Annotated in this window: 44 protein-coding genes, 2 pseudogenes and 1 other annotated feature (1 of these 47 cut by a window edge); of the genes and pseudogenes, 30 read left to right on the top strand and 16 right to left on the bottom strand. The window is 50.6% G+C overall.

The window, feature by feature from the left end:
- The 14 genes from AC0YOA_RS27165 to AC0YOA_RS27100 form a co-directional block, all read left to right on the top strand.
- A protein-coding gene (locus AC0YOA_RS27165; protein WP_475789303.1) for an AAA family ATPase crosses the window boundary here: on the top strand, nucleotides 1-122 show its end. 640 nt of this gene lie to the left of the window's left edge; the window shows 122 of its 762 coding nt (coding positions 641-762); the start codon falls outside the window, past its left edge; the stop codon is at nucleotides 120-122.
- Between the two features lie 404 nt (nucleotides 123-526).
- A complete protein-coding gene (locus AC0YOA_RS27160; RefSeq protein ID WP_475789302.1) occupies nucleotides 527-2,155 on the top strand; it encodes a response regulator in 1,629 nt (542 codons plus the stop codon).
- A gap of 37 nt (nucleotides 2,156-2,192) precedes the next feature.
- On the top strand, nucleotides 2,193-3,920 hold the full coding sequence (locus AC0YOA_RS27155) for a cache domain-containing sensor histidine kinase (RefSeq protein ID WP_475789301.1): 1,728 nt from the start codon (nucleotides 2,193-2,195) through the stop codon (nucleotides 3,918-3,920).
- Nucleotides 3,921-4,116: 196 nt separating this feature from the next.
- Nucleotides 4,117-5,037, top strand: coding sequence for an ABC transporter permease (locus AC0YOA_RS27150; RefSeq protein ID WP_475789300.1), 921 nt, complete (start codon nucleotides 4,117-4,119; stop codon nucleotides 5,035-5,037).
- Between the two features lie 74 nt (nucleotides 5,038-5,111).
- Complete coding sequence (locus tag AC0YOA_RS27145; RefSeq protein ID WP_475789299.1) at nucleotides 5,112-6,005, top strand: carbohydrate ABC transporter permease; 894 nt, start codon at nucleotides 5,112-5,114, stop codon at nucleotides 6,003-6,005.
- A gap of 99 nt (nucleotides 6,006-6,104) precedes the next feature.
- Complete coding sequence (locus AC0YOA_RS27140) at nucleotides 6,105-7,838, top strand: type 2 periplasmic-binding domain-containing protein (protein WP_475789298.1); 1,734 nt, start codon at nucleotides 6,105-6,107, stop codon at nucleotides 7,836-7,838.
- Nucleotides 7,839-7,923: 85 nt separating this feature from the next.
- The gene (locus AC0YOA_RS27135) at nucleotides 7,924-8,580 is read left to right on the top strand and encodes a histidine phosphatase family protein (RefSeq protein ID WP_475789297.1); all 657 of its coding nucleotides are present in this window, start codon (nucleotides 7,924-7,926) and stop codon (nucleotides 8,578-8,580) included.
- A 39-nt stretch (nucleotides 8,581-8,619) separates the two neighbouring features.
- Nucleotides 8,620-10,320, top strand: coding sequence for a CehA/McbA family metallohydrolase (locus AC0YOA_RS27130; protein ID WP_475789296.1), 1,701 nt, complete (start codon nucleotides 8,620-8,622; stop codon nucleotides 10,318-10,320).
- 171 nt (nucleotides 10,321-10,491) lie between these two features.
- A complete protein-coding gene (locus AC0YOA_RS27125; protein ID WP_210046530.1) occupies nucleotides 10,492-10,914 on the top strand; it encodes a VOC family protein in 423 nt (140 codons plus the stop codon).
- A 273-nt stretch (nucleotides 10,915-11,187) separates the two neighbouring features.
- Nucleotides 11,188-12,723, top strand: coding sequence for an extracellular solute-binding protein (locus tag AC0YOA_RS27120; RefSeq protein WP_475789295.1), 1,536 nt, complete (start codon nucleotides 11,188-11,190; stop codon nucleotides 12,721-12,723).
- Nucleotides 12,724-12,818: 95 nt separating this feature from the next.
- A complete protein-coding gene (locus AC0YOA_RS27115; RefSeq protein WP_475789294.1) occupies nucleotides 12,819-15,137 on the top strand; it encodes a helix-turn-helix domain-containing protein in 2,319 nt (772 codons plus the stop codon).
- A gap of 97 nt (nucleotides 15,138-15,234) precedes the next feature.
- Nucleotides 15,235-16,332 carry a mandelate racemase/muconate lactonizing enzyme family protein gene (locus tag AC0YOA_RS27110; RefSeq protein WP_475789293.1) on the top strand — a complete coding sequence of 366 codons (1,098 nt, stop codon included), beginning with the start codon at nucleotides 15,235-15,237 and terminating at the stop codon, nucleotides 16,330-16,332.
- Complete coding sequence (locus tag AC0YOA_RS27105) at nucleotides 16,332-17,276, top strand: ABC transporter permease (RefSeq protein WP_475789292.1); 945 nt, start codon at nucleotides 16,332-16,334, stop codon at nucleotides 17,274-17,276. The genes AC0YOA_RS27110 and AC0YOA_RS27105 overlap by 1 nt, the downstream gene beginning before the upstream one ends.
- A 13-nt stretch (nucleotides 17,277-17,289) precedes the next feature.
- On the top strand, nucleotides 17,290-18,168 hold the full coding sequence (locus AC0YOA_RS27100) for a carbohydrate ABC transporter permease (protein ID WP_475789291.1): 879 nt from the start codon (nucleotides 17,290-17,292) through the stop codon (nucleotides 18,166-18,168).
- Between the two features lie 107 nt (nucleotides 18,169-18,275).
- Here the strand turns inward: AC0YOA_RS27100 and AC0YOA_RS27095 are convergent, their stop codons facing one another.
- Nucleotides 18,276-19,304, bottom strand: a complete 1,029-nt coding sequence (locus AC0YOA_RS27095; RefSeq protein ID WP_475789290.1) for a peptidoglycan-binding domain-containing protein — start codon at nucleotides 19,302-19,304, stop codon at nucleotides 18,276-18,278.
- Between the two features lie 326 nt (nucleotides 19,305-19,630).
- Between AC0YOA_RS27095 and AC0YOA_RS27090 the strand changes: the two genes are divergently transcribed.
- Nucleotides 19,631-20,419, top strand: a complete 789-nt coding sequence (locus AC0YOA_RS27090) for a class I SAM-dependent methyltransferase (protein WP_475789289.1) — start codon at nucleotides 19,631-19,633, stop codon at nucleotides 20,417-20,419.
- Between the two features lie 129 nt (nucleotides 20,420-20,548).
- Here the strand turns inward: AC0YOA_RS27090 and AC0YOA_RS27085 are convergent, their stop codons facing one another.
- Both AC0YOA_RS27085 and AC0YOA_RS27080 read right to left on the bottom strand, forming a co-directional pair.
- Complete coding sequence (locus tag AC0YOA_RS27085) at nucleotides 20,549-21,517, bottom strand: metal-dependent hydrolase (protein ID WP_475789288.1); 969 nt, start codon at nucleotides 21,515-21,517, stop codon at nucleotides 20,549-20,551.
- 61 nt (nucleotides 21,518-21,578) lie between these two features.
- The gene (locus AC0YOA_RS27080; RefSeq protein ID WP_475789287.1) at nucleotides 21,579-22,763 is read right to left on the bottom strand and encodes a glycosyltransferase family 4 protein; all 1,185 of its coding nucleotides are present in this window, start codon (nucleotides 22,761-22,763) and stop codon (nucleotides 21,579-21,581) included.
- Between the two features lie 256 nt (nucleotides 22,764-23,019).
- Between AC0YOA_RS27080 and AC0YOA_RS27075 the strand changes: the two genes are divergently transcribed.
- Entirely contained in the window at nucleotides 23,020-24,645 is a 1,626-nt protein-coding gene (locus AC0YOA_RS27075; RefSeq protein WP_475789286.1) for a hypothetical protein, read from the top strand.
- A gap of 21 nt (nucleotides 24,646-24,666) precedes the next feature.
- On the opposite strand, the gene AC0YOA_RS27070 is transcribed toward AC0YOA_RS27075, so the two are convergent.
- A complete protein-coding gene (locus tag AC0YOA_RS27070; RefSeq protein ID WP_475789285.1) occupies nucleotides 24,667-24,825 on the bottom strand; it encodes a hypothetical protein in 159 nt (52 codons plus the stop codon).
- Between the two features lie 103 nt (nucleotides 24,826-24,928).
- On the opposite strand from AC0YOA_RS27070, the gene AC0YOA_RS27065 reads away from it, so the two are divergent.
- The 3 genes from AC0YOA_RS27065 to AC0YOA_RS27055 all read left to right on the top strand — a co-directional run bounded on the left by AC0YOA_RS27065 (nucleotide 24,929) and on the right by AC0YOA_RS27055 (nucleotide 29,952).
- A complete protein-coding gene (locus tag AC0YOA_RS27065) occupies nucleotides 24,929-26,740 on the top strand; it encodes an ABC transporter substrate-binding protein (RefSeq protein ID WP_475789284.1) in 1,812 nt (603 codons plus the stop codon).
- 85 nt (nucleotides 26,741-26,825) lie between these two features.
- The gene (locus AC0YOA_RS27060; RefSeq protein WP_210046523.1) at nucleotides 26,826-27,233 is read left to right on the top strand and encodes a DoxX family protein; all 408 of its coding nucleotides are present in this window, start codon (nucleotides 26,826-26,828) and stop codon (nucleotides 27,231-27,233) included.
- Between the two features lie 214 nt (nucleotides 27,234-27,447).
- Nucleotides 27,448-29,952: a right-handed parallel beta-helix repeat-containing protein gene (locus AC0YOA_RS27055; protein WP_475789283.1), complete on the top strand. Its 2,505-nt coding sequence runs from the start codon at nucleotides 27,448-27,450 to the stop codon at nucleotides 29,950-29,952.
- 136 nt (nucleotides 29,953-30,088) lie between these two features.
- On the opposite strand, the gene AC0YOA_RS27050 is transcribed toward AC0YOA_RS27055, so the two are convergent.
- A complete protein-coding gene (locus AC0YOA_RS27050) occupies nucleotides 30,089-31,360 on the bottom strand; it encodes a nickel pincer cofactor-dependent isomerase, group 22 (protein ID WP_475789282.1) in 1,272 nt (423 codons plus the stop codon).
- Nucleotides 31,361-31,562: 202 nt separating this feature from the next.
- Between AC0YOA_RS27050 and AC0YOA_RS27045 the strand changes: the two genes are divergently transcribed.
- Together AC0YOA_RS27045 and AC0YOA_RS27040 are read left to right on the top strand one after the other, a co-directional pair.
- Nucleotides 31,563-32,105, top strand: a complete 543-nt coding sequence (locus AC0YOA_RS27045; RefSeq protein ID WP_475789281.1) for a GNAT family N-acetyltransferase — start codon at nucleotides 31,563-31,565, stop codon at nucleotides 32,103-32,105.
- On the top strand, nucleotides 32,102-32,389 hold the full coding sequence (locus AC0YOA_RS27040) for a hypothetical protein (RefSeq protein ID WP_475789280.1): 288 nt from the start codon (nucleotides 32,102-32,104) through the stop codon (nucleotides 32,387-32,389). Before AC0YOA_RS27045 ends, AC0YOA_RS27040 begins: the two co-directional genes overlap by 4 nt.
- A gap of 84 nt (nucleotides 32,390-32,473) precedes the next feature.
- Here AC0YOA_RS27040 and AC0YOA_RS27035 read toward each other — a convergent pair whose 3' ends face one another.
- The gene (locus AC0YOA_RS27035) at nucleotides 32,474-33,340 is read right to left on the bottom strand and encodes an MBL fold metallo-hydrolase (protein WP_475789279.1); all 867 of its coding nucleotides are present in this window, start codon (nucleotides 33,338-33,340) and stop codon (nucleotides 32,474-32,476) included.
- A 259-nt stretch (nucleotides 33,341-33,599) separates the two neighbouring features.
- Here AC0YOA_RS27035 and AC0YOA_RS27030 point away from each other — a divergent pair, with 259 nt between their 5' ends.
- The 5 genes and pseudogenes from AC0YOA_RS27030 to AC0YOA_RS27010 all read left to right on the top strand — a co-directional run bounded on the left by AC0YOA_RS27030 (nucleotide 33,600) and on the right by AC0YOA_RS27010 (nucleotide 42,402).
- Nucleotides 33,600-33,950 (top strand): winged helix-turn-helix transcriptional regulator, encoded by a 351-nt coding sequence (locus AC0YOA_RS27030; RefSeq protein WP_475789278.1) that lies wholly within the window; start codon nucleotides 33,600-33,602, stop codon nucleotides 33,948-33,950.
- Nucleotides 33,951-33,996: 46 nt separating this feature from the next.
- A complete protein-coding gene (locus AC0YOA_RS27025) occupies nucleotides 33,997-34,416 on the top strand; it encodes an antibiotic biosynthesis monooxygenase family protein (protein ID WP_475789388.1) in 420 nt (139 codons plus the stop codon).
- Nucleotides 34,413-34,991 carry a TMEM175 family protein gene (locus AC0YOA_RS27020; RefSeq protein WP_475789277.1) on the top strand — a complete coding sequence of 193 codons (579 nt, stop codon included), beginning with the start codon at nucleotides 34,413-34,415 and terminating at the stop codon, nucleotides 34,989-34,991. Before AC0YOA_RS27025 ends, AC0YOA_RS27020 begins: the two co-directional genes overlap by 4 nt.
- Before the next feature lie 410 nt (nucleotides 34,992-35,401).
- Nucleotides 35,402-35,557 (top strand): annotated as a pseudogene (locus tag AC0YOA_RS27015) (DUF6530 family protein); the annotation flags it as partial.
- 458 nt (nucleotides 35,558-36,015) lie between these two features.
- Nucleotides 36,016-42,402, top strand: a complete 6,387-nt coding sequence (locus AC0YOA_RS27010; RefSeq protein WP_475789276.1) for an Ig-like domain-containing protein — start codon at nucleotides 36,016-36,018, stop codon at nucleotides 42,400-42,402.
- Between the two features lie 540 nt (nucleotides 42,403-42,942).
- On the opposite strand, the pseudogene AC0YOA_RS27005 reads toward AC0YOA_RS27010, so the two are convergent.
- Nucleotides 42,943-43,962: pseudogene (locus AC0YOA_RS27005) on the bottom strand (aldo/keto reductase).
- A 214-nt stretch (nucleotides 43,963-44,176) separates the two neighbouring features.
- Here AC0YOA_RS27005 and AC0YOA_RS27000 point away from each other — a divergent pair.
- Nucleotides 44,177-45,031, top strand: coding sequence for an AraC family transcriptional regulator (locus AC0YOA_RS27000; RefSeq protein WP_475789275.1), 855 nt, complete (start codon nucleotides 44,177-44,179; stop codon nucleotides 45,029-45,031).
- 189 nt (nucleotides 45,032-45,220) lie between these two features.
- Here the strand turns inward: AC0YOA_RS27000 and AC0YOA_RS26995 are convergent, their stop codons facing one another.
- Entirely contained in the window at nucleotides 45,221-45,364 is a 144-nt protein-coding gene (locus tag AC0YOA_RS26995) for a hypothetical protein (RefSeq protein ID WP_210044073.1), read from the bottom strand.
- A 21-nt stretch (nucleotides 45,365-45,385) separates the two neighbouring features.
- Entirely contained in the window at nucleotides 45,386-47,086 is a 1,701-nt protein-coding gene (locus AC0YOA_RS26990; RefSeq protein WP_475789274.1) for a carboxypeptidase-like regulatory domain-containing protein, read from the bottom strand.
- Nucleotides 47,087-47,430: 344 nt separating this feature from the next.
- Here AC0YOA_RS26990 and AC0YOA_RS26985 point away from each other — a divergent pair, with 344 nt between their 5' ends.
- A complete protein-coding gene (locus tag AC0YOA_RS26985; RefSeq protein ID WP_475789273.1) occupies nucleotides 47,431-48,201 on the top strand; it encodes an SDR family oxidoreductase in 771 nt (256 codons plus the stop codon).
- A 9-nt stretch (nucleotides 48,202-48,210) separates the two neighbouring features.
- Here AC0YOA_RS26985 and AC0YOA_RS26980 read toward each other — a convergent pair whose 3' ends face one another.
- The 6 genes from AC0YOA_RS26980 to AC0YOA_RS26955 all read right to left on the bottom strand — a co-directional run bounded on the left by AC0YOA_RS26980 (nucleotide 48,211) and on the right by AC0YOA_RS26955 (nucleotide 54,488).
- Nucleotides 48,211-49,002 carry a CPBP family intramembrane glutamic endopeptidase gene (locus tag AC0YOA_RS26980; RefSeq protein ID WP_475789272.1) on the bottom strand — a complete coding sequence of 264 codons (792 nt, stop codon included), beginning with the start codon at nucleotides 49,000-49,002 and terminating at the stop codon, nucleotides 48,211-48,213.
- An 88-nt stretch (nucleotides 49,003-49,090) separates the two neighbouring features.
- Nucleotides 49,091-51,433, bottom strand: a complete 2,343-nt coding sequence (locus AC0YOA_RS26975) for an ABC transporter permease (RefSeq protein WP_475789271.1) — start codon at nucleotides 51,431-51,433, stop codon at nucleotides 49,091-49,093.
- 2 nt (nucleotides 51,434-51,435) lie between these two features.
- A complete protein-coding gene (locus AC0YOA_RS26970; RefSeq protein ID WP_475789270.1) occupies nucleotides 51,436-52,197 on the bottom strand; it encodes an ABC transporter ATP-binding protein in 762 nt (253 codons plus the stop codon).
- 133 nt (nucleotides 52,198-52,330) lie between these two features.
- Complete coding sequence (locus tag AC0YOA_RS26965) at nucleotides 52,331-53,599, bottom strand: HAMP domain-containing sensor histidine kinase (protein ID WP_475789269.1); 1,269 nt, start codon at nucleotides 53,597-53,599, stop codon at nucleotides 52,331-52,333.
- On the bottom strand, nucleotides 53,596-54,279 hold the full coding sequence (locus AC0YOA_RS26960; protein WP_475789268.1) for a response regulator transcription factor: 684 nt from the start codon (nucleotides 54,277-54,279) through the stop codon (nucleotides 53,596-53,598). Before AC0YOA_RS26960 ends, AC0YOA_RS26965 begins: the two co-directional genes overlap by 4 nt.
- 8 nt (nucleotides 54,280-54,287) lie before the next feature.
- On the bottom strand, nucleotides 54,288-54,488 hold the full coding sequence (locus AC0YOA_RS26955; protein WP_210044076.1) for a hypothetical protein: 201 nt from the start codon (nucleotides 54,486-54,488) through the stop codon (nucleotides 54,288-54,290).
- A gap of 163 nt (nucleotides 54,489-54,651) precedes the next feature.
- On the opposite strand from AC0YOA_RS26955, the gene AC0YOA_RS26950 reads away from it, so the two are divergent.
- On the top strand, nucleotides 54,652-56,223 hold the full coding sequence (locus AC0YOA_RS26950) for an ABC-F family ATP-binding cassette domain-containing protein (protein WP_475789267.1): 1,572 nt from the start codon (nucleotides 54,652-54,654) through the stop codon (nucleotides 56,221-56,223).
- A gap of 31 nt (nucleotides 56,224-56,254) precedes the next feature.
- On the opposite strand, the gene AC0YOA_RS26945 is transcribed toward AC0YOA_RS26950, so the two are convergent.
- Nucleotides 56,255-56,665, bottom strand: a complete 411-nt coding sequence (locus tag AC0YOA_RS26945; RefSeq protein WP_475789266.1) for a hypothetical protein — start codon at nucleotides 56,663-56,665, stop codon at nucleotides 56,255-56,257.
- A 205-nt stretch (nucleotides 56,666-56,870) separates the two neighbouring features.
- On the opposite strand from AC0YOA_RS26945, the gene AC0YOA_RS26940 reads away from it, so the two are divergent.
- Nucleotides 56,871-57,317: a GNAT family N-acetyltransferase gene (locus AC0YOA_RS26940; protein WP_475789265.1), complete on the top strand. Its 447-nt coding sequence runs from the start codon at nucleotides 56,871-56,873 to the stop codon at nucleotides 57,315-57,317.
- 69 nt (nucleotides 57,318-57,386) lie between these two features.
- Nucleotides 57,387-57,646 (top strand) — a binding site (T-box leader).
- The last annotated feature ends 25 nt before the right edge of the window (nucleotides 57,647-57,671 follow it).

Genomic DNA, 57,671 nt, shown 5'->3' with positions numbered 1-57,671 from the left:
ATAACCTGACTCCTGACGGGATTGAAACCACAACATTGGAAGCAACCGACCATTATATAATCATGAAGCAGTTCCTTAATAATAAAGAAAAAATGCTACATGAGCTTTTTGACAATTTGTAAGGTGACTATTGCACCCGCTTCACATCCTCCGTTCTTTGGAACCGTAAAAATCAATCAAATCCAATCAAATGATAGAGTTATGATTAATATGGATCACTTTTACAAATAAAATGATTGACTGGAAGCAACCATGTATCTATCCTTTAAATGAAGGCCAAGTTTCAAGCGTTTGAATATCGGAACGATAGAGAGAGAACCAGCACCGTCAGGTGCTGGGTCTGTTTGGTTATGGAAAGAAATGGTCGGCATTTGATAAGTAATTGTTAAACCAGGAGCAAGCGGGATTATTCAGGAGGGTATTGGACTTTCCGTGTAGAACTAACGAAGATAGACCCTGTCGTTCAATGATGAACATGCTCTCGAGCAAATACGCGGTATAAACCTGTTTGCGAGGTGTAATGGAGATGAACACGCTTCTCATTGTAGAGGACAACGATTTTGAAAGAAATGCGCTGCAGCATTATGTCGATTGGGACTTATTGGGGGTCCGTGTCGTGGATACCGCTCATAATGGCAAGGATGGGCTGGAGAAAGCCAGGCTGCATCAGCCTGATATTATTATCAGTGATGTCAAAATGCCTGTTATGGATGGAATTGAGATGGCCAAAGCCATCGCTCATTTCAACCCGAACATAAAGTTTATTTTTTCAAGCGGACATGATGACGCGGAGACATTGAAGGAAGCGCTCGAAGTCAGGGCATACAGTTATCTGATCAAACCTGTAAGACAAGAAGAATTGATTGCGGTTCTGAGAAGGATTGCATCGGTTTCCATGGACGAGAAGCTGTCGCATCGGGCAAGCAGGAAAATCATGGAGCAATTCCATCATAATCTGCCCCATCTTCAGACCAAATTTCTGGAGGAGCTGATGAACGGCCGGCACAGTCCGGATGAAGCGAACCTGATCTACACCCGGGCTAATGATTTGAAGCTGCAAATGACGGGTTCATACAAGCTGGCCTTGATTGAATTCGATTATGCGGCCAATACCGATATTTTCCAAAAATCCGGGTATCTGGGCAGCATTCTCACTGAGCTGCAAGCTGCGTGCGAGCCCAAGGACGTATTATTCATCAAGGATGGGGACAGCAGAATCATTGCGGTTCTCCATTCCCTGAAGGAAGATTCCGACAAAGAAAAGCAGCTTCTTCAGACAGTCGGGAACAAAATTGCCCTTCTCATGGAGGTGCAGCCCTTCAGGTATGTAATCGGCGTAAGCACCGGCGCTCCTAATTTGACCGATCTTGGAATGCTGTATAGACAGTGCTGCTCCACAATCAATGGAAAAGTCGGATTCGGGTATGGCAGCGTAATCACGTTCGAACAGGTGCATGCCCGTACATCTGCGCTGTCCGACCCGGACACCGGCCTTGTGAAACAGATTATCGACGAGATTGTGTCAGGGGCATGCGGGGGCAAGGACTGCGAAGAGAGCATCCAGAAGCTGATGCATCTCATGACAACGGAGCATGATATGAAGCTGGAGCGCATTCAGAGTATAATGATCAGCTTATTCAGCAGCCTTTCCAGGAGCATGGCGAATATTGGAGAAAAGATCGACATGGTCGCAAAAGACGAATCGGAGCTTTTTCATGGTGTAGTCACGGCCAAGACGCTTCCGGATATTGTGCATTACGTCCGTCAGGTTATGAATGAGGTTTCCTCGTATATGGGCCGCAAAAACCTGAATAAAGAAGATTATATGATCCAGGAAATTTTGAACATCCTGAATAAGGACTTTTGCAAATCGATCACGCTCTCTTATATTTCCGACCGGGTGTTTTTGAGTCCCAATTATTTGAGGGTCCTGTTCAAGGATAAAATGAACATCAGCATACAGGATTATTTGACCCAGCTGAGGATCAACAAGGCCAAGGAGCTGCTGAGGCAAAACCGCTACAAGGTGCATGAAATCGGAGAAATGGTGGGGTATGAGAACAGCACGTATTTTAATCTTGTGTTTAAAAACAGTGTCCATATGACGCCCAAAGAGTACCGGAGCAAGTATATGACCCAGGTAAGCGGGGCCTGACCCGTGAACGATGCCGGCAGCAAAAGGAGCAGGACTTATGAATACCGCATATAAAGTGAAATTTTTCTATGTTGTATTCGCCTTTACGATTGCAATCGTCCTGGTCAGCTCTGTCACCATCAGCTTGATTATTTATTACAGGTTTAATTCAGCCATCGCGAAGCAGAACGACGATTTCATTCAAAATACGAGCGCGCAGCTGAAAAGCAATGTGCTGACATTGGTCAATAATTGTGAAACCATTGCAGGCAATATCTATGCCGATACGGCTCTGCAGACTTTTCTGGAGGGCTACCATAATCAAAAAATCGATTACGATATGTTTGAGAAGTTCAATTCGATTACGGACAATCTCCAGAGCATTCTGAGCAATAATACGGAGATCAGCAGCATCAGCATTTACAAAAGGGATGCCGGGCTGGTCAGCAACGGAAAGGAAATCAGGATCTGGGGTCAATTCGGCCGAGTCGACCTGCTCCAGAAAGCAATGGATGCAGGGGGCAAGGATGTATGGGCCAGTTACCGGGATGAAGCAAGCGGCGCGTATAAAATCGTCCTGATGAAGTATTTGAATGTCTATGCGCCCGGAGGCGTGCTGGTCATCGAATTGAACGAAGAGAGCTTCTATGATCTTTACAAATCCGGAATGGCGAGCAATTATCTGTTCCTCATGGATAACCAGAATCAGGTGATCAGCTCCAACAGCAGAGGATCGATCGGGAAGGAAATCAATGCGCCCGTCAAGCGCTTTGTCAGCGAAGGAGAGGCGACAGGCAAGCTGGTTTATGACAATACCCGCTATTATCTGTTCAGCGAGCAGGTGAACGACAGCTGGTCGCTTGCCGTACTGTATGATTCCAACGAGATCGAGAAGGAAAAGAGAAACATAACCTACTATATTATCTTCTATACAGCCATTCTGATCCTTGTATCGATGCTTCTGGCCTTCCTTTTCTCGAAAAGATTTGCCGGGCAGGTAGACAAGCTGGTCGCCAAGATCAAGGAAATCGATAAGGGCAATCTGAATATCCAGCCGACAATCAGCCAGGTGAACGAGTTTTATTTGCTGGATCAGGCGCTTTATACGATGGCCCGGAATATTAACAGCCTGAACAGCGATATATTAAAAGTCCAGAAGCAAAAGGAAGAAAGCGAAATTAAATATTTGCAGATGCAGATGAACCCGCATTTTCTGTACAATCTGCTCTCTGCCATCCGCTGGATAGCTTTTAGAGAGAAGCAGCAGCAGATTATGCACATCATCGATCATTTAAGCGATTTTTATAAAATTGCCCTGAGCAAAGGAAACGAAATCATCGGCATCCAGGATGAAATCAAACTGGTCCGAAGCTATGTCGAGCTGCAGAATTTGAGCTACAGCGGTCTCATTCGTTTAACAATCCGGATGGACGAGAGCCTGAACGACTTGCAGGTATGCAAAATGACCCTGCAGCCCTTTGTCGAGAACAGCATCGTGCATGGAATCGTGCGTGAGCAGCCCTTGAACATATCGGTCGAAATCATCCGTTTCGATGAAACGGGAGCGCGGATCCGCATCATGGACGATGGGTCCGGGATTGAGGAAGACTTTGTCCGGTTGATTGAGGATATGAACGGATTGAATACGATGACAAGCAGCGCAAGCTACGGGATTACCAATACGATTGTACGGTTGAAATATTTGTACGGGGACCAGATACGGATTCGCGCAGCACGGAGAACCCCTGGCACATTAATCGAAATCACCATTAAAAACGCCAGCTGAGCCATGTCGGTTCAACGGCGTTTTCATTTTATGCAGAATCTATCAAAAATGCATATATCCATCACAATTTGCCTGATCCAACTGCCATATTTACTATAAGCATTCGATGGATATTTGAATTGAAGGCACGGCCTGCCGGCACTAAAATTTAAGTAGAGAGAGAAACCAAAACATCAGGTGAAAGGAAGTTATCCATTTGACCGGGATTCAGAATCTTCTTTCGAAACTGAAGAAGCAGAAAGTGTTGATGCTCATGCTGATCCCTTTCCTGGCCCATCTGCTTTTATTTAAATATTATCCGATGTACGGCAATCTGATTGCATTCAAGGATTATTCCTTCTCCAAAGGAATTATCGGAAGTCCCTGGGCGGGCTTCAAGTGGTTCGAGTATTTCTTCAATTCGTCGGATTTCTGGATCGTTATGAGAAATACGGTTGTCATCAGCGTGCTTTCGTTGATTTTTACAACGGCGGCTTCCATCGTGTTTGCGATACTGGTATGCGAGCTCCGGAACCTGTACATGAAGAAGTTCGTACAGACGGTTTCGTATCTGCCTCATTTTATATCGTGGGTTGTCGTTGCGGGCATGGCTTTCACGCTGTTTTCTATTGACGGAGGCTCCATTAACAAGTTCCTGGTCGATATTCATGTTATCGATAAGCCTGTAAACTTCCTGGGCGACGAGCAATTGTACTGGCCTGTCATCACCTTTCTGAACGTATGGAAAAGCGCCGGATACAACTCCATTCTCTATATAGCCGCCATTACAGCCATAGACAGGCAGATGTACGAATCGGCAATTATCGACGGGGCCAACAAGTGGAAGCAAATTATCTATATTACGCTCCCTTGCATAAAACCGACCATTGTCATTCTGCTGGTACTAAGCTTGGGTTACGTGCTGAACGCGGGGCTCGATCAGCAGTTCTTCATGGGTAATCCCTTGAATATGGAGCACTCGCAGGTGCTTGATACGTATATCGTCCGATATGGGCTGCAGCAGCTCGAATATTCATACGGTACGGCTGTAGGCTTGTTCAGGAGTGTCATCAGTCTGGTGCTGGTCATCATTGCCAATATGATTTCGAGAAGGCTGTTTAAGATGGGCGTGTTTTAGTGAAAAAGTGCCCGTACGAACCGAAGGCCATTTTTGCACCATACTTTAAGATGATTTTTCGATGAGGTGGATTTGTGCTGATTTCAAGAGGCGAGAAGACGTTCCATGTACTTAATGCCATTATTCTGCTGCTTTTGTCGTTCACGGTCATATACCCCTTTATCAATATCTTCGCGATCTCGTTTAACGACGGGCAGGACGCCATGATAAAAGGCATATACCTGTGGCCGAGGAAATTCTCGGTTGCGGCCTACGAGCTCATTTTCAAGGAGCCTTTATTGGCGCACAGCGCTTATGTCAGCGTGCTGAGGACGGTTCTCGGGACGATCGTCAATCTCGCAAGCACGGCGGTCATTGCCTATGTGCTGTCTAACAGACAGCTGTTATTCAGAAGAACGTTCATCTTTCTGTATGTGTTCACGATGTATTTTAACGGCGGCATCATACCCGAATTTCTGCTCATACGAAGTCTCGGTCTCTATGATAATTTCGCTGTGTATATTCTCCCCGGCCTTGTGGCTGCAATGCCGATTATGATCATGCGCCAGTTCTTCGAGGACCTGCCGCAGGCGCTGCTCGAATCGGCAAGGATTGATGGAGCTTCCGAGATACGGATCTTGATGCGGATCGTAATCCCGATGGCTGCGCCGGTTATGGCGACGGTTGCCCTGATGTATGCAGTCGGGCATTGGACCTCGTGGAATGATACGTATTTCTACACCAAGAACGATGGAAAACTGGCAACGCTGCAGGGCATCCTGGTCAAAATTCTGATGGAGTCGCAAGCCCAGAGCATGAGCTCCAACTACAGCGCGCTGATGGATTCCATGAGAGGCGATAACAAGCCGACGTCCGAGGTGATCAAGATGGCTACCATCGTCGTTACAACCGTTCCGGTTCTGTGCGTCTATCCTTTTCTGCAAAAATATTTTGTAAGCGGGATGACCATGGGAGCAGTCAAGGAATGAGGATTTCAATGATTGCCGGGGTCAGATGACGATTTGATCTCACGGCCGTTGCTGAAACTTTCAGATAGATAAACTATATAACGAAGGGAAATGGGAGAAATGAGACGTTGGACCAGAATGGCAAGTGTAGGATTAGTCGTATTTCTGCTTGCCGCCGTGTTTGCGGGCTGCAGCCAGCCGGAACCGGCTAAAAATAACGCACCGGCAGCTGATGCGGCCGAAAATACGGGGACAGCGGATGCTGGTTCCGAAACGGACGCTGCGGCACCGGATGCGAAAGAACCTCCAGTGGAATTGACCGTGCTGAATGCGGCTGGCGGTTCCCCGACCTTTGGTACAGGCGATCCTGTGTACGATGACAATCCGATCGCCAAGTACCTGCTCGACAATCTGAATATCAAGCTGAAATGGGAGGTTATCTCCGGCGACGGCGCCCAGGCGATGGGACTCAAGCTTGCGTCGGGTGATTACCCGGATATCATTACGAATTTGCAGCCGGAGACGTATCAGAAGATGCTGGACGACAACCGGCTGGTTGACATGGCTCCCCTTATTGAAGCCAATGGACCCAATATCCAGAAGGCGTATGGAGAAAAAACGCTTAATTTCCTTAAAACGGACGACAATCATTTGTATAGTCTGACTCAGCAATACGGCAATATCCCGGAAGGCTCTACACCGGCTGGCTATGGCTTCGGCTTTCAGATCAGAAAGGATATCTATGAAGCCATCGGCTCGCCCAAGATTGAGACAACCGACGACATCTATGCAGTCTTGAAAAAAATCAAGGACGATCCGAAGGTGAATAAAACCGGCAGCGGCGAAAGCGTGTGGCCAATCGGAACGTTCAAACGTTCCTGGAACAACTTCCTGCAGGGCCTTGAGGCTATGGGAGGCTCCGGAACGGCCAAGTGGACCGTCAAAGACGGGAAAGTCCAATATTGGTTCAGAGAGCCTTGGGCGGAAACGGCCATGCAATTTTACAATAAGCTTTACAGGGAAGGGCTGCTTGATCCCGATTCATTTGTCGTGGAGCCGGATGCCTGGCAGAAAGAAAAGGTCAATACGGGAAGAATCGCAACTACGATCGGAGCCTGGAATATGGTTGCTGATGCCTGGGGCGAATTCAAGGCGGCGAATGTGCCGAATGCGGAAAATATGTACTTCCTGAATTTTGCCGTCAGCATACCCGGCGGCGAAACGCCGCAGCTCGTAAACATAAGCAGTGTAGGCAATGGCTATACGGTCATAACCGATAAGACGGAGGATAAGGAAGCGGCGATCAAGCTGCTGGATTTACTGGCATCGCCGGAAGGCAATTTCATGGCGCATAACGGGCCGGAAGGCACGCAGTGGGAAATGAAGGACGGCGTTCCTACGCTGAAGCCCGAATATCTGGAGAGATGGAAAGACGGGGAAGGCGATGACAGCTTTGCCAAAGAAACGGGGATTGGCCTATACAGGCACTTCGTGGGCACGGACGTTCCCAAATCCCCTGCAGGCACCTATATGGTGCTGAAGGATGACCCTAAAGTGACAGGCCGGGTCGACTTTGCGCAGCGGGATGAGGCGCTTGGCAAGTATTACTTCGACAGCGCGCCTTTCGTAGGTATTGAGACAGGACTGCCGCAGGATATCACGATGATGTACAGCACGATCGACAGCAAGCTCGGCGATGCCGTCTATAAGCCTGTTCTGGCCAATTCCGCAGAAGCCTCGCACGAGGAATGGCTTAAGTTCATCAAGGCAATGGATGATGCGGGAGCGGCCAAAGTCGAGGCTGCGGTCACCGAGAATTACCAGAAGAACCTCACGAAGCTGGGATTGAAATAATCGTAATAAAGCTGCGGGTGGATAAGGCCGGATGGCCTTATCCACTTTATTGAGAAAATTCACAGGACAGAAGGTGATGCCGATTATGAAATTGACCTTAATCAGACATGGAGAAATGTGCGGGGATCCGTTCATTTGCCCGGAAAGACCGGTACAGGGCTGCCTTACCGAAGAGTCAGGCATTCCGCAAGCAGAGGCGGCGGCGCAGGCGTTAAAGGATGTGCGTTTCGACCATGCTTTCTCTTCTCCGTACGGCAGGGCTCTGCAGACGGCTGAAATTATTATGGCTGGAAGAGAGACAGACATTGAAGTGCTGCATTTTCTGCATGAATGGATGCCAAGCCCAGAGCTTGCGAGCCTTCCAAGCACGGTATATGAACAAATCCAGCAGCAGGCGGAGGATGTGTATGCCGAAGAAAGCTGGAAGACGGATATGGGTGAAGGACATTTTGAAATGAGCGCCAGGATCATTCCGCCTTTTCTGAAGGAGTTGGACCGGTTGGGCATTCACAGCCGCATGGGCGGGTTTGTCCCTGAAGATCACGCCCGGAATCTGTCTATAGCGGTATTCGCTCATGGGGGTTCTCTGGGGACACTGCTGAATTTTCTGCTTGGAGTCAGGGCCTTTCCGATAGGCGGCTTCCGCTTCGAGCTAACGGGTGTGGCGACGATAGATTTTAAGGAACGAAAAGGGATTTATTATCCCCAGCTGCGCATTTCGTCCATCCATGCCATTCAATAAGCGCTATGACAGCAATTCCAATTGTTTTGGAGGGACAGCATGGGAATCAGGATTAAGGTATATGATGCCAATGAACAATTAACGCCCTGCAGAATTGTGATCCGAAAATCCGGTAACGGGCCGGTTGAGGATAACGGGAACGCTGGCGAAATTATATATTGCAGCGGGGAGCATGACTTTGAAGCGGTCAACGGCGAATACATGATCGAGGTGTTCAAGGGCAAGCTGTATGCTCCGGTCCGCCACACTGCGGCTGTGCATAACGGGAATGTCGAGATCCGTGTGCAGATCAAGCCTCTGGTGGATACAAGGAAGCTTGGCCTCTATTCATTCGATGCGCATTCCCATGTTTCCAGGAACGAGAACCTGGTGACCGGAAACCTCGGATGGGCATCTACGGTTATGATGGCAGAGGATTTCAATTTCTTCTATGCCGGCTCGCCTTATGATCACGAAACGCATCTGGAGTATTTAAATAAAGAGTATAGGAGCGAAGCTCCTTACCGTGAGCAGTTCGCTTCCGATATCAGGCAGATCAATCAGATCAATCAGGAAGGCTTCATCATCGATATCGGGAACGAGTTTGTCAAATGCAGGTATGGACATATATGCCTGTTCAATTTTGTGCAGAAGCCCCCCTTCAGCAAATATTACGACGAGGCGTGGGATCCCTGGAATGACAGCAACCGGCAGGGAGACGAGCCACGATATGGAATCTCCTATCCGTACGAAGCCGTTCTTGCGGAAAAGCAGGAGCACTCCTTCGCGTTCGCCGCTCATCCGACGAGCTGGTGGTGGGGAATGCATGACGTATTCATTACGAATATCGCATCCACGCTGGCGTTTGATCTGTTGACGGGTGCCGCTGACGGCATGGTCATCATGGGCTATGGCAGCGACAAGAAAGCGTATCAGGACTTGTGGTTCGAGGCGTTGCGGAATGGCTATTTTCTTCCCGGAGTGGCGGAAACGGACGTTTCCTTCGACGCAGTTCCGAAGCAGCGGTTTCTACAATACAAGACGTATGCTTTTCTGGAAGAGTTCAGCATGGAGGCTTTGGGAACCGCAATGAAGAACGGCAGGAATATCGTCAGCTCCGGTCCCATTCTGGTTATGAGGATAAACGGGCAACTGCCGGGCGCCGTGTTCTCCTACGAAAACGGTGAGGCGTTCGAGATTATTATAGAAGCTTTCAGCTGTTTTGAGGCTTCACTTTCAACCGTACAGCTGATCGTCAATGGCGATATTGCAGCCGAGTATGCCGTGAGCGACATGCAGTATGATTGCACGCACCGGATAGAAGTGAAAGAAGACAGCTTCGTCATTGCCAAGTGTTATGATTTTGCAGGAAATGTTGCAATAACCAGCCCGGTATATATTCGGAATCAACCGTTTGTGAATAAAGGCTATCTGTCGGACGTCAATGTTCATGTGCGTAAAGCGGGGAAACCCGCAGGCGGTGTGTACTGGTTGGATGATGAGCCGGGAAGAAACGCTTTCGAGGGCAAGGTGCTGGTGCAGATGAATCCGGCATCCAGCCTGCATATCTCCGTAGACGGAGAAGTCCGGACCGTCAAATTGTTCGAACTGGATGAGCTGCAAAGGATATTCAAACATCTTTATCTGGGCGAATTTAACCGGGACAAGCGTTATCAGTCGGGGGAAGTGCCTGCTGACGCGTTCAAGATCGCGCGCGTGAAGGAAATACTCGACCATGTTGAGCTGAATGTGGAGTTCTAAGTTGAAGATGAGAGAAGCGTATAAGAGGTTCCAGATGAATCACCGCCCAGTCTGCCGCTATCGAGCGGGAGGTTGGGCTTTTTTTCATACTAGGATATAATGGATTAAAATTGACGGTTGAGGCCGGTATTGCCGGGTGAAGAAACAGCAAATCGCGCAGGGAGGCAAATGATGAAACCACGGATTACGGTAATCACATTGGGCGTGGATGATTTGGAAAGATCGCTGGCATTCTACCGCGAGGGACTGGGACTGCCTACGCAAGGCATCATTGGCAAAGAGTTCGAGCATGGCGCCGTTGCTTTTTTTGAGCTGCAGGCAGGCTTGAAGCTTGCTATCTGGAACCGGAGGGATCTCGCCCATGAGGCGAAGGTCCATCAGACCGCATCAAGTTCTACCGAATTTACGATTGGCCACAATGTAGGCAGCAAGGAAGAAGTGGATCAGGTCATGGAGCAGGCCCGGAATGCTGGTGCCGTTATTACGGACCCGGCGCATGATGCTTTCTGGGGCGGATACTCCGGACACTTCCAGGACCCCGATGGCCATCTGTGGGAAGTCGTCTGGAATCCGCAGTGGGAGATCACGGAGTAGCGGGAATTCATCGTCTATATGCTCCACCAAGCAGGCCGCCAACCGGTTGTTACCGATGGCGGCTGTTTTGTTGTTCGCCAGCCTTCAAGCTGTCGCAAACCATGACAAAGGACTGCCAATCCTTGTTTTTACCCCGATTTTCACAGGCAGTACAAGATCTGTCACTTACATGCAGTCCGGGATGCCGTTAAGATAAATGATGAAAACGTTGCCAAACGATGCGGATTCGTCCAATAATCCGGCAGCGGGTTAAAAATAATTTGGGAGGTCTATATGAACATTTTCTCTGGCAAGGCTCTAGGCTTGACCATGGTGCTGGCACTTTCCCTGGGCGTTGTCGCAGGATGCGGCGGCACCGGACAGAATGGGAACAAGGAGGCGCAAACGGGTGAGGCTGCGAAGAATTTGAGCGTTCAATTTATGGTTCCGTCATACGCCGATGTTCCGGATATGAACGATGAATACTGGACGGAATTTCAGAAGAGCAGCCAAACCGAACTGGATGTGGAATGGGTTCCCTCCGGCGACTACAACACCAAATTTGATCTGGTGCTGGCTTCCGGCAATATTCCGGAGGTGATCGTAGCCACCAGCACGACCCGCCCGACGCTGCAGAATGCCATCAATCAGGGAGCGTTCTGGGACTTGACGCCATTCCTGGACGACTTCAGCAAGTACCCGAATTTGAAAAACAACAGCTATGAGGAAATATGGAATTATATGAAGACAGGCGGCGGCATTTTCGGGATACCGCGAAACCGTCCGCAAATCGACATCAGCATCAAAATGCGGAAGGACTGGCTGGACAAGTTTAAGTTGCCGGTTCCGACCACTCTGGAAGAATACGAGACCGCTTTGAAAACAATCGTAAACGGCGATCCCGACGGCAACGGGAAGAAGGATACGGTCGGACTCATCGGGCAGGGCTTCCTGCTGGCTGATGGCGACGGGAGCTTCCTGTCCGCCTTCGGAGGATTGGATCCCGTATATGACCAGGAAGGCGGGCTGATCAATAAACTGCTGACGCCCAATTATACGGACATGGTGGGCTATTTCCGTCAATTGTATGCGGACGGCATTCTGGCAAAGGATTTCTCGGCGATCAAGCAGACGCAGGCGGAAGAAATGTACACCACCGGCCGCGCCGCATCCTATGCCCGGAATATTTGGCGGGATTATACCTTCGAGCAGGAGGTCAAGAAGGTTCAGCCGCAGGCTGAAATCATCTCTCTGCCACCGATGAAAGGACCGGGCGGTACAAGCGTGCAGCTGTCTACGCCATTCTCCGGAGCCTTCTATATTTCCAAGAAAGTGCCTGAAGAGAAAGTGAAGCAGATACTGGACTTTTTCGAGAAGACGACCACGATGGAGCAAACCGACTACAATTACTACGGCATTGAGGGCGTGGATTATACGATGGTAGACGGCCAGCAGCAGCTTACCGAGCTTGGGACCAGGCAGGTAACGGCGAACGGCACAGGCGCCATCTTCCCGCTTGCGTACAACAACAAGATGAAGGTTGTGAACCCGGCGGCCCCCAAAGCGTATAACGACGCAAAGATGAAATCGGTCGAGGAATACGCCAATGTCGGCAAGGTCGATCCGTTCTCGATCATCAATTCCGATACCTGGACATCCGTCTGGACGAAATATGAGTCCGAATGGCAGTCGATGGTTATTAAAGCCATCGTCGGACAAGTGTCCATGGATGAATACAAAGCTTACGTGGACAAGCTGAACGGCAGTCCGGATTTCAAGAAGTCATACCAGGAATTCGCGGCGGAGTACAAAGAGAAATTCGGCAAATAAAGCGCAAAGTGATCCTTGAACGTAAAGCTTGTAATTTCACGCTCTGCTCCCTATGATAATGAAAATAGAAATGGATTGGGAAAATGGGAGGATTTATGGCTAACTGGAGCAAATCTCTATTGAACTATTCAGGTATCGGTCGTCTGGCGAATCCGCGGAAATATTTATACAAGCTGATCTGGCTGGGCTGCGTTTCCGTATGCATTCCCGTTATCTTGATCAGCATCGCCTACTATCAGTTCTCGATGAACCGAATGAACAGCTATATCCAGACCGAAAGCGGTTCGTCCCTGACGATCCTGAAGGACCGCGCCGAGAGAGTCCTGCAGGAAATCGAACAGGAGTCGCTCCAGTTAGCCAAGGATCCCGTCATTCAGACCGCCTTTGCAGGCCCGTCCGATGAGAATGGACTTCTGAATATCGAGATTTTGAAGAAAATCGCTTTGGCCAAAAATTCTAACAGCTTTATTAATGAAATCTTCCTGTACGACAGTGCGGGAGAACGGATTCTTTCCAATGAATATGGTCCCATCGCCAAGTCGGAATACAAATATAAAGATAATATAGACCGGCTGCTGGAAACCAGGCATCCTGCCCAGTGGTCGCAGTTCAGCAGCAGACAGGGCTATATTACGTTTGCCAGAATGCTCCCGCTCATTGGAAACGGAGGACCTGCGGGGGTCCTGGGCTTCGAGATCGAGACCTCTGTTCTCAGCAAGTTTCTGGAAGCGGATACGGCTATTCTTACAGACGGCCAGGAGCTGATCGTCGTGAAGCTGCACGATCCGTTTGCCATCGATGGCCAGCCGGACGCCAGCAGGCTTCGCGAGACGGCCGGTTTAAAAGGCATTGACATCATCAAGGCATCGGATAAAAACGACGGTTATTTTACAGCGGAGGGCATGGACGGCAAATCCGCGCAGTACCGGTATGTGAAAAATGTGTTCGGCAGAACTTATGTATCGGTCATCCCGGAACATATCATTACCGATCAATTGAACTGGATCCGCAAAATGACGGTGCTTATTCTTGTCGTATTCGTAGGGATGGGAATCCTGTTGACCTATATCACCTCGAGGAGAGCCTACACGCCGATCGAACAGCTGATCAATCACAGCCGCTCTCTCAGCGCAGGCGGTATGAAGCATAAGGAGAACGAGCTGGATATCATCCGGGAGTCGCTGGATTATTTGAGCAAAGAAACCGGGAAGCTGGAATCGTATATGGAAACGATTGAGCCGTCCTTGCGGGAGAAGTTTCTCTATCAGCTGCTGGGCGGTGATTATACGAGAAATGAGACGCTTATACAGGATTGCGGCATGTATGGCATTGAGGTTGAATTCACGAATGCTGTCCTCATTGTCGAGGCTGAAAATATATACAAGGAAAAACGGTTTCTGCCGGAGGATCGGGGAATTATCGCCTTCTCCCTGGCCAATGTGATGCAGGAGGTTCTCCGCGATTTGGGCCATCAAGGCTATGCGGTTCCTTATCAGGGAAGAGGGGCGGCGCTCCTTCAATTCAAGCCGGATATGCCGCAGGATACGATGCTGGAGAGGACCAAGGAGTATGCCGCCGCTATAACAGAGGCGTTTACGAATTTTCTGTCCTTTGAGGTCACCGTCGGGATCGGGCGGTTCTATGCGCATGTGGCGGACGTTCCGGTTTCGTGCAAGGAAGCGGAAAATGCGCTTAATTACCGGATTTTTCAGGATTCGGAATCCATTCTGTTCATCGAAGATGTGGAGCATGTCAAGAAACAGACTCATCTCAGTTATCCCAGAGAGCTGGAAGCGTCCATTGTGGAATCGCTGGACCAGGAGGATATCCCGGCTTCGATCAGGCATTTCCGGGCATTCACGGAAATTATGCAGAATTCCCAGTCATACGTGTTCACGTATCAGAGCTATCACGTTCTGCTATCGTCATTGATCGTGGCCTTGGAGAATCAGGGGGCGAACGCAGTCGACATGATGGAGCATAATTTGTTCGGACAGCTCAGAAGCAAGGCAACCTCCCAGGAAATTTGCGACTGGTTCGAAGAGACGCTCTTTCCCCTTTATATATGGTTAACCCGCAACGACAGGGAAACAGCGGGAGAGACGGCCATTCAGACAGTCTGCAGTTATATCAGGGAAAATTGCGGAAGAGACCTGTCCCTGGTGAATTGCGCCGAAATCGTAGGCGTCAGCCCATCCTATTTAAGCCGTCTGTTCAAGAAGAAAATGGGCAAAAACTTCCTGGAATATGTCGCGGAGAACAAGATCAACGAAGCCAAGCGGCTGTTAAAGGATACGGACCGGAGCATCAGCGAGGTCGCGTTGGCAGTCGGATATTCCGAACGGAATTTTATCCGCATTTTTCAGCGTTATGTCCAGCTGACACCCGGCAATTTCAGAGCGCAGCACCGATAGCTTGCGGAAGAAGTGCGGATATGGGCGGGACATGGCTGGACGCGGACGCGGCTACGGCTGCGGCTGCGAAATTAGAAGACGGACAGGAGGAGCAGCAATGAAGATTAAAAGTATCGAGACCTTTACGACAAGACAGCTGTCTGTCGTCCGGGTTACTTCGCAGGATGGCCTTCAGGGATACGGGCAGATTGCCCCTTATCATGCCAATATATCGGCCCTTGTGCTGCACCAGCAGGTTGCGCCTCACGCACTCAGAGCGGATTGCAGCGAGATAGAAGCTTTGTCCGCGGCCATCATCCGCGAGGAGCATAAATTTCCCGGCTCCCACTTATGCCGGGCAGTAGGCGGATTGGACACGGCATTATGGGATCTGAAGGGCAAGCGGGAGGGGAAAAGCGTATGCGAGCTGCTGGGCGGCAGACCTCGCAAGGTGGAGGTATACGGCTCGAGCATGAGGAGGGACATCTCGCCTGGGGAGGAGGCGGAACGGCTCAGGCGGCTTCAGGAAACAGAGGGCTTCCGCGCCTTCAAAATCCGCATCGCAAGCAATTTCGGTCACGACAAGGATGTATATCCGGGCCGTTCGGAGCAGGTCGTGCGCGCGGCGCGGGCGGCAGTCGGTGACGACACCTCGCTGTTTGTTGATGCGAACAGCGGGTTTACGCCGGGCAAGGCCATCGAGACAGGGGATATGCTGGCGCAGTATGGGGTATGTCACTTCGAGGAGCCATGTCCCTATACGGAGCTGGAGTGGACGAAGCAGGTGGCGGACGCTCTTGATATAGCGGTTACCGGCGGCGAACAGGATACCGATCTGGCTCAGTTCCGGCGGATGATCGCCATGCGGGCGGTGGACGTCGTCCAGCCGGACATCTGTTATGTCGGCGGCCTCAGCCGGGCGCTTGAAGTGGCCCGGATGGCGGAGTCCGCGGGCATGATCTGCATGCCGCATGCGGCTAATTTATCCATGCTTGCCGTGTTCACGCTTCATATGGTGGCAGCCATCCCCAATGCCGGAGATTATATGGAATATACGATCGAGCAGGATGCCTGGACGAAGGGCCTGATTACGGAGCCGCTGGCCGTGTCGGACGGCAGGGTGCAGGTTCCAGAGGGACCGGGCTGGGGGATAACCGTTAATCCGCAGTGGCTGGAGAAGGCGGAATACCGGATCAGTTCAAGCGGGGTGCTTTGATGCAAACTGCCCTCAAGAGTCAGCCTCGTCAGCCGCTTCTATCCAGACTATGGGCCAGCCTGCTGCAGCACAAATGGATGTATGTGCTGGCGCTGCCGGGAATCCTGTATTTTATTCTGTTCAAATTCGTGCCTTTCTGGGGGCTGCTGATCGCCTTCAAGGAGTACAACCCTTATAAGGGATTGTGGGGAAGTCCGTGGATCGGCTTCACGAATTTTACCGAGCTGTTCGCCAGCCAGATTTTCTACGATATGCTGCGGAACACATTTGCGATTAATATTTTCGGAATCATCTTTATGTTCCCGGTTCCTATCATACTGGCTATCATGCTGAATGAGGTCAGGCATGAGGTGTTCAAAAGGATCAATCAATCGATCGTTTACCTGCCTCATTTTCTGTCCTGGGTCGTAGTGGCCAGCATGACCTTCTTCATGCTCTCGACGGATGTGGGGATTGTGAACAAGATCATCTCCGGTATGGGCTTTGAAACGGTATCGTTTCTGTCCAATTCAAACTATTTCTGGGGGCTGATCACGCTTCAGAGCATGTGGAAGGAAGTAGGATGGGGCACCATTATCTTCCTGGCCGCCATTGCCGGGGTGGATCCCGGGCAATACGAGGCAGCCGTTATGGACGGCGCCTCGCGCATGAAGCAAATCTGGCATATCACCATCCCGGCGATTCGTCCGACGATCATCATTTTGCTTATTTTACGACTCGGCCACATGGCGGATGTCGGATTCGAGCAGGTGCTGCTCATGAACAACCCGCTCGTCACCTCCGTATCCCAGGTATTCGACACCTATGCGTATACGATCGGAATTCTCGGAGGGAAGATCAGCGTAGGCGTTACCGTAGGGATGTTTAAAGGCGTTGTAGGCCTGATCCTTGTCCTGCTGTCAAATTATACGGTGAAGAAGCTGGGCCAAGAGGGCATTTATTAAGGGGGGACCACCTTTGAGTTTCGTAGCTTCCAAGAGATTGACTCTGTTCGATTATGTGAATTACTCGCTGCTCGCGATCATGTCGATCGTTTGCGTCTTTCCGTTCATTTATGTGTTCAGCGTTTCCTTCACCGATCCGAAGGTCTATGTGCCGCTGCAATTTTACTTGTTCCCGGAAAAATGGTCCTTGTCGGCGTACCGGTACATTCTGTCGACCAACAGCTTTATGAATGCTTTGAAAAGCACCGTGTTCGTGACGGGTATCGGAACTGTGCTGAGTGTTATCGTGTCGTTCACATTTGCCTATGTTCTGACCAAGAAAGCCGTGCCCGGCCGGAATGTGATGCTCGGAGGCGTTATTTTTACGCTGGTATTCAATGCCGGGATTTTGCCCAACTATTTGCTGATCAAGGATCTTGGACTGCTCAATTCGCACTGGTCCCTGATCTTGTCCGGCCTGACCAACGCCTGGAGCCTGATCGTGATTAAAAGCTTTCTGGATACGCTCCCCTCGGAGCTTGAGGATGCTGCCCGCATCGACGGCTGCTCCGATATCGGCGTCTTCTGGCGGATTATTGTCCCGCTGTCCATGCCGGCTGTCGCCGCTTTCACCTTATTCTTCGCAGTCGCGTACTGGAATACGTACTTCAATGCGCTGATCTATTTGACCGACGCCAAGAAATGGACGCTGCAGGTGCTGATCAAATCGCTTGTTATCGATTCGGATTCCAACGGCGTAGGAGGATCCGGAGGGTCCGACGATCGGGTTATTCCGCAGGAAACGATCCGTATGGCGTCCATTGTGCTGGCCATGGTGCCTATTCTGCTGGTCTATCCGTTCCTGCAGAAGCATTTTGCCAAAGGCGTTATGCTGGGGTCCGTGAAGGGCTAGGATAATTGATTAACCGAATAAGAGAAGTTAAATAAGCCGGGACCCCTCCATTGGGAGCTTCCCGGCTTATAACTGTTTCTGATCAGGCTTGAAGGCTGCCGGAGACTTTATTGCGTGTCTTTTGATTGACCATATCCGCTGCCTTTATTATCGCCTTGGCTGTTTCCTTGATTTTGATCCTGACTTTGTTTGTCACCATGCCCATGGCTGCCTTCTCCGCCTTGGCCATAATCCTTGCTTTTGGTATCTTCTTTGGTTTTTTCTTCTACTTGACCCTTGTCTTCCTGAATATTGTCATCTTGAATTTTGTTGTCTTTTTCCTTGGCTTTCTCTTCAATTTTTTGGCCTTGATCTTCTTGTTTGATTTCTATTTTTTCTTGGCCCCGATCTTGTCCCCGACCTGAGTCTTGACCTCGATCACCGCCAATGCCGCCGCCTTGACCTTGACCACCGCCAGTGCCGCCACCTTGACCTTGGCCACCGCCAATACCGCCGCCATGGCCTTGTCCACCGCCAGTGCCGCCGCCTTGACCTTGGCCACCGCCAATACCGCCGCCATGGCCTTGACCACCGCCCATGCCGCCGCCGTGGCCTTGTCCACCGCCAGTGCCGCCATGGCCTTGTCCACCGCCAGTGCCGCCGCCGTGGCCTTGACCACCGCCAGTGCCGCCGCCATGGCCTTGACCACCGCCAGTGCCGCCGCCATGGCCTTGACCACCGCCCATGCCGCCATTTTTGCCGCCGCGGGTACCTTGCTCGCGTATTTTTCCATTACCTTTACTTTGCGTGTGCATTTGGGTTCCGGTCTTCTTGCTTGCGTACACATAGACCAACGACTTGAGCGTCCTTTTGTCCACTGAGCCAGTCGCCGGGAGTCCATGTTTCTTCTGATAATATTTGACGCCGATGACAGTCAGAGCATTGTAATTCCCATCAATTGGGCCAGCGTAACTGCCAAGTGATTTCAGCATTCCTTGAATGACGTATACATCCGGACCTTTCGCCCCTTTACCGATCGCCGAGCTGACATCCGGAAAGCCAGCCATCAGCGCTATTACTAATAGGGCGGATCCGAGAAACTTTGCTGCCGATTTGAGGAGCTTTCCCCTTAAGCGGGGATATTGATTGTCCACCATTTTAATGAGACACCGTCCTTTGAATATAAGTTTATTTTGCCACGCCCTTACTATCCCATTATTTCATCCACATTATGCTTTATCTGGGCTGGTCAGATTTCCGGTTTATACTCAAAAACAATCCTTCCCAACCCTGCTGGTGCATGGAATTGAACAAATAATCTGTTGAAATTATAAGGATTCCAAATTTTACTTAAATCAGGCTTGGAATTAATTGTACGAATCATTCGAATTCAGGAAAGCATTGAATAGATCCAGGAAATTACTTATATTGAAAAGGGATAAATGGAATTGAAGGAGATCTTGAATGAGCAGGAGGTTTTATCGTGTATCCGAAGCTTGTAAATCCGAGGTCACACAAGGACTGGTTAATGCCTCATTCGCATGCATGGTATGCTCAGCTTGCGCGTTTAACAGGGGAGTATGCTTTTCCATGGAATTCGACGGTCGCGGAGCCGAATGGCGAGAGTAAGTTTAGAGATGAGGTCTCGCTGATGGTTCAGAATAAGAAGGTGCTGGATATTGGCTGCGGTCACGGCGACTTCACCATCCAATGGAGCCCGGTTGTGAAGCAAATTGTAGGTTTGGATATCACACGCGACTTTATTGAAACGGGCAGAAGCCGCAATCTGGCTAACGTATCTTTTGTTACGGCCAATACGAAGCATAAGCTTCCGTTTGAAACGGAAGCGTTTGATTGTGCTTACAATCGCAAAGGTCCGACCTCGGCCTATGCAGACTTAAAAAGGATCTTAAAAAAAAGCGGGCATATCCTTGGTCTGCATCCCGGGGATCGCATGTCTCCAGAACTGCCGCGGCTTTTCCCCAATCTTTTTGAACCGCTTCCTCCTGGAACACCCGTATGGGATAAAATCAAGAATATGCTTGAAGAAGGGGGAATTACTCAAGCTGAAATCGAAACAGTCACGGCTATCCAATATTTGCAGGAGCCTATGGACATTATTAAAATGTGCTGCTTTGGTCAGCTGCCATCCCTGCAAGAGATGGTCATCAATGAAAGCATGTCTGAAGTAGAACGGATTTTTTCCGGGCACGCGGTTGAAAGAGGGCTGCCAACAACGGTGGATCACTTCATCGTTCGCGCTGCCGTTTAATTGATGGACACGCGGCTCGGTTTATTATGCAGCAAGGCAAAAAGAAGAGAGCACCTGCTGCCAGGCGCCCTCTTCGTTCAAAGATTCCAGTACTCAACCACCCTTACATACTCAACTGCCTCCGCCGAATCATGCATATGGCGGCTCCCACATTTTCTTCCTCCACCCGATCGTGTCCCCGATCACCTGCAGCCGTTCATCCAACATGACATCCATACCGAAGGGAAGATCATGTCCGTGCCGGAAACGGACATCGCGCAGCTCAACCTTGTATCCGTCCTGAAGCTTCTGGCAGGAGATATGAACGCGATGCGTGAACCGGAGAAATGTTCGAACCCCGTCGCTGCCCATGACCGCTTGAATGATATCGTTTTGCTCCCCTTTTTCGAAGACCGCTTCTTCCTTCAAAGTCAATCCGCGGATCGAGCCCGTGATATAGGCCTGCCCGGTTTCATGAACATACTTCCACTCGTGGGGAAGCCCCCGTGGAATCAGGAAGGAATAGCCGGCAGTTCCGTAACGCCGGCGGACCAGCTGCAGCATGAAGCGGCCAATCAGGAGGCGGCAGCCGACGAAGAGAAAGGTTAAAGCATAGACAAGCGGAAAGACAGCCGTTGCCCCGAAGACGTCGAACACCCACAGGAGCAGCCCAATTGCATGAAGAGAGAACAGAATCGGATCAAAGATCGGGATGATATCCGCATGGAACCATCTCCGCGAAACCGGTCTGAAGCACTGCACGCCGTAGGCATTAAATAAATCGAGGAAGACATGAAACATTACTCCGGCCATTGTCCATAGAAATATCGGGAGCAGATAGGCCCAGGCGTGGAAAGCGAGGGCAATCAGTGGGGCGAGGACAAGCGGCCACCCCGCAAGCATGGGAAGCGAATGGCTGAAGCCCCGATGATGCTGCAGGTATGATTTGTACCCGCGAATACGGATGACGGTATCGAAATCCGGAGCGTTCGAGCCGATGATTGTTGCCGCGAATAACCCGTAGACGGCGGTCGAATGACTGATGAGAGCGGGATCGGCAAGAGAGATTGCAAGTCCTCCCAACGTGGCGCCAATCAGAAGATGAGTTCCGGTATCCATTTCCCATAACCTCCTACTGAATCTTGGATGTGATCATGCGTCGTGCCGATGTGTGTCAGCTTCAGGCAATTTCGTCTTCTTCCGTGATAGCCGTCAGGATTTGACTTGCGGCTGCCAGTTGATTATTCTCCGTTTCGGCGATCTGCAGGCAGCGCGTATAGATGGCCTCCATCGCCTGGTCCCAGGTGCGCGTTAACGCGTAGGCCCTGGCTCTTGCCCCGAACTCCCGCCATTTGTCCGGATGCTCGAACCAGTCGGTCAAGGCCGCGAGGAAGCTCTCCGCATTTCTGGCTTGTGCATGCATTCCGGTCTTCCCGTGCTGTACAATCTCGGTCACACCTCCGCTATTGGCGACAATAGCGGGTAGCCCGGACGCCGCAGCCTCCAGCACGACGTTGCCGAATGTTTCGGTCGAAGACGGGAACACGAACAAATCCGAGGATGCGTACAGTTCCGCCAGGGCCTCTCCGCTCTGATAGCCGGCGAACGTTACATTCTGCGGCACTTCCTGCTGGGCCTGCTCCATCATCGGGCCGTCTCCGACAATCAGCAGATGGACTTGATTGCGGATCGGATCCGGCAGCCGGTGCATTAGCTGGAAGAGGATATCCATATCCTTCTCCGGCGCCAGACGGCCGACGAACAGCAGCAGATACCGCTCCTTGATCCCGTAAATTTCCCGGATACGCTGCGAACGCTTCGCGGGTGTGAACAATTTGCAGTCGACTCCCCGAGTCCACAAGGCGAGATTGCTTAACCCTTTTGCTTCCAGCAGGCTTATCGTTTCCAGCGAAGGCGCGAAGATGGTGCGGCAGGAACGGTGGAACCATTTGATATACGGCCAATAGCATGAACGGGCAAAAGGAAAGCGGTAGGATTCGAGGTAGCGGTCGAAATGGGTATGGTAAGAGGCTACGACAGGGATGTGCAGCTTTTGGGCGGCAGACAGACCGGCGAGTCCGACATTGAACGGGGTTGCGATATGGACAAGATCAGGCTTGAACCGGGAAAGCTGCTGCCGGATGCGCAGCAAATTGGGAATGGCGAACCGGTATTCGGGATAGAGCAGGAGAGGGAGGCTGGCGAGCCTGCACACCTGATCTTCATAAGAGGGATCCGGTTCAGTCGGCACAAACAGCTTGCACTCGACTCCCTGGTCAGATAAATAATCGGTCCAGCGTTTCAAAGTAAGAGCAACGCCATTGATCTGCGGAATAAAAGTGTCTGAAAACACGGCAATTCGCATAGGGCCCACTCCTCCTTACGGATGATATCTTCACAGTAGTTCATGATTATTAGCGCTGATGCATGGTTGGGTAAAGAAATCATGAAGTTATGAAGGAGGAATCAGCCGGCGCGGCCGCAGCTTTTCAAATCCGTCATATTATGAAATAAATCGCCAGATCCTTGATGCTGCGCAGGGCAGCTTTTCTTTATAGTGGAAGAGACGGCAGGCTGAGCTGAGGCTGCTCCAAGACTAATGGGAGAAAGAAGGAGAAAGTATGAGTTCGGATAAAATCATATATGTGAAGGATTACACCTCGCCATCCGAGTGTGATAGCGCGGAAGGAATTCGGGAAGCGATTCGGGCAGCACTGGAGGCTGAAGCAGGGTTAATCGTATTTGAGGCGGGGACATACAGGCTCACCTCGGTGGAGGTTGTCCAGACCGAAGGGATGGTGCATGATGCGGGGAGCGGCCATCAGCTGTGGAAGGATACCCATATTGCGATAAGCGGTACGAAAGGCTTGACGCTGCAGGGAGCGATTGGCGATAATGGCGAGCCGGCCACCGTTCTGGCGGGATACAATGACGGGAGTGTCAACGGTTATCTGCCTTCGATCCTGTGGTGCGAAGACAATGAAGCCCTTGGCCTGCGTCATTTGGCCTTTACGCGGGAGCCTGAATTTGCTTCTGCGGGAATCGTCACAAGCCGTTCGGAATCCTCCATTACGGTTGAGGTGTTCGCAGGGAATCCCTGCCATGAGGGGATGGGCACCTACTGCATGAACCGCCTGGATCCTTTGACCGGCGCGTTGACCGGCGAGAGCGTCACCTATGGCGGTGGGGCCGACGCGGATTGGGAGCAGGTCGGCGAGCGGAGTTTTGTCTTGAACAGCCAATCGGTTGCCTCCAAAGTGCAGCTGGGCGAGCATTTGTCATGGCATCAAGGCGCCCGGACGGATTTCCAGATTTACTTCGCCCGGTGCGACAATTTGGAGCTCAGCCGGCTTCGCATTAAGAATGCGAACGGCTTCGCCATGTTGACGGAAAGCTGCCGGCATATACGTGCCGACGGTGTCGTCTTCAAGCCTGACGGGAACCTTTTGTTCACGGCACCGCGCGATGCCTGGAAGCTGTTCAAGTGCAGCGGCCATATCGGGATTAACCGGATGTATGTGGAAGGCGTCAGGATGGACGGGCAGAATATTCAGAGCAACTGGCTGTTTCTGGAGCGCAAGCTGTCTCCGCTTCAAGCTGTTTTCTTCTGCAAGTACACGTATGCGCCGCTGCAGATTGGCAGCCATATTGAATTTTATGACGGGGCGCATATGGAACGAAGGTTGATTGAGGAATGGTCGCTGGAGGAGAAGACCGAAGGGGGCCATCAATATCGTATACGATTGCAGGAGGAGATTCCCGCATTCGCGCTCGAAGGCACGCTGTGCGCGGCAGACTGCTGGGAGGCTGACAGCTACACATGCACAGACTCGGAATTTGTCAACATCGCCGGGGCAGGCCATCTGGTGAGGAACGACCATGTTACGATCCAGCGCTGTACATACCGCAATACAATGAACCCGGGTATTCTTCTGGGGGCGGAGCTTCCAACCCATGCCGAGGGAGGCCATGCGACGCATATCCGTATAGAGGATTGCATATTCGACCACTGCGGCTTCTATCCGCGATATGGCGCAGAAGGGTGCATCGGCATCAAATCCTCCGGCTTCGATGGACCGTACAACCGGCATATTGCGATTAACGGCAATGTATTCAGAAATTCGGCGATTGGCGTTCACGCGATCGATGCGGATGAAGTTTCGGTGAGCCGCAACCTCTTCGAGGGTGTGGAGAGGCCGCTGGTGACCCAACCGGGAGTTACGGGAAAGGTAGAATTTGACGGCTAGACAACAGATGTACGATGCTGCTCACAGCTTTTGCAGCCACAGAGTCAGGCTTCTTATCAACTGAAGAACCAACTGGCCAGGCGGCGCTTGAGGTGATGTTTTCCATGCCTCGCGAGCAGCTTTTTCCACATCGTCTCTGATTTGATTCATTCTCGTTTCGTATTCATACAGGTTGTTCATTTGTCACATCCCCTTTGTTTTTTATTATAGCTGGATAAAGATGAATAAAAATTGTAAAGTATTAATTATATATTTCATCTTTTATTCAGGGCAGGTGACCGGCATGATTCTGCAGCAGCAGTATTTGAAAATAAGGCAATTGCATCTGAACGAAATGCGGGGAACGAGCTTCGAAATCACCCTGCAGGAGCTGACAGATTTATTGGAATGCTCCGGGCGCAACGTGAATTTGATTCTGCGTAAAATGGAAGAGCAGCAGTGGATTGAGTGGGTTGCAGGAAGGGGACGAGGTAATCGCTCGCAAATGACCTTCCTCGTCTCCCAAGAGTCGATCGTTCTGCAAATCGCACAGCAGTATGTGGAAAAAGGGGATCTTAAACAGGCGTTTGCTTTTCTGGATGAATACGCGCACTTGCCCTTTGTTAAAGAGCAGTTCATGTACTGGCTCGATACCCATTTTGGCTACCGGACGGAAACGAAGAATATGGATGTTATGGAAACACTGCGGATTCCATATGATAGAACGATTCAGTATATCGACCCGATTTTTATGCTCTATGCGGTGGAGTCGCATCTGGTCAAGCATGTCTTTGATTGTCTGGTCCGGTACGATTCGCTTCACGACCGCATTGAGCCTCATATCGCGCATTATTGGAGGAAGAATGAACAAGGTACGGAATGGATATTTTATATCCGCAAAGGGATTTATTTTCATCATGGCCGGGAGCTTACTGCCCATGACGTGAAGTTTACAATGGAACGGTTGAATGACGATGAGATCAAGGCCCCCTTCCGCTGGCTGGTCTCCGATATTTCCCGGGTTGAAGTGGTCAATAACTATGTCCTGCGGATATTTCTGACCAAAACCAATCACTTGTTCCTGCGGAATTTAAGCTTTGACCCCACCTCCATTGTTCCGCGGGATGCCGTACTGGACCTGGGAAGACAATTCACGAGATTGCCAGTAGGTACGGGGCCTTTCAAGCTGGTGAAAAATGACGATAATATGATTGTGCTTGAGGCCTACCAGCAATATTTTGACAAGCGCGCCCATCTGGACCGGGTAGAGATATGGCGGACGCCGGAGCGGAATATGAGCAGCGGGAAGCGCGATACCGATTCCTATCAAATGCGCAATTATCTTTGCGGCGAGCTGGGGATGCAGGCCCCGTCCGCTTGGCTGGAGGTTGAGACCAGCGCTGTTTCCTGTCATTATATTTCCTTTAATTTATCCAAGGAGGGTCCGCAGCAGAATCCGTTATTCCGCAGGGCTTTGTTTCATGGATTGAACCGCAGGAGGCTGCTGGAAATCATGGTTTCAACAGATGCCAAAGCCGTGGAAAGCTTCTTTCCCGATCCTGAGATTACCGGTTATGAAGCTGCTTATGACCCTGAGTTAGCCCGGAAGCTGTTGGCGGATAGCGGCTACAAGGAAGAAAAAGTAACGGTATATGCAGCATTATCCAATGAAAGCACACAATGGTTTATAGAGGAATGCGGGATTCTGGGTGTCGAGCTGGATGTTATTGAACCACCCAAGAATAGTATGGTGAAGGATGCTGGAATCAAGCAGGAGGATTTGGCCATCGGTTCTATCGTAACGGAGGATGAATCGGCATTTTCGATGATTGAGTTATTTCTGTCCGGGAACAGCTGCTTCCATAAAAACCTGCGTCCGGGGAACTTGCAGCAGATCGAGGGTATCGTCCAGCGAGTGTACGAGGAATCTTCACCTGCCAAACGTTACGAGATCTCCAAAGAGCTGGAGCAGATGCTCAAGCTGGATGATGCCGTACTCTATTTGTATCATCGTCCGCTCAAAACACAGGTACATCCATCCCTGAAAGGGGTTCATCTCAACTCGATAGGCTGGGTGGACTTCAGAAGAGTGTGGTTTGAGACTAAGGACAAATGAGTGAATATAGCAATTCAGAAGAAATCCGGCTTATCCGCTTATGCTAATATGGGTTTATCCAGAATTTGAGAAGGTGGGATAAATCATGACTACCAGCATTTCAAAAGGACGGCTTTGGACGGCGCGAATCATGAGCGGGGTAACGATTATATTTATGCTGTTCGACAGTATCCTTAAATTGTTCAAGCCTGCCCAGGTTGTGGAAGGCACAGTCACGCTGGGATATGCCGAGCATCATATTATGGTTATTGGAATACTCGGACTCCTTTCTACTATTTTGTATGCCGTTCCACGCACGTCATTCCTGGGCGCGCTGCTGCTGACCGGATATTATGGCGGAGTGCTTGCTACGCAGATTCGGATGGACGCCCCGCTTTTTAGTACGATTCTCTTTCCGGTCTACCTTGCTGTTTTGACTTGGGGAGGAGTTTGGTTGAGCAATGATAAAGTGCGCCAGCTCATGCCGTTTACGGACAGAGGGCTGGATAGATAGGTAGTTCATCGTATCCGATAACATGATAGTCGATGCACGCAAGGACCGTCCGGGCAGCCGGACGGTTTTTTCTGCGCGGATTCATGTTCTGATGAAAGACCGGAGGAATCGCGGCGTGAGACATTCATCTAATTTGCTCACATGCACAGACTATTCTTATCGATGCGGAATATGCTAAAACGACAAAGCTCTCAATACAATAGGAGGTTTTAGTATGATGTATACTATTGATCTGGCTCTCTGGAACATCACTACTGGACTACCATCTAAGCCTTACGTGACGGCTGACTACAACCGAGCGAATAACAATGTGAATGGATTCACAAATGCTATCGCATGGGCAGCGGATCAGGGATATAGCTACATTATCGTTCCTAAGGGCGAGTATGCGTTATGTTATCCCAATTCCATCAAGATCACCGACAGCTATATTACGGTCGATCTCAACGGTTCTACCTTCAAGGAAATATACGATTCCGAAGCGCAGTCTCCCTATGACACTGCAGATCGAAGTGTGCTGCGTGATTACTATGCCTTCCCAAGCAATCAAGTACCTGGCGTTGCTTTTAAAATCGAAGAGTGTACACATACGAGTCTCATTAAGGGGATTATTATTGGAGACAAAGCCGACCGTTCATTTGCTGTTCCTAACGAAGAACGGAAAAATGAATGGACAAACGGCATACAGATCGGTAAAGGAGCCAATTACATTACCGTAAGTAAAAATACGGTCAGTTATTTTATGGCCGACGGGATATCGTTCATTAATTCCGGCGCAGCAGAGATGGTAGAATTTGGACTAGGCTTGTCTGTAAGCGATATCAACCCCAATACCGGCGCACTTATGGCTTCAACTACAAACATGGTCAGCAAGCTGCTTACTATACCTGCACATATACCGCCACATCAGGCTTTTCTTATTGCAGGATTTGGATATACCCGTGCAACTGCGATCAATGCAAAAGAGGTTGGTATCTATTACTACAATGCTGCTGGTGCCTTCATCCGAGGTTTCAGCAACCAAAAGATATACAAACCGATCACAATCGTACCAGGTGCTGCGATGTTTCGTTTCGTATTCTACAACGAAACGAATATAACCAAGGATATGCAGATTCATCTGAAATTCGGCTTGACGCCGCATCATTGTACGGTTGAGGACAATGAAATCTTTGGCTGCCATAGAGGAGGCATTACGCCGGGCGGCAACGATCTGATTATTCAAAACAACATCCTTCACGATATCGGCGTCGAGTATCTGGACGGCAAGCCTATATTTAACGATCCAACCAGGTACTGCATCAATCAGGAGGATTCGTTTGGCGACAATACGCTCATCCGCAATAACATTATGTATAACTGCTTTCATGGCATCTTGTGCGGCGCCTACTTTCCAACGATAGAAAACAACCGGCTCTATAACTGCCTGGGTACAGCTATCAATCTGTACATCCTGAAAAAAGGAGTCGTAACCGGCAATTTCATTTACAAATGCGGCACTTCCCTTGGGCTTATGACTGCGGTTTTCCAAAACGCGCATGTAACATACAGAGACAATACAATCGTCGGCGGCAATCTGCTGCTGAACAATGGCGTGGGTTACCATATCACAGCCGAGGGCAATACATTCGAGGACGTAGTCAACCTCGCTTACCCTGACGATGACAGATGCGTATTCAGGGGCAACCACTTCCGGTGGAGCGATACTTTCTCCGGCGCACCCATGATCACAATTAACCATATCGAAGATTGCACGATGGAAGTAAAAGGCGCCAGAAAACTGATTACGCTCAAAGCCTATGAAATAAATCGTCTGGACGCCAAAAATACAACGATTCGGGTAAATACCCGCAACCAACAGACCGTTAATGAAAATGTGAATTTCTATAACAGTACGTTTGAATCCTGCCAGATTGACAATCTTCTGTACGCAATGAAAGAACGGAAAGTAAATATTTTCAAAAGCAAGCTTACCGATACGATTGTGTTTATCGGAAATACCAATACAAATGGTCAGTACCCATACACCGGCCTGAAGGACTGTACGGTCATTCTAAATACGCTGACCTGGCTTGTACAAACCAATTTCAATACTTCGAAAGGCACCGTACAAATTGAAGACAGCCAGCTTACGATCAATAATACCGCCTTCCTGTATCTGATCAAGAACGATTTGACCGCCGGGCTGCCGCCGCTCTTCACCTTTGCTTTGAAAAGAAGCCGCATCATCTATACCGGTCCTTCTAAATTGACGCTTGGTTTCTACAACAGCAAGGGTATAATTAAATCCTTCATCTCTGCACGAAATATATTCAGCAATATCACTTTGCCTGCAAGAGAGAATGTGTATGTTGGATACGATCCGGATAAGGAAAGAGATACCGTACCGACGTATGGCATTTTCTTTACGGGTCAAGTCATCCGAAATGCCTATCCGGCTGCCGGTGAACCTGAATATTGGCTGTGCTTATCCAGAGCGGGTACGCCGGATGATTTGCCAAGGACCGCTAATAATATTCTATGGACTGCTGCCACAGTCAAAGCGCTTGGCGATCAAGTAAATGCAGGAGGCCGAGTTTATACGGTTACGACTGCAGGTACGACCGGCGCTGCGGCTCCAGCCTGGCCAACAGTTGAAGGAAACACAGTTGCTGATGGGACTGTGGTTTGGACTGACAGCGGCTACCTGGCAGCTTTTGCTGCTGTGGGAAAAATTTAAAATAATATTTGACGGATACATCAATGAAAAAAACGCAACGAGCGACAGAAAAATGGCTTCAGTCGTCTCATTGCGCTCATTTAAAGAAGCTCCAGATTCATGTAAGGCCTGGAGAATCAGGGGCTGCATGCCGGGCTCATTTCCTCAAATGCCCGCTTTCGTCAAACGCCAGTTCATAGCCCTCCGTTAAAATCTCAATATCCGGATGGTTCCGCGCTTCTTCCAGCAGCGTTTCGGATATCTCGATTTCCCCCAGATGCAGCGTATCTTGAATGCGCACCATTCTGCAGGCGGTATAATCCAAAATATTGCATGTCTTGACAGCCGCTTTGATAGCGTCCCTGTCATTAGGCAGGGTGGTCGCTATCTTCGTTGGGGCGCATACGGTTGAAGTCAGGCCATTCGCATAGGTGACTGGCCAGTCGGCTTGCTCGACCAGGCGCGAAGTTGTAAAGTCCGCTGTCCCGACACCGTTCGCGTTCCCTTTCGTTTCGGGCGTCAAATCAAGGACGACCATCTTGCTTACCTCAGGCCCGCCATGCGCATAGGGCGTAGGGTATCTGCCTGTAATATTAGGATCCATGCCGTCTCCGCTTATATTTTTGCCGATATAATCAATGACGAGCACATCCAGCCGCGAGAACAAGATCTTTGGAAGCCTTTGCTTCGCCTCAATAAGGAGAGCTGGCTCCAACGCTTCAATCTGATCCGCCGCAAGCACCTCGATCCGGCATGTTTCATCATAGGCATTCTCGATCAGGGCCACTCCGAACAAAATCGGCAATTTGTCCATCATAAGCTTCGCCATTTTCGGAACATTCTCCGCCATATACGCAAAGCCCAGCTGGTGGCAGGCTTCCGCCCCCTTCTGCTTCCCTAAACCGATGGAGATCATCTTCATGATTCCGCTTTCAAATGGTCCGCGAAAAGCGGTATGCGGTTTCACTCTGTTCATCACCACAATGGCATCCGCTTCGGACGCGATTTTATCTACATAAACAGGCAATCCATTCTCCAGTTCATCCAGCTGAACGACCTCCATCGAAGAAAGGATCGGCGCTCCGACGGATAATTCTGTGATGCCGAGGTATTTCAAAACGTCCTTCTGCCCTTCAGCTGTGGCTCCGCCATGACTGCCCATGCAAGGTACGATAAAAGGATGCGCATGCCGTGCTTTTATCGCTTCTACCAATGTTTTGGTGAACGCGGCGATATTTGCAACTCCTCTGCTTCCAACAGCGACGGCCACTCTTTGTCCGGGTAGAATCTGACTCATTGCAGGACAGGCATCAAGCTTTCGGAGCAGTTCCCCGGCAGGATCATCGAGCTTCATCCCGTCGAATCTCTGCCGTATTCGAACCATCTTCGGAATCGGGATCGGCTCAAGCAGTTGACTGAGTATATTCATTCTGAAGTCTCCTTTTCTTTATTGCGTCTATACTCCAGTTTATCCGCTTTGTCATTCCGGGGCAATCGGAATAAACAAATTTAGAGTGGCTGCTGCACTCGGCATCATGTGATTGTTTGTTGGATAGAAACAGGAAATCAAGGATTTTGCAAGAATTCAATAGCATAAATAGTTTTTTTTGATCAAATGAAGGAGGGTTACAATGATTCTCGAAACCAGGAGATTGATTATAAGAGAATTTAGGCTCGAGGATTTGGAAGATATACATGTCTATGCATCGAACCCATTAGTAGTCAAGCATATGATATGGGGACCCAACTCAAAAGAAGATACACAAGACTATCTAAATACGGTAATTGAAATGCAAGAGCAAATGCCCCGCCTTGACTATGAAGTCGCGGCAGTCTTGAAAGAAACAAGGCAGCTGATCGGCGGCTGCGGCATCCACCTGTCCAGCCCATCACAAGGGGAGATAGGATATTGTTTTAATCCGCTTTTCTGGGGAAACGGCTTCGCAACTGAAGCTGCTGATGCTCTGCTTGGATTTGGTTTCCGCGAGCTTGGTCTCCATCGAATATTCGCGACTTGCCGCCCGGATAACATTGGGTCAGCCAAAGTGATGCAAAAAATAGGGATGACATACGAAGGACATATCAGGGAGCATATGCGGCATAAAGGGAAATGGCATGACTCCCATCAATATTCTATTTTAGAAAATGAATATGTTGGTGGAGGGGATTGTTGAACATATTGAAGCTGAGAATTTTCCGTTCGATTGCAATGGGGACTTTTCTTGCCGCAATTATCCTGTTTCTAGTGGATGGATTGTTTATAGATTATCATCAGCGCTATGACGGTTTGGGAATATTGTCAACGTTCATATTCCCGCCAATCGGGATTGTTTGTGCGGGGCTTGCTTATAAAAAAACAGGTTCTACCCTGGATATGACTTTGATTGGGCTTAATGGTATTGCTTTGCTGAGCTTCTTTTTGATGATGTTTTTTGGCACGTTATTCTTCGGTCCGTAGGATCGCCCGATCATTGTATGGTGCTCAGCTGCCAAAGTCCCTGATAAGAGCCACGCCTCGCAGTTAAGGCGTGGCTCTGGCAGCTTACTTCGTCGTTTTCAGATCGTATCGTTCTCCGGGCTCGAGTATATGGAATCTGCTCTCCGAACGGGTAATGCCGCAAGACAGCTTGGCCGGATCGCCGTTGAACGGCAGCGATTCAGGCGCGTCATATGTACCGTAGTGATGCGCGATAAGATCAGCATCGCCAAGATGGTTGGCCAATTTAACGGCATTCTCAATTCCGAAGTGATACGGATCATTTGATACATCCAGCAGCAGGAGGTCGACTCCGCTCATCTCCAGATGCTCGGGCAGAAGACGGCTATCTCCCGTGTACCAGATAATTCCATCCGGGCTGCTGATCAAAAAGCCGCAGCAGTCCTCCGGCCCGTACGGCGGACCGAGTTTTTCCGGATCGGAAATTTGCCAGGCATGGTCGGCCCGCGTGAGGGTGATTTCAACATTTCCGACCCGGAAGGTCTCGCCGATACGGAAAGCCCGGGCTTGATCGGCCGGTACTCCCAGCCGCGCAAGCTCCCGTACAACGATGGCGGGACCTCCGTACATGCCGCCCGCCCGAATCAGAGCCGCGGCTGTATCCGGCGCCAGGTGATCATTATCCATATGCGAATAGAGCACAGCATCCAGATGCGGAACATCCGCCGCCACAATCGGCAGAGGCACCAGCATCCGGTGGCCAAGCTCATTTACGACAGGGGAGCCGTCCTTCATCATAATGACGGGATCAATCATAATGAGCGTTCCGCGGGCGTTGATCAGAAACCCGGCTCCGGACAGCCACCAAATTGAGGTGCGGTTGGATGCGGTAAAGTCCTCAGCCGTGATCATCCTGGTATAGGGTGCAATGACTTGGGAGGCGGACGGTTCCGGCGGCATTTCCTGGGACATGCAGAATCATCTCCTTATAAAATTCAAATGTGGGATCAACTTTATAGTCTGGACCGGATGGATGGTTATCCTGGCAAGCAGACAAGATTCGCTGTTCTCCTTATATTCCCATACGGTTCCCGGGACGGCAATCACTTAGCGGAAAATGTTGAAAACCATGTGACCTCATTTTAAACTATTATAGAGGTTGAACTGCGGGCCATAAAAAATCTTGTTCTCTCCCTTATCTGACCAAGCATTGAAGAGGAGTGGTATTGCCATGACCAAAGTATATGGTTGTCCGGTAGAAGTGACATTAGATGTATTGGGTGGCAAATGGAAGACAGTCATCCTGCGGTATCTTTCCAACCGGGCTTTACGCTACAGTCAGCTTCAACAGCGGATGCCGAATATTACACAGCGGATGCTGACCCTTCAATTGAAGGAGCTGGAGGAGGACGGCTTGATTCAGAGGGTCGTATTTGAGGAGCGGATTAAAAGGGTCGAGTATTCTCTCACCGAGTACGGCAAGAGTGTTGAGCCGATTCTTGAGCTTATGTGCGAATGGGGCAAACAGCGTATGCATGAATTCAACCTGCAAGTGAGGACAATGGGGACGTCCGGAGGATAGTCCGCAGCTCAGGCAGCATTCAACGAACAAAAATGTGCCGTATTGTATGTTTGGGACCTGCTCTTTTATAATTCTGGATGTGGATATGCACTTTTCTGATCTGCGACAGGCCATACAGATCATTAAACGCAGCCAGAATAAATTATATGAAGGTGGGATACCCATGGTAGTGGAAATCATCCGGTATGACATAGCGCCAGAATCAGCTCAGCATTTCATAACAGCTTATACAGAGGCCGGGACGTATTTAAACCGCTCTCCGCATTGTTTGTCCTATGAAATAATAAACGGCGTTGAAGAACCTAATCATTTCATTGTCCGAATCGAATGGGAATCGATGGAGGGACATATGCAAGGATTTCGCAGGAGTCCGGAATTTCAGCATTTTTTTGCATTAGTTAAACCCTTCTTCAACGCGATCCTGGAGATGAAGCATTATAGCGTTATCGCAGCAAGCGACCGATGACCAAGACCCGGCTTGAGGCTCTGAGCGACGGCGTCATAGCCATCGTGATGACCATTCTTATCCTTGAATTTAAAGTTCCCAAGCTCGAATCCTCCGAGGGAGATTGGGTGCTCGCAAAGGATTTTATCCATGATCTGCCCGTTGTTCTCAGCTATATAATCAGTTTTCTGGTTCTCATTGTTTGGTGGATGTCTCATCATCAGTTGTTTCATAGAGCCGAATACATGGATCGCAAGACGATTATTCTGAACGGCATTTTTCTGATGTTTATCGCTTTCATCCCATACCCGACAGCGCTCATGGGTGAATACCCGAGCCTTCGTTTTCCTTCTATTTTGTATGGGATAATCGGCCTGCTCTGCGGAGGGAGTTATTATGGCCTGTATCACCATATACTAAACAAGAATGCCGGTCATCCGTTCAATGCTAGCGGGAACGCGCTTTCTTTCAAGAATACTTGGCTGCATTTGACTGTTTACATTGCCGCAATAGGTATCGCTTTCGTCTCTCCATATATTTCGATTGCCGTATACGCGGCAGTCCCGATCTATTTTATTGGTAAGAAAAATGGATAAAACAACCCCTGCCCATTCTTGTCAATCTATCGCATAGGATGCGGCACCTCTTGAGAACTGACACCGTGCTTCAGCCGGTTTCATAAGTTGAAGAGTGGAACGAAAAGGGTGATAATTTGGGCAGAGCAAGCGTGTCAGGTGGCGTTTCCATTATTACATGCATCCGAGGCAAAACCCAAGGCCTATGACTATGCCTCGGTGTTTAAGGTGCCTGAGAGAATATCGTTAGGCAGTGTTTGAACTGTGGGATCATCAAAACAGGATTGCCGTTAATAGCAAATTTGAGGATGACGATTATTACTCTCCGTATTACTTAAAGGTACAGGTTAATGATATATACGTATCCGACAGTCGAAGAACAAGAACATACATCGTAAGGGAACCGCGTAAAACGCGGTTTTTTATTTTTTATCCAAGGGGATGCCTTGACCGTGGGGATATGTATGGACAATGAGAGAATCAATGAAGATATTAAACTGTTCAACCAAGCTCTGAGTGATGACGATGAGATGATCAGTGAACGTCTGCGCACGTTATCAAATATCGTAAAGGATATGGGTTATTAACTTCTCCCGAGGGAACCAGACCAACGTCACTAAACAATGAAATTCTTGAATTTGCTTGGTCATATCGAAACGGTAAATGAACGCAAGAAGCCGTTTCGTTTCGATACAAACAAAGAAAAAGTACTGTTTGCCTATCTGGCTTTTACATGCTGCCAGCCGAGTCCCCCCCAGGCTTATCGATACGCTTTGACTGAATGAAGATCCGCATAGGAGATGGAGAAATAGTTATAGGCTTTTAAGCCCATATTGGGCAAGACAATACATAAAAAGGAGTTAAAAGCCCTGCATTGCCTGCCGATATATATAAAAAAGGGGGGAGAACTTGGCTTACGCAATTATTATATCAAATCCGATCGTAGCGTCAGTGCGTTTTGCAGGACGAAGGGTAGCATATACGTCCGAGAAGATCCGGCGCGGCGGCGTCTTTCTGGACGTATTTACCGGAAAGGAAGTGAGGTATGAAATATAGTTTGCGGTGGGCGGTGCGGAGTTTGTGGAAAAGAGGGACATATGGAGCAATCTGCCTGATGCTCTTCTTCGGACTCTTGTCCGCAGTCGGCAGCCAGCCGGCGTATGCAGATGCGACAGTGGCGACATGGGAGGAATTGACGAATGCGTTCGCTACCGAAGCCAGCGGCAGCATCGTCAAGCTGGGCGACAATATTGAACAATTATCCGGTACGCTCTCCGTCATGTCGAAAAGCTTGATCCTCGACTTGGCCGGGCACAGTCTGTCCGTTAAATCCACTGATTTGTCCGCCGCGGCCATTCAGGTTCGTGTCGGAGCTTCTCTGACAATTAGGGATTCCGTTGGCAACGGAACGTTGACGGCCGACTCTACCGCCGGTGTTGGCGCCGCAATCGGGGGGGATTTTAAATCTTCCGCGGGGACAATCGTTATTGATAGCGGTACAGTGAGGGCTTACGGGGGCTTTGATGCAGCGGCTATTGGCGGGGGACAGCAAAGCCCCGGCGGTGGTACGGTAACGATCAACGGCGGGACTGTGACGGCTGTCGCCAGTGGGGCCGGAGCCGGTATCGGTGGCAACAGCGGCGGCACTACCGGCACGGTAACGATCAACGGCGGGAACGTGACCGCAACCGGCGGCCCCTTAGGCGCGGGTATAGGTAGCGGTCGTAATGGCAGAGCTGGTGGAACAGTAACGATCAACGGCGGGAACGTGACCGCAACCGGAAATAACGGAGGCGCGGGCATCGGGGGTGGATATCAGGCCCCGGGTGCTAACGTGACGATTACGGGAGGAATCGTAACCGTATCCGGCAATGGACAAGGTCCGTCAATCGGCGGCACTCCTTTCGGTTCATTAGTCAACTCCGGAACGATTAAAGTTGCAAGCGGAAGTCAATTATCGATTCCGGAGGGCGTTACGGTTACGAACACCGGAACGATCAACGGGGCGATTACCGGAGTCATTGACGGAAATAATTTTACCGTCAATTTCGACTGGAACGGCGTACCGCAAACGAATCCGACCCCCGTACATATTTATACGGCATCATTGGCAGCGGCCGGCACAACCTTGCCGACTTTGTCACGTACAGGTTATATTCTGGACGGATGGTATACGCAGCCTACCGGCGGAGTGCGGTTTACGGAAACGAGCGAAATCAGCGGCAGCATGACGCTTTTTGCGCATTACACTGAGGATTTGATTTTGCCGACGGTTGAACTGACTGCTTCGGTGGGAAGCAGTACCAATCAACCGTTTACGGTGACGGCGACATTCAGCGAAGCGGTAAGCGGCTTCGCGGATGGCGAGGTGTCGGTAACGAACGGGACCGCGGGCACAATTGAAGGCAGCGAAGATACGTACACGTTCCTGGTTACGCCGGCAGCAGGTGGACCGGTGACGGTAAAGATAGTGGGCGGCGTGGCTTTGGACGCCTATGGCAACGGCAATGCGCCTTCGGCGGACCTGACGATCACTTACGACCATACAGCGCCGACGGTTGAACTGACTACGACGGCGGGGAGCATAACCAACCAGCCCTTTATGGTGACGGCAACATTCAGTGAAGCGGTAAGCGGCTTCGCGGACGGCGACGTGAAGCTGATGAACGGAATCGCAGGAACGATCGGAGGCAGTGGAAGTATTTACTCGTTTCAGGTCGAGCCAGATGGTGAAGGCCCGGTCACGATAAAAGTGGCAGGCAGCGTGTCCACCGATGCCGCGGGCAACGGAAATGCAGCAGCGGCGGATCTGACGCTTATGTACGATGAGACGCAGCCAACGGTCACGCTCGCTGCGCCGGAGAGCATAACCAATCAGTCGTTTACGGTGACCGCGAAGTTCAGCGAAGCTGTAAACGGCTTCGAGACCGGTGACGTGACGGTAATGAACGGGACCGCGGGAACGATCGGAGGCAGCGAAGACACGTACACGTTTCAGGTCACACCGGCGGTTGAAGGGTCGGTGACGGTGAAAGTGGTTGGCGGCGCAGCTTTAGACGCCGCGGGCAACGGGAATACGGCCGCGACGGACTTGGTGGTTGCGTATGACCATACGCCGCCGACGGCAGCGCTGAGTACGACTGCTGGGAGCAGCACTAACCGACCGTTTACGGTGACGGCGAAGTTCAGCGATGCGGTAAACGGCTTCGCAGACGGCGACGTGACGGTAATGAACGGGACAGCGGGACCGGTCGGAGGCAGCGAGGATACGTACACGTTTCAGGTCACACCGGCAGCTGAAGGACCGGTAAAGGTTCAGCTGGCGGACGGCGTGGCACTCGATGACGCGGGCAACAGGAATACGGCCGCGACGGACTTGGTGGTTGCGTATGACCATACGCCTCCGACGGCGGCGCTGAGTACGACTGCTGGAAGCAGCACCAACCAGCCGTTTACGGTGACGGCAAAATTTAGCGAATCGGTAAATGGCTTCGCGGACGGCGATGTGACGGTAACGAACGGCACAGCAGGCACGATTGAAGGAAGCGGAGACACATACACGTTTCAAGTAACGCCGGCGGCGGATGGACCGGTAACGGTGCAGTTGGCGGGCGGCGTGGCACTCGATGACGCAGGCAACGGGAACACGGCGGCAGCGGACCTGGTACGCACGTACGATCATACGAAACCGGCGGTCACGCTCACGTCGCTGGCGGCGAGCATAACCAATCAGCCGTTTACGGTGACGGTAAAATTTAGCGAATCGGTAAACGGTTTCGCGGACGGCGATGTGACGGTAACGAACGGCACAGCGGGCACGATTGAAGGAAGCGGAGACACGTACACGTTCCAAGTGACGCCGGCGGCGGATGGACCGGTAACGGTGCAGTTGGCGGGCGGCGTGGCACTCGATGACGCTGGCAACGGGAACACGGCTGCGTCAGACCTGGTACGCACGTACGATCGTACGAAACCGGCGGTCACGCTCACTACGATGGCGGCGAGCATAACCAATCAGCCGTTCACGGTGACGGCGAAGTTCAGCGAGCCGGTAAGCGGGTTCGCGGACGGCGAAGTGACGGTGACGAACGGCACAGCGGGAACGATTGAAGGAAGCGGGGACACGTACACGTTTCTTATATCGCCAACCGCGGACGGACCGGTGACGGTACAACTGGCGGGGGGCGTAGCACTCGATGACGCTGGCAACGGGAACACGACGGCGGCAGACCTGGTACGCACGTACGATCATACGAAACCGGTGGTCACGCTCACTACGATGGTGGCGAGCATAACCAATCAGCCGTTCACGGTGACGGCGAAGTTCAGCGAGCCGGTAAGCGGGTTCGCGGACGGCGACGTGACGGTGACGAACGGCACCGCGGGAACGATTGAAGGAAGCGGGGACATGTACACGATTCTGGTATCGCCAACTGCGGATGGACCGGTGACGGTACAACTGGCGGGGGGCGTGGCACTGGACGATGCGGGCAACGGGAACACGGCAGCGGCAGATCTGGTGCGCACGTACGATCATACGTCGCCGACGGTGACGATAGATACGATGGCGGCGAGCATAACCAATCAGCCGTTTATCGTAACGGCGAAGTTCAGCGAGCCGGTAAGCGGGTTCGCGGACGGCGACGTGACAGTGACGAACGGGACCGCGAGGACGATCGAAGGAAGCGAAGATACGTACACGTTCCTGGTCACGCCGTCCGCGGATGGACCAGTGACGTTGCAGCTGGCGGGAGGCGTGGCTATGGACGTCGCGGGCAACGGGAATATTGCCGCGGCGGATCTGGAGTTCACGTACGATGCGACCTCACCGGCTGTGACACTGACAACGCCAGCGGAGAGCACCAGTCATCCGTTTACGGTGACGGCAAAGTTCAACGAACCGGTAAGCGGGTTCGCGGACGGCGACGTGACGATAACGAACGGAACTGCCGGAAGCATTGTCGGGAGCGAAGATGTGTACTTGTTCGAAGTGACCCCGATCGCGGAAGGGCCGGTTACGGTGGCCGTGTATGGCGGCGTGGCCGCTGACGCTGCAGGCAACGGGAATACGGCCGGGGAAGTATTGAGTCTGATTTATGACAGGACGGCAGCGTCTGTCGCATTCAGCCCGAACGGCAACCCCGATCCGGCAACAACCGCAGAAACAACAGTGTCGGTGACGGATGCGGCAAGCTCCGGCTTGACGTCTCTGAAATATATGTGGACGCAAAGCGCGGCGGTGCCTGACGAAAACGACGAAGACTGGACCGATTTCGCAACCGGCGGCATTCTTAGGCAAACCGGCGGGGAAGGCGAATGGTATTTGCATATTCACGCCGTCGATGAAGCCGGCAATGTCAGCGACCGGGTATCGGAACCTTTTGTTCTGGATAATACGGCTCCGATCATTGAATTGAGCGGCGATAATCCATTCTATGTCCCGCAAGGAGAAACCTACTCGGAGCCCGGTGCGACGGCGACGGACAACCTTGACGGGGAGTTGCCGGCCTCTTCCATCGCCACCACTGGCGACGTTAATTCTGACGTGCTAGGCCAATACGAGCTTCAATATACCGCGAACGATCGGGCGGGAAATGCAGCCACGGTGACGCGGAACGTATATGTCTATGATGGCGATGTGCCGGTCATTCGCCTAAACGGGCCGAATCCGCTGACCGTCGCGGTAGGAAGCGTGTTTGCAGATCCCGGCGCGACGGCGCTGGATAAGCAGGAAGGCGACCTGTCCGGGGCTATTACAGTGACGGGAGCGGTCTATACAGACGAGGTAAGATTTTATTACCTCGACTACAACGTAACGGACAGTACCGGCAATGCGGCGCCGACCGTGACAAGAGCGGTGTACGTAATCGCTCCGCCGGTCGTTACGCTGCTTGGCCCGTCGGCGATTACGCTGACGGCAAGTGGGATTTTCGTCGATCCGGGTGCCAAGGCGACGGACGCCTACTACGGCGATTTGAGCGGGACGATTGCGGTAACGGGAACGGTCGATGTTGATCGGCCGGGACAATATACGCTGCAATATAACGTACAAAATCCGATCGGCCAACAGGCATCGGCGACTCGGACCGTAACTGTGGCGAGCGCAGACGACCCGGGAGGGCCGGACGACTCTGGCGGTCCCGGCAACACGGGTAACTCCGGCGACGATCCAGATCATCCGACCGGCCCCGCTTATATCGATGATGGGCAGGACGATGCTTCAGGCACGGCGGACATTATAATCAACGGCGTCCGTACCGCGGTGCGCCTGAAGACGGAAACGTCCACGGACGGCCAGACTGTAGCATGGCTTCTGCTGACTGCGGAGCAAACGGCTCAGGCGTTTGTGTCCGATTATGGGGAAGCGGTGCTGGATATCGAAGGGCTCGGCTCGGTGGTCAAAGTCAGCATGCCGGCGGCAGCGCTGCTGGATGCGCTAAAGGCGTGGCCGAATACCTCTATTCGGGTGGTCGTGGATGAAAGCAGCTTGCTTCTGCAGCTTGGCGCGATCGAGAGCTTGCCGGAAACAGCGATCGTAACGGTGACGATCGCACAAGCGTCGGACGCGGAAAGCGCTGCGCTGAAGGAAGCGTTGGGCAGGCAAGGGGCTCTCCCGCTGCTTGATCATCCGATTGCTTTTGCATTGGATGCGGACGGTCGGGCGATTGACGGCGGCAGCCGCCGCTATGTTGAGCGTTCAATCGCCTTGTCCGCGGCGGCCGACCCGGACAGGGCGACGGCGGTCTGGATCGATGTGAAGGGCGGGCTGCATTTTGCGCCTTCCGTTCTTGCAGGCGCCGCGAAAGGCGAAATGCCGACGGTTACGATCGAATCGCCGCAGAACGGCCTTTATACGGTCATACAGTCGGACAAGTCTTTCGCGGACATGCCGGGACATTGGGCGCGGCAAGAGATTGAACTGCTGGCGAACAAACGGATCGTCGAAGGACGGCCGGGGGGCCAATTTGCTCCCGACGACAAAATTACCCGCGCCGAATTTGCAGAACTGCTCGTGCGGGCGCTGGGATTGCCGGAGCAAATCGAGAATCGGCCGTTCTCTGATGTGTATTCAGCCAGCTGGTACTCCGGCGCTGTCGGAGCGGCGCGGCAAGCGGGTCTGATCGACGGCTATGAGGACGGTACTTTCCGGCCTAACGCAAGCATCACGCGCGAGCAAATGGCGATAATGATCAGCAGAGCGCTGACGTTTGCCGGAAAATCGCCTGAGGCGGATAACGCCGCGCTGCAGCCGTTCGCCGACGGTGCGGACATCGCGGGTTGGGCTGCAAATGCGGCGGCGGAATTGGCTGAGACGGGCATCGTTCGAGGGATGGCCGGTACGGCGTTTGCGCCGGAAGCGGAAGCTTCCCGCGCGCAAAGCGCCGTTATGCTGCAGCGGATGCTGGCATACTTGCAATTTATCAATAAATAACCGAATGGATAGAGACAAGATTTGAACCGAACAAGCTTTGCCGCCTGCGGTGGCGAAGCTTGTTTTATTTGGGCCGGGCAAGGGGGAGATGAGGAGCCGAGGGAACCCAGAGATCGGATACCCCTTCATTTCGAGAAAGGCGCTAGCCACTTAGCGGGGGCCTAAAAGATTACCGACGGCCACCGGTCGCGTCCCGATTCTGCCGAATTGCGAGGTTGCCGATCTTGCCGTCCGCCAATATCAAAACCCAGAGACCACAAGCATCTAAAGTGTTTTATATATATATATGTATGTTGCTGGCCTTGAAGGAGATTACAAGCTCAATATCACGGCTAAGACTATTTGAACGGCAGTACCCCATTAGCGGTGACAGGCGATTATCGAGCTATTGCAGATCGAAAAATATAAGGGACCCTGTTCGGTTTATTAAAGGAATACGAAATCTCAACCCGAAGGGCTGCCGCGTGGCAGCCCTTCGCGTGCGAACGGGTTGACTAATATAAGGCTGAACGCCTGGGGGCCATCTCTCTCTGCTGGTTATTATTTCAATGCCTCCGCAACGGAGGAATCCTGGGTCATGGTTGTATACCAATTCGGGTAGAGCGGTGCAGGGCGGGTCAATTGCTCCAGCCGAGCGATTTCTTCTGATGTCAAATTCAGATCGGCCGCATTCAAATTTTCCTCCAGCTGCGCGGCTTTGCTTGAGCCTATCAGCACGCTGCTCACATGAGACTGTGCCAGCAGCCAAGCGAGCGACACTTGTGCCGGTGTTGCGTCATGAGCACGAGCGATGTCAACGACCGTATCAAGAATGCTGAACCCCCATTCTTTGTCAAGCGGGATAAAATCAAAGCCGCTCAGTCTGTTATTCGGATCCTTCAGATTGTCGCGGGTATATTTGCCGCTGAGGAAACCGCTGGCCAGAGGACTCCATACCGTTAATCCGACCCCGGCGCTCTTCATGAAAGGAACCGTATCGTGCTCGATATCTCTGCCGACTAAGGAATAGTACATTTGCCCGTTAATAAAGGTGGCTCATCCGCGTTCACGCTGCATCTGAACCGCCTGTGCAGCCAGCCAGGCCGGCCAGTTGGAATAGCCGATGTACCTGATCTTGCCCTGCCGGACAAGATCGTTAAGCGCCTCCAATGTTTCTTCCAAGGGAGTGAATGGATCTGTCTTATGAACGATATACAGATCGATATAATCGGTGTTTAAACGGGCCAGGCTCGCCTCGCACGCAGCGAACAAATGCTTGCGGGACAGACCTGCCTGAACAAGGCCCGGGCCTGATCGAAATCCGGCTTTCGTGGCGATGACCGTCTCCTTGCGGCGTGCTCCCAGCAGCCTTCCCAGCATTTCCTCGCTTTGCCCATCTGCATAACCGTCCGCCGTATCGAAGAAATTGATGCCAGCGGCGAGTGCCTGATCTATTAACCCCTGCGCATGATCTTGTCCTACCTTGTACACGCTTGGAATATTTCCCGTGCCAAATGTCATTGCCCCGAATGCCAGCCTGGATACGATTAATCCGGAATTGCCCAATTGAACGTATTTCATATTTTCCCAGTCTCCCGTTTTGTATGGCTTGAACTTCGCTTGAATCAAATTATACCTGGCGGAACCCAGGTTCATCTTGAACAAAACAACCGCATTATTGTACAAAATTCTCATGCCACGCCTGTAACCCGTTGGTTATCACGGGAAGGATACGGTAAAATGATAGAGAACTAGGTATTTTTTCGAGACTCTACTATGAAAAGGGGATGGTTCCTTGCCAGATTCACCTGTTGCTACGAATGATGCTTCGGGGTGGTCCGAATTGAAAATTTCGGCCTGGGAGGGCGTCTCCCCGCAGGAAGCGTTCGAGCCGGCTCTGGACAGCCATCTGATTGTTATTCATAAAACGCCGCAGCCGGTGCGAGTGTTTGAACGGGCTGACGGATATCATGGAGAAGGCATTGCAATGCCTGGCCACATTAATTTGTTCTCGGCAGGTGATATGTCGTACTGCAGGTGGGATGAAGAACTTTCCTTTCTGAGGCTGGACTTGTCTCCGCTATTAACCGCGAAAGTCGCCGCCGAGCTGGAGCTTCCTCTTGGAGGCGGCACGGCCATTGATTTTGGAAGACAAATCCGGCTGCAGGACGATCGGGTTGTGCAGGTAGCCCAGTGGCTGTACGAAGATATGAAGAATGGCGGGCCGGGAGGCAAGCTGTATACCGATTCCCTTATTCGGCTCTTGTCCATGCACTTGCTGCATCGGTTTGGTACGGCTTCCTCACGTCAAGCGGCTTCCCCCAGACAGCTGGCCCGAAAGCAATTGGACGGAGCCCTGCAGTATATTCATGATTATTTGGAACAGGATATTTCCCTGGATGATATTGCAGCAGCGGCGCATGTAAGCCCATCCCATTTTATGAGGCTGTTCAAAGAGGCTACAGGGCTGCCGCCTCACCGGTATGTCATTCAAGAGCGAATCCGCAAAGCCCAGCATCTGCTGCTCGGCGGGCGTCCCATCCATGAGGTTGCCGCATCGCTGGGGTTCAGCGATCAGAGCCATTTTCACCGCCATTTCAAACGTATCCTCGGGGTCACTCCCCGTGAGTTTGTCCTTAATTTTCGTTAGCGGTTTGATCCCCATTAAAAAACGAATTAGTAATGCTATCCTTACAGACCGAATCGTCCCAATATGTTAAAAGTAAAGCAAAAAAGCATTCTTAAGTCACACCAATTGCTGTAAGTGCGGATAATTTACCATCGTAAAATGAAAAGAACGCGGGACCTGCTTCCCGCGTTCTGGTTTTGTAATGCCGGATTAACTTATCCAAACCTCTTTCCACCACCCGGTCTCAATATCCCATTGATATTCCCAGTAGGCAGTGTCCTTAATTTCCAGCGACTCCAGGGTAGGCGGCTTCCACTCTTTTTTCTTGACTGCGGCATCGTCTGCATCATTCACTTTTGTCCCATCTCCTTTGATTTAAAAACTTCCGGAGCCCGAAAATTGACCAGTCACAAAATTCATTGAGTTCTGTTGGCCTGGTATATCAGAGAGACTTGTACTGTAATAACGTACATAATGTACCTGGCCGGCCATTATCGCAATCGGACCCGTATATGTGATCCGGGGTCCCTCGTTGATCCAATAGAAGGTGTCCTTCACTCCTGATCCGCTGGGGTCACCAAAGGCTTTGAGAGTAAGAGTGAACCCGCTGATGTACTGGTTCCCGGCACTATTTACTGCAAAAATCGGATCAAGATGATATTTCGTGATGGGGGCTGTTTTATTTTCAATGTTTACAGTCATTTGATTCCTGGCCTCGACATGCCCCGCCCGGTCAATACTCCAGAACTCAAGAATATGGGCTCCGGGACCACCGTCAATGACGGCGTAGTGGACGTCTCCCCGATACGTCTTTTTGACAGGACCGCCATCAACGGTATAATACGTCCACTCCTCTACACCCGAAACCGTATCACTCGCTGCAAAATGAACGTAAGCGTAAGGTTGATAGGGCTCGTAGGTAATCTCACTTACAGCTGTAACAGGCGGGCTCTTGTCGACCGAGATGAAAATATCAGCTTCCCCCGTATTGCCGGCGGTGTCTGTGGCAAACCCATGGATGTAATGCCCGCCTTCTGCAGATACAATCTGAGGCGGGGAAATCGTAGCAACCGGCGTCTCATCATTATCTTCTGCTATAAAGGAAACCGTTACATCGTCCGTATACCACGAACCGAGATACCCCCCATCGACATCGGGAGGCCGACTGGCCACAGCCGTCACCGCAGGAGGCATATCAACAAGATTTAATGCAATGTCAAGCGGCGCTGAAGAAGCGGCAGCTTGGATTGACGAGCTTCGGTACCCTTCGGCTGATACTGTAATCTTATAATTGCTGTCAGGTTTGTTAAAAAAGACGAAAGCACCGATATTGCTCGTATAAGCTACAGAGCCATCGCTCAATTCTACCGTTGCGGCGTTTAGTCCGTAATACGCGGATGCGAAATATCCAGTTACGGTACCATAGATGGTATGAGGAGGGGCTGGAATTTCAATAGATGCGTGATTGCCGATTCTTACATCGGATAATGAGCTGAAGCTCGAGTCTGTATTGACTGCTATTTCCAATGCTGTATGCGGTGTTGCGTTATATTCAATTTCATAGTGACCGTTGGAATCGGTCATGTCCGAGCCCAATTCAATCCACCAGCTTGAGCGGACCCGGAATCCCACGCTTACCGTGTGATCGGGAACGGCAATACCATTCAAAGTAATCGTGCCCTCGATCTTCTCGATCATGGCCGGGTCATACTGGAAATCGAAAGTGGTTGCCCCAATTCCGATGTCTTTCATTACCGGGTGGCCTTTAACGGTAAGCACAACAAGATTCGTGAAGTCACTCCGGTGAAATTCCGGAATTTCATAATGTCCGTTTTGATCAGTAGTCGCACTGGCGGTCTCCGGTCCAGGAAAATGACTATTGGCATAGGCGGCAAAGACCTTTAGACTGGCCCCTTGAATGGGCAGACCATTCTCATCGGTAATGGTTCCCTGCAAGGGGGCATAGGTTACGGGATCCGCAGCAGCAAAGCCGGCATTGAAATTGAGCAGTTGAATGGCGAACACTACTAAAACGACCAACTTCACAATATACACTCTGGGTAAAACTGTTTTCATCTCAATCCTCCTTTTCGTTATAAAGGTAAGTTTCATTCTTTATAAAGAATACCACAAATTGGTGTTGAAAAGTGGGAGCTATTAACAATTTAGTGAGCTGTACAATTTCATGAAAAAGTTGCTGAAAAGTGATAATTGGCAGCTTATCCAGCACTTTTCAAAATTCTGTAATGGATGATTAGAATGCCTGTTTCAGCATCCGTTCGAACATCGCAGCCGTACCCCGTTGAGATCCTCCACTTCGAGTCCGGTCAGGCTTGACCTTCACATGATGTGATGGATTAGAGTATCAGATACGGAATATGATTTATCGAAGAAAGATTTTACGTGAAGGAGACGGACAAATGATCAGTAAAATGAATCAGGAAATCCCCCGAATTGCCCTGGTTACAGGAGGCAACCGCGGTATAGGGAGGGAAATCGCCAGGCAGCTGGCTTTGAGAGGGCTGCAAGTATTGATCGGCTGCCGGGATGAAGACAAGGGACGGCATGCAGTTGAAGAGATGCGTCAGGAAGGACTGGCAGTTGAGCTGCAGGTCGTCGATGTGAATGATCCGGTAAGCGTCAGCAGGATGACAGAGAGAGTAAAGCAACAATATGGACGTCTGGATGTATTGGTAAATAATGCTGGAATCATACGGGATTACGGCGTTTCTGTGTTGGATGTGAAAGAGTCCGTAATAAAGGAGACATTCGAGACTAATTATTTTGGCGTATTGCGAATGATTCAAGCTGTTGTTCCTTTGATGAAAGAACATCAGTATGGACGCATCGTCAATCTGTCATCTGGCCTGGGAGCTTTTGAGATTCTGGAGGGATTGTTGGGTCTTAAGGGATCTTCGTCAGCCTACCGCATCTCCAAAACCATGGTCAATGCCTTGACGTGTTTAGCCGCACAGGATGTGGCCGGAACAGGTATCAAAGTCAACGCCGTTTGTCCTGGAAGGGTACAAACGGATATGGGAAGAGAGGCTGCTTCCCAGGCAGCCGCAGAAGGCCTGCCTGCTCCCTTGACGGTTGCAGAAGGAGCAGATACGGCCGTCTGGCTGGCAACTCTGGATGAAGAAGGTCCAAGCGGCGGATTTTTTCGCGAGCGCAAGCCTGTCGCTTGGTAGAGATTTATTTTATATTGAAGCATCGGGGATCTGTCGTTTGGCCAGCCCTGCCTGAATAAACAGGAGGACTATTGCTGCTGCCAGACAGGAAGTGGAGAATACTGCCATATCCAACAGGCCGCCGCTTTCTTCATTGAAGAATAAGAGCAGCCCCAGATTAATAAGTGCATGAAACGTTGTCGCGATCAGAAGATTATTCCCTCCCGCGTCACGCAGCAGCTCTCCCAGGATAACTGAAATGGAGACCGTGCTTATGATGAACAGGATGGCATACAACCATCCTTCGGAGAAGACGCCAATATGCCATATCCCCCAGAACAGTCCGACTATGATGGATGAGAGGAGTACACTGAATCTGGTCTGCAGCATGGGCTGCATGAAACAGCGCCAACCCAACTCTTCACCGGCAGCGCCAATAAATTGGGCAATGACAATCAGCCAGAACGGCTGCGGCAATGCGGATGGGGAGATGTAGTCAAGCGGATGCCCGGATAGCTTACACCAGATAATTGCTGCTGCGAATATAAAGACGACTATCATAATCACAGCCATTAAACGGCGCAGGACGATGGGGTTTAGGCTAAGTCCGGTAGAGAAAGAAGGGCGTTGTCCGCCGGAAAAAAGCAGCAGGGCAGCCAGGACGCCAAGTGCCGGTCCAAACTGGGTCAATTCAATGACGACCTCAGGGATGCCCGTGCCAGGCTGTATGATCCCCAGAACCAGTGAGGCAATTGAAGTGATTGCATAGTAGATGAAGACCATTAGAGCCAATTTAGATCCGGACATGTGTTTATTTTCCATGGTTTGCTTCCTCCAGGTGCTTATCTTCAAATAATTCATCATGACGTCGTGATAGCGCACTTGTTGCAAGTAGCCGGCTCTGCTTGATCTACTCCGTAAATAAACTATAAGCTGTAATCCGCCTGATTCTGAACGATACCAGCATCGAAACGAGGTAGGCCAGAACGGCAAGTCCAATGCAAAGCGCGACTGCAAGGGGAATGTTGACTACGAACTGAACGTTATGAATACCGGCGCCGACCAGCAGCAGCGACAGGACCTTATTGGTGTACAGCCCTCCCAGCACGCCTCCGGTAATCACACCGGCTATCACTACCGGAACGTAACCCAGTGCAATCTGCGTCATCAACTGGAACGCCGTATACCCTGTCGCCTTCATAATGCCGAATTCCCTTTTTCGTTTGTAAATCATGGCCTTGATCACGAGATAGAGAATCAGAGTTACGACCAGTACCGTTATGGCAAGTATCATAATCATGATGGCAAATACGGCGGATATATAAATGCCGCTCTGGCTGCCGAGCATTTCATCGACATCGGTAATATCCTCTGTCTGATTGACATACCGGGCTTTGAGGCTTTGCATAAAACGCTCGTTATCTATACCCTTCAAATAGACATTGATCGTCTTAATGGCATAATCAGGGATTAAATGCTGTATGCCAGTCAAGGTTAAAGAGGCGATTTGTCCTAAATTGTTAATGGATTGGCTTAACCCGGTAACCAGAAATGAATACGATTTGCCGTCCGCTTCCACATTGACGGTATCGCCGATATTTTTGTGAAGCCGCTTGACCACCATCCAGGATAAGGCGATTTCGTTATCGAACTGCGGATACCGCCCTTCATAAACGTTGTTGTTATTCAGCTTGCTGTAATCATCCGAAATATTCGTATAAAAAGGTTGATCGTCAATTCTCACGGTGATCATGTCCAGTAGAGAAGTCTTCGAAACACCGTCCATTTGATCGATATTCGCAGTCAGCATTTTGCTGTCCGTACCGGATTTGGCCATAACCATGACATTGGACGTCTCCGCCCCGACAAGATGGAGGAAAGCCGTCTTATCTGCCGCAATGTTGTAATACAGCACGACGGAGAAGACAGACGCAAAGGTGACGGCTGCAAAAATCGCGGCAATCATCAGATTCTGTCTGCGACTGGCCATCATGGTTTTGCAGGCAAGCATGAAGTGAAGGCCGCCTCCGGTTTTCTCAAGCGGAAAAAAGTTCTTCTTAAAGCTGTGCGTCATAATGCCGCCCCGCAGCGCCGCGACAGGGTGAAGCCTTCTGATCCGCAGAGTGGAGAGCAGCGTCACCGTGAGCACCGACAGGGCAAGGATCAGCACGCTGGCCAGATTAAGGGAAGCGGCAAAGCTGTAAGACCACAGCAGTCCTGTTAAAGAAGAGACAATACCGCCGAATACGGGCATTATGGCATAAGAGCCCGCGGCACCTGCAATGCCGGCCGCAAGGGTGATCAGCACAAATTGCAGCGTGATAGAGGTGAGAATCTGTCCGTTTGTATACCCTGTCGCCTGAAGGACGCCAATATTCACGATACCGTCATTGATGCTGTTCGTTACGCGGAATTTGATTACAATAAGCGAGACGAGCACGATGACAGCCGCAAAAGCAACCAAAATCATGGCGATAATATTGATCGTCATCATTGCGCTTTGCATCATTTCCAGATCAGCCGCCCAAAAGAAGGGAACGGATGTCCCCACGGCCGGATGAGGAAACTGCTTGTTGTAGTCGTCCAGCAGCCGGGACGATATCGCACTGTCAGCAAAGATCGCGGATATCAAGGTGCCGCCGGCCTTCTCTCCCAGCTCGCCGGACAATCGGAGATAAGCGGATTCCGGCAAAAAGAATTTCATCATGCTCATGTTGTTTGTTCCCATCATCGTTGCCTCAAAAAATCCCGCGACCCGGTAATGATATTCCTTGTCCAGATACGTAATGGTAATGGAATCGCCCAGCTTGTAGCCGCCGCTCGACTTAAAGCTGTACGAGATATAAATATCGTCGCCCTTGGCAGGCTCCAGCTTCTCAATCAGCTTCATCGGCGCAATTGTCCGGTTGGCATCCGCATTGAGCAGGGCCGTACCAATGCTCAGGTCGCTGTCGCCATAACGGAACTTGGCCGTGCTCATCAGCAGGAAGTTTTCTGTTTCGGCTTCCTTCACGCCCGGATAAGCGTGGAGAAAACTTCCCTGGTCTTCTGTATAGTCCGCGCGTTCTCTGACGATACTCAAGTGCGCATCGTGCAGCTCCTCCACCTTATCCTCATAAAAGGTATTGATTTTGAAAATAACCGTCAGTCCTATGTTCAGAAGCAGCCCGGCAATAAAAATCAAAATGAACAGAGAGATTGCCGCACCTTTGCCTCTTCTGATATTGGCCAGGGCAAGATTACCGATATTCATCGTTACCACCCCATGCCGGCAAGGAAAGCATTTAGCTTCTCATGCCTCGTCTGATTATGCTCCGCGAGAAAAGCGCCCAGGCTCAGGTCTCCGCAAATGACACCGTCACGCAGGTAGAGTACTCTGTTCCCCCGCAATGCTGTTTTGAGGTCATGGGTGACCATCACAATGCTCTGTCCATTGAGGTTGACTCCGGTCAACACATCCAGTACACTGTCGCTTGCGGCAGAATTGAGCGCGCCCGTCGGCTCGTCTGCAAACACGATTCGCGGGCTGTTGATGAGCGCGCGGACGATCCCTGCCCGCTGCGCCTCGCCACCGGACAGCTGAGAGGGAAATTTTCCCCACGATGCCTGGTCGAGCCCCACCTGGGTCAGCAGCTGTTTGGCTCTGGATACGACTTCGCGCTTGTTTTTATTGACCAGCAGGCCGCTCGCAAGCGCGTTATCCAATACGCTCATGTTGTCCAGCAGATGGACCTGCTGGAACACAAACCCGCAATGATTTCGTCTAAATACCGCGAGCTGATCATGATTAAGCCTGGAAATATCACGATCTCCAAAATGGATGGTGCCCAAAGTGGGTTTATCCATACCGGAAAGCGCATAGAGCAGAGTCGATTTTCCCGAACCCGAGCTGCCCATAATGACAGTAAAGTCACCTTCCATCAGACTGATATCAAGATTTTTCAGTACATGCTGCTGTATGCCGCCGTTGGAAAAGGTTTTACATAATTTCTCGGTTCTCAATATTGTGCGTTGCACGGGGCAGCTCTCCTTTATCGACGCTTAAATTCAATTTCATCCGATTCCATACAAAATAAGACTGTAAAGTAGCTTACAGTCTCATTATACAAAGCAATTCTTAGTCAAGCTTTGCCGAATCCTTAACCGTTTCTTAATTCGTCCCCGCCAGTTTAATTCTAAGTGTAACCGTAAAGCCGTCATCCCGGTTATGGCAGACAATATCGCCCTGCATGCTTTGCATCAGATATTTGGAAATGAATAGTCCAAGCCCTGATCCGTTTTGCCCTCCTACATTGCTTCCCCGGAAGAATTTGTTGAACAATAGAGGCAGCTCGTCTTCATGAATGCCGTTTCCGTAATCCATGATATGAAGCTCCAAATGGGGATGGCTGAGAACGGAGGCAATCTTGACAGAGGCGCCGGCATACTTATAGGCATTGCTTAAAATATTGTCAAATACTTGCTGCAGGCGGGCTGCGTCCATTAAGAGAATACAGTCGGGAATCGGGTCGTATTGGATTTGATCGTCAAAATTTACATTGGCTATGATAGAGTCAAGGACCTGGCTAAGCTCCTCGGTGACGGACACCTTTAATTCCTGCAATTCTTCTAACGTCGCATGGAACATGTCGTTCACCAGCAGATTAATCTGCTCAGCTTTGGAATAGATCGTGTTTAACTGCTTGATCGTTTTCTCGTCGGCAGCGCGCATCAGCATTAATTCGCTTACCGCCTTAATGGATGCCACCGGCGTTATGATGTCATGGCTTAAGCTGGCTACAAGCTCCTTCTTGCTGCGGTTGGCCTCGTATTCGCTCTGCCGGGCTGCCGCCAATTCCTCGCGCATCAGATCAAAGCTTTCCGTAAACGCGCCGAACCGATTATTTTTGTCCATTTTCAAAGGGATGTCCAAGTTGCCCCGCGCCACATTGAGGGCGAAGCTCTTCAGCCTTTTGAAGGGTTTAAACACCGTTTGATTCATGTAGATCAGATATAATATACACAGCAGGATGATCATCGAGAATGTTGATATAATGACAAATATAAGTTTCTTCTTGTCATACTGTACCTTCGCTTCGTAATCATTGTGAATCATCAGCTTCCCGACAAGGTCGCCATTCAGCTTCACATCCACGATCGTATTCCTGTTTTTGAGCGCTTCATTCAGGGTCAGGGAAAGACCGCTGGCTGTCTGATAAAGGATGCTGCCGTCGTTGTCAATAACGACGAATTGCTCCTGCACGGCACTGTAGTTTCCCTGCCCGAGATGTCCCCAATAGCGTTCAACCGTTTTTACCGCCTCATTCACGGCCACAACGTCCACATCCGTATTCAGGTTCGTATTGATCATTTGAAAAGATAGAGCCAAGCCAGCGGCAAAAACAATAAAAATCGTCGCGATCAGCCCTTTGGCTCTCATTGCCCGCGATCCTCCAGCACATACCCGGTTCCCCATACGGTTTTAATATATTGCGGTTCATTGGGGTTGTCTTCTATTTTCTCGCGCAGATGCCGGATATGAACATTAAGCGTTCCATCACCTGCGAACGAATCGCCCCACACCTTTTGGAACAGCTCCTCTTTGGTTATTACCCTGTTTTTATTTCCCGCCAGGTAGCAGATCAGCTTATATTCCAGCGTCTTAAGCCTGATCTCCACACCCTTTACATGGACACGGTGCAGCAAGCAGTCGATCTTGACCTGGCCAAATTCCAGCATTTCAATGGGGCTGGCATTGCCGTATCTTTTAAGCACAGCTTTAACTTTGGCAAGCAGTATGCTGAGTGTGTAGGGCTTGGGGATGTAATCGTCGCCGCCAATATTGAGCCCGATCAGGATATCGTCATCGCTGGTGCGGGCGCTGATAAACAGAATGGGAATCTGTGTCGTTTGCCTCAGCCTTTTGCATAACTCAAAGCCGGAGGAGTCCCCGAGATTAATATCCAGAAGGATAAGCGAGGTTTCATTTTCCTGCAAAAAATCCAGGCAAGCCCCCGCGCTTGTCACATAAGCGGATCGGACATCGAACATATCAAAGTACTCGCAGGTTGCCTCTGCGAGTACCGTCTCGTCATCTACAATTAAACAATCATATTTCATAGCGGGAATCAGCCTTTTTTCCGCTGCTGCTGAAGCTGGAGCTTCAGGGCTTTGTATTTGTTCACTCCGACTCCCACCAGGACTAAGCCGATGGCGAGCAGGATAATGCCCATCGGCTTGTTGACGTAGATCATGTCGACAATGCCGAAGATGACGAGCATCACGCCGAACACTGCAATGAGGAGCGGATTGGCTGGTTTGGATTTCATGGGACAAGCACCTCGTCTGTGAGTTTATATTTATCCACTCCAGTATAGCCCAAATGGCGGTTGTCCGCAGAAAAAACGAAGCGGGGATCAAGGATATGAAACATTAAGGGGGATCTGGGTTATAATCACGTTAGACATAGCGGGATTAAGAAGGGTGATGGCGATGAGCGTAATTCGTATGGAGAATGTAACCAAAAAATATGAAGATACATTGATTTTTCGCGATATCTATTTTCGTGTGGGCAAAGGAGAGCGCATCGGTCTTATTGGACGCAATGGCGCCGGTAAATCTACTGTGTTCAAGCTGATCCTGGGCAAAGAGGAGCCTACGTCCGGAAAAGTGGAAATAGATCCCCAGGTCAAAATCGGCTATTTCTCTCAATTCTCGGAAATGCAGGGAAGCATGTCTGTGCAGCAGGAGCTGGAAATGTGCTTCGAGGAGGTTGCGCTGATCGAACGGGAGCTGCAGGAAGTAGGAGAGAAGCTGGGCCTTGTTACGGATGATGGCGAGATGGAGGGGCTGCTGGAGCGGCAGGCGAAGCTTTTTGAACAGATGGAGCATTTGGACGGTTGGAATGTGTCCGTGGAAATCAATACGGTTCTAACCAAGCTGGGATTCGATGACAGGTCCCGCAATCAGCCCGTCAATGAGCTGTCAGGCGGATGGAGGAACCGCGCCGCGCTCGCCAAAATCCTGATTGAGCTTCCCGATGTCGTACTGCTCGACGAGCCGACGAACTTCCTGGATCTGGATGGTCTGGTGTGGCTGGAGCAGTGGCTGCACCGCTACAATGGCGCAATGATTCTGGTATCTCATGACCGGCAGTTCATCGATAGAGTGGTTACGCGTACGATTGAGATTGAGAACTATCATTTTCAGGAATACGAAGGGAATTATACCGATTTCATCCGAAAAAAGAAGCTGCGCAAAAAAGAATTGATCCGCCAGTTCGAGTGGGAGGAAGAGCTGCTCATCATGGAGTCTGAGGCGATCGACAGCCGCGCGAACAAAAAAACCTCAAAAGACAGGCTGTCGCGTCAGCTGGCTGACCGGAAGAAGCGGATTGAGCCTCATCCGGTTAACGTGCTCATTACCGACATTTATGAGAAATTGCGGTTCCCGGACAAGCTGTGCGAGCTGAAGCAGGTAGGGCAGACATATGGAGACCGGCGGATATTCCAGAACGTAAGCTTCGATATCCAGAAGGAGGACCGCCTGGTTATCGTGGGTCCCAATGGAAGCGGAAAGTCCACACTGATCAAGGTGCTTACGGGACAGGAACAGCCCGACTCCGGCGAAGTGATCTGGGAGAAAGGCGTCAGCTACGCTTATTTCAACCGGATGTGGGATGAGCTTGATCTTAAGGATACCGTCAGTCATGCGGTGAATATTTACGGCCTTGGACTGGATGCTCCCCGGAAAAAAGTGAACAAGTTTCTATCCATGCTGCAGTTCTCGGAGCTGGATCTGGGCAAAGTCATTGGCACCCTTTCCGGCGGCCAGATGGCCCGGGTGGCTCTGGCGAAATGCCTTCTCTCGGGAGCAGCGGTCATCATACTGGATGAGCCAACCAACCATCTCGATCTGACCAGCATACAGGTCATGGAGCAGGCCTTGATTCATTTTCCCGGAGCTGTAGTTACGGTCAGCCATGACCGGTTTTTCATCGATAAAATAGCGACAAAAATGCTCGCGTTTGATCCTGAATCCGGAATAAGCGAGCAGAATGTATAGATTGTAAGCGAATGAGCGGGGGACATTGGCTTTAGTGCTTCACGGCCAGCCGGCGGCATTCATGGTCATGGCAGCAGGGACATCTGTCGGGGAGATTATGGTCCAGCGCAGAATCGGTTTGTTGTTCTATCCTTTTTCCAAACAGCTCCTGTTCATGGTGCCGGGAGATGATCTCATGGTATATATCACTGAGCGGTGGTGGATGAGTTTCATGAATGGGAGGATCGTGGGGAATCCTCAGCTCCCGGTTGCTTGTTCTGCGAATAGGCAGATTGCTTGAACAAAATTTCACGATAATTAGCAGCAGCAGAGCCAGGCTTAGCATTACTATTCCTGATTTCCATGATGATGTTAAGACCAGGACAAGGACAGAGAAAATAATGGCAGGATAAATAAAAAGGCAAGTAAAAAGAAGGATCAGAGGTTTTAATAAAAAATTCATGCGCCCCTCCTTTTATTCGTTGGTTAGTTTATTAGTATGCTGTCAGGGGTTATCCCTATTTTGGCGAATTATTTTTCATTTTGAGGGGAGTGGTGTGGTATGAACAATATCCAATCTGTGGTGGCCGTATCAAGAGGAGTATTGTTTTAGAGACAGAGGAGCCAGTCCGATTCCTCTGTGAAGTCAACCTCGGGAGGAAATGTCCATGGGAATTATTCTAAAGCCGGTGTCTGCCGGGAACTGGTATGATTGTACGAAGCTTAAAGTCAAGACAGAGCAGCTCGGTGTTTTTCCGGCACCTGTTGTTTACTGGATTGCCGAATCCAAATATATAGATGAATATGAACTGCAAGCCGTATATCGGGATGAAGAATTAATCGGGTTTATTGTATTCTGCAATAAGCCGGATAACGACGGAAACTACTGGATACCTGCCTTCATGATCGATGAAAAGCATCAAGGCAAGGGCTACGGGAAAGCGGCAATGAAAAAACTAATCGAACTCATGAGCCTGATGAAATGTAAAAAATTAATGATTGGACATAGACCCAATAACGGGATTGCCGGGAGCCTCTATGAATCCTTGGGGTTTAATAAGGTCAGTGAAGAAGTAATAGACGGTGAAATCATCCGTTTGCTTCAAATTCCCTAAAGGCAGGACATCGCGATACAAAAATATCTTTACTCTACTTCGATTAATTGTTATTCTTTTTCCAATACTTAAAATGCGATGATGAGAAAAGTAAATGAAGCATTCTTCCACAGAGAGCTCCGGCAGCTGAAAAGGAGTGAGGAATCCTTTATTGAAGAAAGCCTCTGAGCTGTACATCGGAACCTGTGAGGGGATGGTGTAACAGGAGCTCCTGTTATAGAGCTAGAGTATAAGCATCCTCGATAGAGATGCCGTACTCGAAGAGGCGGATATGGCGACATATTTGCGAATCCGGGTGGTACCACGAGCATATTAATCTCGTCCCTGAGACTTTTTACAGTCTTGGGGGTGAGA

This window comes from Paenibacillus sp. JT22N12, from assembly GCF_056269365.1.
Note: the sequence above shows the minus strand (reverse complement) of the source record. Positions and strands in the feature narration are given on the sequence as shown.

Bases quoted from the DNA above. Each gene is read 5' to 3' on its own strand.
- AC0YOA_RS27160 (WP_475789302.1), top strand. From the start codon at position 527: ATGAACACGCTTCTCATTGTAGAGGACAACGATTTTGAAAGAAATGCG.
- AC0YOA_RS27155 (WP_475789301.1), top strand. From the start codon at position 2,193: ATGAATACCGCATATAAAGTGAAATTTTTCTATGTTGTATTCGCCTTT.
- AC0YOA_RS27140 (WP_475789298.1), top strand. From the start codon at position 6,105: ATGAGACGTTGGACCAGAATGGCAAGTGTAGGATTAGTCGTATTTCTG.
- AC0YOA_RS27135 (WP_475789297.1), top strand. From the start codon at position 7,924: ATGAAATTGACCTTAATCAGACATGGAGAAATGTGCGGGGATCCGTTC.
- AC0YOA_RS27130 (WP_475789296.1), top strand. From the start codon at position 8,620: ATGGGAATCAGGATTAAGGTATATGATGCCAATGAACAATTAACGCCC.
- AC0YOA_RS27125 (WP_210046530.1), top strand. From the start codon at position 10,492: ATGAAACCACGGATTACGGTAATCACATTGGGCGTGGATGATTTGGAA.
- AC0YOA_RS27120 (WP_475789295.1), top strand. From the start codon at position 11,188: ATGAACATTTTCTCTGGCAAGGCTCTAGGCTTGACCATGGTGCTGGCA.
- AC0YOA_RS27115 (WP_475789294.1), top strand. From the start codon at position 12,819: ATGGCTAACTGGAGCAAATCTCTATTGAACTATTCAGGTATCGGTCGT.
- AC0YOA_RS27110 (WP_475789293.1), top strand. From the start codon at position 15,235: ATGAAGATTAAAAGTATCGAGACCTTTACGACAAGACAGCTGTCTGTC.
- AC0YOA_RS27105 (WP_475789292.1), top strand. From the start codon at position 16,332: ATGCAAACTGCCCTCAAGAGTCAGCCTCGTCAGCCGCTTCTATCCAGA.
- AC0YOA_RS27095 (WP_475789290.1), bottom strand. From the start codon at position 19,304: ATGGTGGACAATCAATATCCCCGCTTAAGGGGAAAGCTCCTCAAATCG.
- AC0YOA_RS27085 (WP_475789288.1), bottom strand. From the start codon at position 21,517: ATGGATACCGGAACTCATCTTCTGATTGGCGCCACGTTGGGAGGACTT.
- AC0YOA_RS27080 (WP_475789287.1), bottom strand. From the start codon at position 22,763: ATGCGAATTGCCGTGTTTTCAGACACTTTTATTCCGCAGATCAATGGC.
- AC0YOA_RS27075 (WP_475789286.1), top strand. From the start codon at position 23,020: ATGAGTTCGGATAAAATCATATATGTGAAGGATTACACCTCGCCATCC.
- AC0YOA_RS27070 (WP_475789285.1), bottom strand. From the start codon at position 24,825: ATGAACAACCTGTATGAATACGAAACGAGAATGAATCAAATCAGAGAC.
- AC0YOA_RS27065 (WP_475789284.1), top strand. From the start codon at position 24,929: ATGATTCTGCAGCAGCAGTATTTGAAAATAAGGCAATTGCATCTGAAC.
- AC0YOA_RS27060 (WP_210046523.1), top strand. From the start codon at position 26,826: ATGACTACCAGCATTTCAAAAGGACGGCTTTGGACGGCGCGAATCATG.
- AC0YOA_RS27055 (WP_475789283.1), top strand. From the start codon at position 27,448: ATGATGTATACTATTGATCTGGCTCTCTGGAACATCACTACTGGACTA.
- AC0YOA_RS27050 (WP_475789282.1), bottom strand. From the start codon at position 31,360: ATGAATATACTCAGTCAACTGCTTGAGCCGATCCCGATTCCGAAGATG.
- AC0YOA_RS27045 (WP_475789281.1), top strand. From the start codon at position 31,563: ATGATTCTCGAAACCAGGAGATTGATTATAAGAGAATTTAGGCTCGAG.
- AC0YOA_RS27035 (WP_475789279.1), bottom strand. From the start codon at position 33,340: ATGTCCCAGGAAATGCCGCCGGAACCGTCCGCCTCCCAAGTCATTGCA.
- AC0YOA_RS27030 (WP_475789278.1), top strand. From the start codon at position 33,600: ATGACCAAAGTATATGGTTGTCCGGTAGAAGTGACATTAGATGTATTG.
- AC0YOA_RS27025 (WP_475789388.1), top strand. From the start codon at position 33,997: ATGTTTGGGACCTGCTCTTTTATAATTCTGGATGTGGATATGCACTTT.
- AC0YOA_RS27020 (WP_475789277.1), top strand. From the start codon at position 34,413: ATGACCAAGACCCGGCTTGAGGCTCTGAGCGACGGCGTCATAGCCATC.
- AC0YOA_RS27010 (WP_475789276.1), top strand. From the start codon at position 36,016: ATGAAATATAGTTTGCGGTGGGCGGTGCGGAGTTTGTGGAAAAGAGGG.
- AC0YOA_RS26990 (WP_475789274.1), bottom strand. From the start codon at position 47,086: ATGAAAACAGTTTTACCCAGAGTGTATATTGTGAAGTTGGTCGTTTTA.
- AC0YOA_RS26985 (WP_475789273.1), top strand. From the start codon at position 47,431: ATGATCAGTAAAATGAATCAGGAAATCCCCCGAATTGCCCTGGTTACA.
- AC0YOA_RS26980 (WP_475789272.1), bottom strand. From the start codon at position 49,002: ATGGAAAATAAACACATGTCCGGATCTAAATTGGCTCTAATGGTCTTC.
- AC0YOA_RS26975 (WP_475789271.1), bottom strand. From the start codon at position 51,433: ATGAATATCGGTAATCTTGCCCTGGCCAATATCAGAAGAGGCAAAGGT.
- AC0YOA_RS26965 (WP_475789269.1), bottom strand. From the start codon at position 53,599: ATGAGAGCCAAAGGGCTGATCGCGACGATTTTTATTGTTTTTGCCGCT.
- AC0YOA_RS26960 (WP_475789268.1), bottom strand. From the start codon at position 54,279: ATGAAATATGATTGTTTAATTGTAGATGACGAGACGGTACTCGCAGAG.
- AC0YOA_RS26955 (WP_210044076.1), bottom strand. From the start codon at position 54,488: ATGAAATCCAAACCAGCCAATCCGCTCCTCATTGCAGTGTTCGGCGTG.
- AC0YOA_RS26950 (WP_475789267.1), top strand. From the start codon at position 54,652: ATGAGCGTAATTCGTATGGAGAATGTAACCAAAAAATATGAAGATACA.
- AC0YOA_RS26945 (WP_475789266.1), bottom strand. From the start codon at position 56,665: ATGAATTTTTTATTAAAACCTCTGATCCTTCTTTTTACTTGCCTTTTT.
- AC0YOA_RS26940 (WP_475789265.1), top strand. From the start codon at position 56,871: ATGGGAATTATTCTAAAGCCGGTGTCTGCCGGGAACTGGTATGATTGT.